Raw genomic sequence first — 57671 nt, forward strand, 5'->3', positions numbered from 1 at the left:
CGACGATAGCCGTAACGACCTTCATGCTCATCATAAATGGATTGAATAAGGAGCTTCAGTTCTGCGTCTGTATCGGGCTTGTCAAACTGTTTCACCAAGTAATAAAAAGTGCTGCGAGGGATATCTGCGAGCTTTAATAATGCAATCACCGGAAATTCAAGCCTTAATTCATAGACTACTTGCGCTTTGTCTTGTTTGGTGATTTTTCCTTGTTTTGAACTAAGGCATTCAACTTTTTTAAGTAGGCGTTTTCCATGCGCAAACGTTCTAATTCAGCCTGTAAGGCTTCAACTGATCCCTCGGCAGGTTCTTGCTTTTTGAAGCCTTTTTTATCTTTATCCGTCATACAGCGACGCCCCTTTATGTTTGGTTTTAGGGCGTCGATTCCGTGTTCATTGAATTGACTGCGCCATTTTCGAATAATCCCTGGAGAAGAGATATTGAAAATGACAGCTGCTTCGTTTGGAGACGTCCCATTCTCGTTCATATGGTTGAGTACGTCTAGTTTAAATGGGATGGCGTACGCTGTATAGCTTTTTTCAAAAGCTTTTACGCCGTGATATTCGTATTGCTTAATCCACATACGCAAAACTTCATGATTGATTCCTAAGGATCTCGCAATGCTTTTAACCCCTTTATTTCCTGACAGATATTGATGAATAGCTTCTTTCTTCAATGCTAAATTGAATTTTGACAAAAAAACTGCACCTCCAGATTGTTAGATGGTGTCTAACAATTGGGGTGCAGTTCACGATCGGCTGCTTTTTTAAGTTTTGACACCCTGACACACATGTGACCCGCCCCGCACGCCAACGGTCATTTTGCCAAAATGTGAATATAGTGTGTTAACCAGTTAAAGGGGGTTTTGCCATGGGTGCGAGGGTTAAGTATAGGTCGTCTGACGTTGATTTGTTGGCGCGGCTTATGAGGGGCGAGGCACAGGCGGAAGGCGAAAAGGGTATGTTAACGGTTGGCGCTGTCGTGATTAATCGGGCCGTAGTCAGGTGTTCGGACTTCAAGAACGTCAACAATATTAATGATGTTATTTATCATTATATGAATGGCGATGCCATGTTCGACGCCATATTAGAACCCGATTTTTATCTGAAGACACGGGAACGAGAGCGGCGGCTAGCTGAACAGACCATAAAAGGCTGGCGAGAATGGCCTTCAAAATACTCTCTGTGGTATTTCAATCCGTGGGGGCCAACATCTCAAGCTTGCCCCGCAATGTGGTACGGTCAACCGCTCGCGGGTACTTGGAAAAATCATTGTTTTTACCAACCAACAAGCACGGAATGCGCGGAAATTTACCGATAAAAAACTTTATAGGGGCGAATGCCATAAGGCATTCAATGGCAGATAAAAACACTTTGGTATGTCATCGACTACGAAAAGTTGCCTTAAAAGAAGCACAGCCTCTTCTTGATAAGAGTCCTCACCTGACTGTGAAAAAATAGGTGATCAATTAAAAGTAGTTGCAAATCCAAACTTTAAATAATCAAGGGTGAGCTATTATCAAATTTCAAGTAGTATCGGAAGAAGATTAAGCTAACGGGGAACGATAGTTGAAGACTAAAAGGGCTGCGTCGTGGCTGCCCTTCGTCGTTACGCTAACGGGTAACGATAGTTCAACTCTACTAGAGCGTAATAAGTGCGATAATTGATTGTATAAAGAGAGAGCATGTAAGACAAGTTGTAGTATCAGTGGAAGGGAGACCCAAATGTTCAAATTAAAAGATATAATCATTGGTGTAATAATTTCAGCTTTAGCACCATTATTGCTCATAGCATTTTTTAAGTACAATTCATCCACTGAAGTTGTCAATTCTGATGGGTCAGTTACCATGACTGCACAGTGGATTAGCTTCACGTTTACATCCTACTTGTTTACAGTGGTATGTATTTTTATCATATACATGACTATAAGATCGATAACTATAGTGTTGAGAAAGAAAAGATAATTTATCAACGCTACGCTAATTAGGTAGTGAATAACAGGCAATAGGGGAGTGTGTTTTTATTATGAAAGAGTTAGTTTGGGAAGTAATAATCCATTGTAAGAAATGCAATACTGACACAAAGTTAATTGACCCACCGGAGTTATCCTCAGAGAACGGTTGGATAAAAAAGAAAGCAAAAACTATATCTGATTTACCACCAATTGAATTACTCGTGAAACCAAACTTCTCCTGTTCTAAATGCGACTCAATAGAAATCAAAAGTCATATTGAATTGATTGAACAAAATTAACGGAAAGCACGCAGCAAGGAACATCCTCTTTTCCTTGTGGCTAATAGTCAAAAATTACTGTACAAGCCATTCAGCTAACGGGACACGATAGTTCAACATCGAGAGGGCTGCCACGTGGCAGCCCTTCGCTCAACTAACGGGCAGTATAGTTCCAATATGTGGTATTATCATTCTAGGTGCTGAAAACAAAAAAAATGGGGTGATTAGCTGAATAGGTATGGTATTTACTTGTTCTTTTCTGCAGGCTGTATCGTTCTTCCCATAGTATTTTTAATTTATGGTTATTGGGATGCATCTCAACCAAAGGTGGGTCCTGTTGGGGATGGTAATCTGAATCCGACCTTCATACAAATCTTTCCCCTGATTTGTATACTGGTTACTGGCGTCATTAATACACCACTGGCTATCTATCAGTATAGAAAACATAAAAAATCCAAGTTAACTTAAAATATAGCCAGTCATTACGCTAACGCAGAACAACAGTACAATTATTAGGAGGGTGATGGTAAATAGATAAGGATTTAAAAAAGAAATTATCCGAAGAGTATGTGAGGGATTTCCTGGAGCTAAGAGTAATTATTAATAAACTAGACCCTCTTGGCTTAATCCGAGGGGGAGCTCCAGAAAATGAACATGATAATGTAACACAGAAGCTTATTCGGTGCTTGTACGACCATAAATTAGAGATGTAAGAGATTTATTGATTGATTGTTATGATGAATACGGATTCAACTGAAGGAACATTCAGGAAGAATTTAAAGATAGTTTTAACAAGAAAATTGAGGGCATATACAATTTAATTGAAGATTGGTATCTCAATAAATATAAAAAAGAACGCTGAGCTAACACAGTACTTAAGTTCAAAAAAAGGAGCAGGAGCCCGGCTCCTGCTCCTTTTTATAAAATAAGACAATAAATTATTCTATAAACTCATTGCATCGAACTCTAGAATGCGATATATTGCATATACACGCAATATTAAAGAGGAGATTGCTTATGCCAGTACCCCACAATTTTTCTTCACCAACTCGAATATCAGCTAAAGAACGAGCATTAACTCAAATCCAAAGATGGATCATTGAGGGTACACTCGTACCGGGCGAGAAATTAATTGATGCTGAACTAGCGGAGTCTTTGGCTGTTAGTAGAACTCCAATCAGGGAGGCTTTTCAGCTTTTGGAAATGCAAGGACTTGTCTCGATGTTTCCTGGTAAAGAAACGAGAGTAACGAGCATAGAAAAAGAAGATATTCTTAAGATGTACCCAACGCTCGCTGCGCTCTATTCTTTGGCTGCTGAATATGCAGCAAAACTCATTTCACTGGAACAGATCGAGGTCTTGAAAGAAATAAATAAGCAATTCGCCCAAGCCATCCAGAGTGGACAGACTTACCAAGCTATGGAACTTGATGAGCAGTTTCATAATTTAATTGTAGATGTATCGGATAACGCGTACATCGCATCATTTAGTACATCACTGCAAATTCATATAAGAAGGTTTAAATATGTCTTTCTTAAGCAACCAGTCACAGGAACACTTACCTCTGTGGAAGAGCACGGATCTATCATATTAGCTTTGGAGCAGAAAGACACTGAAAAAGCCTCAGCACATATGAAACAAAACTTAATAAGACCTATGCATGAACTGTATGCCCTAATCTAATAGTGAAAGGATGAATGAGTATGTCTGGTCATAAAGATTTAAGAATTCGGAGCAAAGTTATAAGTGAGGGAGTTAATCGCGTCCCTAATCGCGCTATGCTGAGGGCTGTCGGTTTTAAAGACGAGGATTTCAAGAAGCCGATGATTGGCGTGGCGAGTACGTGGAGTGAAGTAACCCCATGCAACATGCATATTGATTCCTTAGCGCTTGCAGCGAAAAAGGGAATTCAGCTTCATGGCGGTGCTCCTCTGATTTTTAACACCATTACGGTTTCAGATGGAATTTCGATGGGGCATGACGGGATGTTGTACTCACTACCAAGCCGTGAAGCTATAGCAGACTCCATTGAGATTGTTACGAACGCAGAGCGTTTCGATGCGCTTGTTGCTGTAGGCGGATGCGATAAAAATACACCAGCGTGTTTAATGGCTATCGGCCGACTGAATTTGCCAGCGGTATATGTATATGGCGGAACAATTCAACCTGGGAAGTTAGACGGTAAAGACGTAGATATTGTCAGTGCTTTTGAAGCAGTAGGGCTGTATCATGATGGTAAAATAAGTGATGAGGAGCTTCACAAGGTTGAGTGCAACGCTTGCCCTGGGGCCGGAGCTTGCGGAGGAATGTATACAGCTAACACAATGGCATCTGCTGCAGAAGCATTAGGCATGAGTCTTCCTGGTTCATCCTCTACCTCAGCGATATCACCTCAAAAAGCATTGGAATGCGAAGAAGCAGGTGAGCGAGTACTTGAACTACTTGAGAAGGGAATTTATCCGCGCGATATTATGACAAAGAAAGCATTTGAGAATGCGATTACACTTGTAATGGCATTGGGGGGCTCTACCAATGCCTTCCTGCACCTAATTGCGATTGCACACTCTGTCCAAGTAGAGTTAACCTATGATGATTTCGAACGCATTCGTGTAAAAGTGCCACACATTGCAGATCTTAAGCCAAGCGGAAAGTATGTCATGCAGGATCTAAGTGATATTGGTGGGGTTCCCGGCGTGATGAAGCTTCTTCTTGAGCAAGGTCTTCTCCATGGTGATTGTATGACGATTACCGGTAAAACTTTAGCAGAAAATTTGGCAGCATCAGAACCGTTGCTTGAAAATCAAGACATTATTCGCCCGTTTAATAATCCCTTAAAGACGAGTGGGCCGTTAGTCGTTCTAAAGGGCAATCTGGCTCCAGAAGGCGCAATTGCCAAAATGTCAGGGATGAAAAAGTCTCGTTTCACTGGTCCTGCACGTGTATATGATAGCGAGGTAGCGGCTACTGAGGCAATATTACAAAACCAGATCCGCAAAGGAGATGTGTTAGTTATTCGGTATTGCGGACCGAAGGGCGGACCAGGCATGCCAGAAATGCTTTCAGTTACCGCTTTAATCGTCGGGAAAGGGTTTGGTGGAGAAGTTGCTCTCATAACTGATGGTAGATTTTCAGGTGGCTCACATGGTTTTGTAGTTGGTCATGTTGCACCAGAAGCACAAGTAGGTGGACCAATAGCTCTTCTGCAAGAGGGTGACATCATTACCATTGATAGTGAAACGCAAGAAATTTGCTTTGAAATTTCGGAAGTAGAGTTAGCGAAACGAAAGAATGAATGGGTTCAACCACAATTGAAATTTACTACAGGTGTTCTTAGTAAATACGCGAGATTAGTTTCATCTGCTTCCAAAGGGGCCGTTACAGATTTATTTTAGTAGGTTGTAAACTCAGTTATGACGAATCAATGATTGAGAAGCGTCATTAAGCTAACGGAGAACTATAGCTTAATAAACACCAGAACGAGGCTGCCGGCATAAAACGGCAGCCTCGTTGAGCTAACGGGCAGATTTCGCTAACTGGAGTGGAATGTTGTTATTCCACTCTCAATATTATATAATGAGTAAAAATTCATTCATTGAAAAGGGGCGAATTGTTTGCCGCGTAGCAAGGAACAGTTTGAAGAAATGCGCATTGCCACTAGGGAAAAAATCCATTCAGCTGCGATGCAATTATTTGTTCATCAAGGTTTCGGCTCGACGAATGTTCAAGATATCGCGGATACCGCTGGCATTAGTATTGGGCTGCTGTATCGTCATTACAAAACAAAGGATCAGTTATTTAATGAATTGGTTGCCTACGCGGTTGAAGGATTGAAACGTAATATTACTTTCTTTGAATCCGATCAATCCCCTAATAAGTTAATGGCACAGTTTATCTACGAAGTCTACACTGACATGATCAATGGGGAGGAACTAGCCCATCTACTGATCCTTATTAATCAATCGCTATTAGCTGGAGCTGCCACAGCCTCAAAACATTATGAAGAGATCCTCCACGTAAATGCCAGGCTGCTTGATTCTACGGCACAGCTCATTCGCAAGGGTCAGCAGCTAGGGGAATTTTACTCGGGTGATGCGCAGGAAATGGCTGTCCTTTTTTATGCATCGATTCAGGGTTTGGCTCAGATGAAAGTATTACTAAAGAGCAACTTTACCATGCCCTCACCATCTATCCTCACCGCATTTCTATTGAAGGAAAGGAAGTGACCATGTCATGATTAACGTGGTTAGAGCCGATCAAGCTGAATTTGATGTGAGGCGAGGAATATCTGAAATATTCGCAGAGGGATTCACACAGTGGCTTGGGTTTTTCTCTAAAGATCCGAAAAGGATTGCTGCAGCGTTCGCCCATATATTCATTTTGGACCAATTTTATGTGGCTTTATACAAGGGGCAAGTGGTCGGAATGGCTGCTTGTACGGATGGAACTTCACTTTCGGTTAAACTGGATAAAAAGGAACTTCGCAAACATTTAGGCTTTTATAGAGGCACTATGGCCGGTATTTTCTTGAAAAAAGAATTTGAAACTCCCTTCGTTCATCCTTCACCTGGTGTTGGCTCCATTGAATTTGTAGGGACGGCCGCCGAATGCAGGGGGCAAGGCGTTGCTTCGCAAATGATTCGTCATATCCTTGAGCATACACCATATGAGGTTTATTTGATTGAAGAAGTCGCCGATACCAATATTCCAGCCATGAAACTCTATTATAAATTAGGTTTTGAAGAATACAAACGCAGGCAAATACCAATTAAACGGGCAAAGAAAATCGGGATCAATTATCTTGTATCGTTGAGATATTCGAAATAATGCGGTTTAGAAAAGTTATTACGCTGAACAATGAATTCTAGGCTTCTAAAATGAAGGATACTCATTAAGCTATCGGGACACGATAGTTGAACAATCAAGGAGCAGTTTGCAACGGCAGCTGCTCCATTTCTTTGTTAAGCTAACGGGCATTATTCTAGAGAACAGGCCGGGAAGAAAGGTTATTTGGATAACAATGTCGAAATGTAATTTGGGAGTTCCTAGAAGTGGAGGAGTTATTATGAATAAAAGTAATTCGGTTATCATAGGTTTTTCGATTCTATTAGGTTTTATAATTTTAGGTTGTTTTGTAATGTTGACCTTTGGAGGGAAAAGTTCCACAGTGACAACTGAAACAAATGCAGGAAGGTATGAAATGATTACAGCGAATAAAAATAATATCATTATATTTGATAAACAAAGCGGTGAATATTGGAGAAAGTTTATTCCTGACAATGAAGGTCCCCAACAATGGATGAAAGAGCCATCGCCAGTTTCGAATACTAAGTAAGAACCACCAAAACTTATTGAACTAACGGGAAACGATAGTTCAATGAAACAGCGACAGTCTAGAACTGTAAGATATCGTCCACGGCTGTCGCTGATTCTTTTAGGGATAAGTCTAATACTTTATTTCTCTTGCTAAATGGTAAGATGGCTACGTAACACAGGCTTCAAACTCTAAAACTGTCAATGTTATCGGGGAGACCAACGGATATCAAGGGATCTCTAGTGATTGTTAAATTACTTTAAAGCAGAAGGCAATTTAACTCCTATCAGTTTGTCAGGCGTCTGTACGATGAGGAATCCATCTTCTTTAAGTATACTATCATATTGACGCGCGCCTGTTTTCACCCGGAACAGCGGTTTGCCTGAATCAAAATCGATCGCGTGCAGGATTCCATCGGTTTGAGCGATATAGACACCTTTTCCATAGATCACAGTCTTTGCGGACGGGTTATCCCCAGTCCAGCTCATGTATTGTCCGTTTACCGATTTCATACTGAAAAGCATACCATTCTGCGAATTACCGAACAAAATACGACCGCGGTGAACTTTATAAAAAGGGTATGAGCCATGATCATAACTTGGCTCACTATAAGTCTGTAGAGGTTTGCCTTCCGGTTTATAATTTTTAAAATCGTATCTCGCTATAATGCCATTCTGATGGATATAAAAATCATTTCCATCCAAGTAGGTTGGTACATTGGCATTATATTCAACGCCCGAATCTGCGTTTACATTCCAGCGGTAAACACGACTGCCTTTTACTTCACCCGTTTTCACATTAATGACGGTAACTGTAATGCTGCGTTCGGCATCTTCAACTATCGGTTGATTATTATGTTTAATGGAGTACGCCAGTCCGCCTTCGATCTTGAACGGGACGTCCTGGTTGGTCTTACCCCAAAGCTTCTTTCCCGTTTTCTTATCAATGGCATTAAGTTGTTGAGTGGTATGTGTTGCTTCATGCATTGTGATGGTGCGTAATACGATATCTCCTGCGTCCTTGATTCCTGAACTGGTGTAATATGCTTCTTGTGGCTCGGTGGTTTCTTGGGACCCGGTGTTTACCCAAAGCTGCTTTCCAGTCTTCACATGGACTGCAAAGGTATAATTGTCTATCAGGACATACAACGTATCGCCGAAAACTTCAATGGCGTTTGGTTTTTCAATCTTGACGCTTGACTGCCACAGCTTCTTCCCGCTTGAAGCAGAAAGGGCAAAGAGGCTCCCGTCACTTAAAGTCCCGTAAATATTTCCTCCCTGATAGACAAACATGGAATTCACAGCATCATTAGAAGTCCAAATCGTTTTTCCTGTCTGAGCATTCAAAGCGATCAACTTCCTATCTCTTAACGTGAAAATTCTACCCTCACCTGTCATTGTATAGTTAGAAGTAATATATTCCTCCCAATTATCGACTTTTGTGGACCAAGTTGGCTGGACAACCGGTGTCTGAATCCCTGGGTTTCCTAAACCGAAGGATATAACAGGTTTCTCGGCATACACTTGGCTAATTCCAATATTGTCCGCTGTCTGTCCTATTTGAATGGCAACGAGCAAGGCAGAAGCTGTAAGTATGGTTCGAAGCATCAATTTTCTTCGCATGGATGATCCCCTTTAGTTTCCATATATTAACTTTACCTTATAATAAACGTATTGTCTCAGAAAATGTTGCGACGATTCATACGGAATTCTCGATAACTTGAAATCTTCAGTATTCTGAACCTAAAAACCATGAATCCCCTTATATAGAGGCATAAAAAGTCATAGTGCAAAGAAAACAAGCTGCCAATATTATCGGCAACCTGTTCAACTAACGGGCAGGTTAGTGGAGTAAATCGTGATACAATATTGTTGTGGTAATTGCTCAAAGTGAGGTGTCTAAACAATGGGACTGCTAAATAAAATTGAAGTCGTACCGATGAAGAGTGAGTACTGTAAAGTTGAACATCACACTATCGTCATTGATGGTACGCCTCTGGATTTATTGCTTCACAATTATTATCCTTCAAGTAACCTTCTGGGCATGATCCCAACAATTATTGATTGGGTCTACGACTCGAAAGAGAAAGAATGTATTCAAGGAAGGTTCAATTCAGCAAGCAAAGAGGTTGTTTTGCCAGTACTAATGTGCCCAGATGATTGCGATTTGTCATGTACAGTAATTGTTGCAAATGTAATTAAAGCAGATGGGTATATTATCTGGAACCAAGTCGGTATTGATATGATTACAAGGGAAGATATGCTTCTGGGATGCGAAGGGATTGGTTCGAAAGTTGATTGGCTTGATAAGATCCCTCCAATGACTTTTGAGGAAGAACAATATAGCTCTCAACTCAGCAAAATTTACGATTAAGCTAACTGGGAACGTTAGTTCAATGAATGACTCTATACAAACGATGAGGGAGCTGCCGCGGCAGCTCTTTTTTACATCTTCACGAAATAAGGGTTTTTGTACAGATGTAGCTGATGGGCGTGAAGCTAATGGGCAGTATGACGCAATATTGTTCTACATAGGACAAGTTTAAAATAAAATATTAAAAACAAAACAAGGGCGTGTCATTAGTGCAAAGAGTCATTACTGTACTCATTGTATTGTCATTACTGGTGATGGTTGGTTTTAGTGAGACTTCGGAAATTCCTGTATTGGATGAAGTGCAAATAGAAATTGGGAAGGATGCTGCTTTCCAAAGTGAAGTCTTACCCATCGTCGAAGGTGCTATATCAAAAGAATATCCAAGAATAGAAAAGTTCAACGAAGATGCGACATTGTATTTCGATCGAAACCAAGTTGTATTCTTAATTGATAAGGAGAATAGCAAGACTAATAATATTAAGAAGGAACTACAGGAAAAGCTTGGTGAAAAGGTGAAATTTAAGAAAGCCAAGCACAATCCTAAAGAGTTTACAGCGAAACAAGAGGAAATTGTTAATTTTATAGGTGAAATGAATATTGCGTCTAGTGCAGGTTACAATCATCAAACTGAAGTAATTGATGTAAAGGCACCTCTTAATGATGAGCAAGTTCAAGCTTTAAAAGATAAATTTGGTGCAGATAACTTAAATATTGAAATTACAGAAGGAGCGCCTGCCATTCCCTGGTAGCGGAAAATAAAAACGAAGAGGGAGCTGCTACGGCAGCTCCTTTTTGACATCTTCACAAAATGAGATGTTTTGTACATATGTATCTGATAGGAGTTAAGCTAAAGGGCAGGTTAGTTACAATGATTATGTCATAGAGTGTAATTTAATTGTTGAGAAGATAGAAACCTCTAGTTATTATTAAATCAAGGAATTATCTACATATTCCCTAATACCTATCATATTCTGAGGAGCAACCCGAATGAGCGAATTTAGTCAAAGCTATCATTTGTTGGGTAGCAAAGAAAAAGCAATTGAACTCATCAACCATGCAGGTGAACAGGGTTTTGTATTTGAAGATGACAATCGGTGGACTACGTTCGTGATCTTGGGAGATGAATTTAAACCATCAGACTCTATTGTTGAATCCAATAAAGATTTGCTTGTCCATTATGTGTACGCCGAGGACCACGGTTGGAGTCTGTCCATTTTCAAGCAGTCTGCTCTTATTTTTAAATTTGACTGTTCCTGGGAACAAACGAATATCGAGGATTTTGGTTTCGATGAAGAGGAGTTAGCTGAGATGTTTGGTGATGGGGAAGTAAGTGCTCCTTCCGAAGAAATTTTCGACCTGGATGTTGTCAAAAAACTAGTCGAAGAGGCTGGTAATGTTTCATCTGACTTGGAAGCACTATTTACGAAAGATCACGAAGTTATCTTTGCTATGGAGAGCCCATGTGCTTATCAGATTGCTGAGAAGCTTGGTATTTTCAATTATGCTTGGATTTCTGCTGATTCTCTCGATAGGGACGATGGTTTCTACAAAAATGTAATTAAAGTTTAAAGTCCGGCAGGAAGCTTTCGCGTTCAACTAACGGGAACGATAGCGCAATTAAGTCAGAGGGGGATTGCCGCATGCTGCCTTTATCATTTACAACCGAAGAGGCGATCGATTTTGCCAAGCACGGCTGCATCGAAGAGTGGGTACATCTTTTTCTGAAGACGGCGGGGGGCAACGAGCCGTTTTCTGAAGGGCTTAAGCTACAGCCGAGATTTTGGGCGGGGCCTGTGCGTTTACCGCTTCATGAGCTTATCCGCTGTTGCGGACCGGAAGTGGAGATGGAATATTGTGTTTCGCAGGACAGCTGGGACCTGCACGTAGCAAAGCTGATGGAGATTTATCGCAAAGACTGGTCATACCCGCCGTTGATCGTGCAACTCGTGGGCGGACAGCTGTCGATTCGTGATGGCAATCATCGTCACGAAGCTATGCGGCGTCTGAATTTCACGGAATGCTGGGTCGTTCTGTGGGCCAGCGACAGTCAGGAGAACTTGGCTCATTATGCTGAGATCTAGCCTGTACAAAAAAGGCCGCCGAGATATTGAACTGCAATTTTCCTTCCCCGATGATAAAGAGTTTTTATTAGATTACATAAATTATAAATCATTCAACTAACGGGACACGATAGTTCAATAGAAACACGGAAGCAGCCGACCACAATGGTCGGCTGCTTCATTACGCTAACGGGCAGATTACGTTAATGCTGTCGGCAAAATTATTATTTCGTTTGTTTTACAGGAATTCTAACGGGACACGATAGTTCTAACAACGCAGCGCGCCGGCGAAAGTCCGCAAACATAAACAAGCCCCCGATGGTCGCAACCAGCTAAAGGCATGAAACAAACCGTCCGATACCAAGCCAATTTCCGTCGTCGATTATCGTAAAAGTGATGCCCGTGCAGCAGCTGGTGAAACAAAGCTTCATCGATGAATCCGACGAAACCGAGCCCGAATAGAAAACCTTACCCTACGTTACGGCCAAGGCTAAGGCCAGGAAAAATAGCGCGTCTTTGCGCTTGAACTACCATACACTCTCCTTCTTAAACATTGTCCTGTCACTTCACCCAAAATAAAGCGATTATAGTCAGGAGCACCTCGCAAAGCTCCTTCGTTTCGCCAATTCAAAAGACTTAGAGGAAACGCGATGACAGTTCCCTTTTGGTGCCTATCGCACCGAAAAGGAACAATAATACGGAAAAGTGCGTACTTCCCAAAAACCGGCAGCGTTGTTAATCTAGTAAAAACGAAAGAGAGGTGTATAAGGATGTCAACCTATCAATTAAAGACGGGGGAGTACAGCCTAAGCTGGGGAACTCCGCTTGCGCTGAACATTGCGAATCCGCAACAAGATGCTTTGACCCGTCAACCTGAGGGAGAATGGGACTGGGAGCTGCCCGAGGGAGTATACCGAGCGCGCGAAATTGTATGGGAGCTGGGGATGCTGCTGGATTCGGTGATCGAGCACCTACGAGGAACGTCGGGCTATGAGCCTTTGCTGGAGAATGTCAGGAACAGTCTGGCGCTCTCCGGGAGGGAAGCGGTATTGCAGTTGGATGCGCTTGCGCTCGAAGATACGGCGAGACTCGAGCTGGCAGAGCAAGCCCGCAAAATCGGGGAAGCCATTGCCCGGTGGGCAAGCGAACGCGGGGAGGAGGAGACGCCGATCAGCAGGGAGGTGCTGGGGGCCATTCGGTTCCGGAGCCGCTGCGACCATCATTTGTGGACGCTTCTCGTCACGGATATACTGACCGGTCCGCATGGGGGACCTACGGTGATGCAGCTGTTCAATGAATATCTTCATCAGCTGGTGCTCTTACGTGATTTCCTCATTCCTTTCGAGAATTGGGAGGAGGTACCGATCGAGATCAAGCATGGGGAAACGGGAAAAGGCCTTCGTTTCACCGAACAGGCCCGCACCGCTTTCCTATCGGAATTTCTCATCGGTAAGCCATCACACCAATCGGTGCTCCACTATGCGCAAAGCGGCTTAGCCCCTGCGTTATCGGCCGCAGGTTACGGCTTTCAGTACCATTATGGCACAATACTGCCGGCAAGCTTGAACGGGCATCCGGCTACAGCGCGAAGGTATCTGCTCCGTTGGTATCCGGTCAGAACGGTTCCGTTCGTTGAAGGAGAGACCGCGGCGGCAGTTTTCGACTACGCCTACGCGGATTACTATTCTGCTTCAAGGAGCCAGGTGGATGACAGTACTGTGAAAGACAATAACGTAGTCGGCATTGCTTCAGTTGAATGGGCGTTAGAGCAAGCGCGCGAAGCCGAACTGCTGGTCAGCCCTATAGAAGATGCGAAAGATCGGATACGAATCCGGTACCGGTTCCGTATTGCCGCTGCCGATTATGATGTGGACCTCGGGCAAATTTTCAGAGGGCATCGATATCTGTACCTCCCTGAATCTAAGCCTGATCATGACCCATCAAGCCAGCTGGATCTGGAGAACGTCACGCGCCATTCGGCTGCGAAGATTTTGGAGCTACCCGGTCTGGCAACGGCCGACTCCGGGTATCATCTGATCGACACGGCAAGAAACCCGCTTGTGTTATGGGCGCTGCTTGGAAAATTGTATCCGGAGAATGTCATCGTTCTGGAAGAGGATGGGGAAGAGGCGCTTCATAGGGCAGCGGGTTCGGGCAAAGGCTTCGGCGCAAAAATTCTGATCACATAGCCGAGACTCAAGCTCGCTGATCATCGGTCTTGGCAGCGGACTGGAAGCTCTCCATGTAATCCGCACCGAAATCGCACAGCGTCTTCAGCATCGGAACAAGGCGGCTTCCGAATTCCGATAAGTAATATTCGACCTTTGGAGGCGCGACCGCGTAGACTTTGCGGACGATCAGGCCGTCTTGCTCTAAATCTCTCAATTGCGCTGTCAGCATCTTTTGGGTGGCGCCGGGCATTAGCTTCTGTAGTTCGTTGAAGCGAAAGGTGTTTTCGGACAAATAGCTGAGGATGAGAATCTTCCATTTCCCGCTGATCAGGTCCAACGTAATTTCGGATGCGCACCGGTACCGGGAATTCCTAAAGTTAATCATCGCTAACCTCCGTCTGCTCATAAATACAGGTAATAGTATTGGAATAATATGAATTATATCAAATGCCTATTGCGGCATCAAGGATGGATTGTCATGACGGAAGACCGGCTTCAGCGGGTGATGGAGATTATTTCAGACTCGCTCGTCCCGTTGCTAAGAGGGACGCTCAATTATACGATCCCTCTGTCTTTAATTTCCTTTTTCCTTGGGCTGATCCTAGCTCTATTAGTCGCGCTGGCTAGCCTATCGCCTAATCGTTTTTTAAGCAAGCTTGCAAGATCCTATGTATGGATCATCAGGTGTACGCCGATTCTCGTTCAGCTTTTCATTATTTTCTACGGGCTTCCCCACTATGGCATCCTGCTATCGCCTTTCGTGAGCGTATTGATCAGCTTAACGCTATCCGAAGGGGCCTATACGTCGGAAATCATCCGTGCCTCCATCCTGTCCCTCCCTGAGGGACAATGGAGAGCCGGCTATGCACTCGGAATGTCGAGGAGACAGGTGCTAGTGAAAGTGATCCTGCCGCAAGCGCTCCGGGTCTGCATCCCGCCGTTCGGCAACCAGTTTATTACGCTGGTGAAGACGACCTCGCTCGCCGCGCTCGTCACGCTTCCGGACTTGTTCGGCGCGGCGAAACTGATCGCGGCGTCGACCTTCGAGCCGATGCTTCTCTATCTACTGGCCGGTGTCTATTATCTCGTCATCTGCTCGTTATTAACGGTCGGGCAGAGCCGGTTAGAGAGGAGGTGGGAGTATGCGAAATGATCCGACGGGGAGAGGCGAGCCGAATGTGCTTTCGATTAGTGGGCTGTATAAACGTTTCGGTCCAGTGGAGGTGCTTCGGAATGTCGGGCTCGACATCCGCAAAGGAACGACTACGATCATCATCGGTCCATCTGGCTCCGGGAAATCGACGCTATTGAATTGTATCAATCTGCTGGAACTTCCAAACGAAGGCACGATCACGCTTAATGGGATGTCTATGACCTTCAGCGCCGATAAGAAGCCCGGCCCGCGCGCGGTGCAAAGCTTCCGCCAGCAAACCGGCATGGTTTTCCAGGGCAATCACTTGTTCCCGCATCTGACGGCACTAGAGAATGTGATGCTCGGACCTGTCGTGGTAAAAAGGCAGAATAAGCCTGATGCGAAGTGGCACGCAGCGGCTCTCTTGGACAAGGTTGGGCTAGGCGAACTTGCGGAACGTTATCCGCATCAGCTGTCCGGCGGCCAGCAGCAGCGGGTCGGCATTGCCAGAGCGATGTCGATGGAGCCGACGATACTGTTGTTCGATGAACCGACCTCGGCGCTTGACCCTGAGCTTGTGCTGGAAGTGCTGGAGGTGATGAAGGCATTGACCCGGGAGGGGATGACGCTCGTCATCGTCACGCATGAACTGGATTTCGCGAGCCGCGTGGCCGATCAGGTGATCTTCATGGACCAAGGCCGGATCGTGGAGTACGGGACGCCGGGCGAGGTGATTGTGCAGCCGCGTCACGAGCGGATTCAAGCTTTCGTCAGACGGCTGTCTCCTCACGCTCGAATGGATCATACAGAATCATCATTATAATAATGGAGGTTTCAGTTTAATATGAGAAGGCTTGGATTAGGTATCATAAGTTTAATCGCTTTGAGCTTGACCGCATGCGGGAATGGCGGTGCGGCCAACGAAGGGACGGATTCGCTCGCAAAGCTGAAGAGCGAAGGCGAGATCATCGTCGCGACGACGGGAACGTATCCGCCATATTCCTTCCACGACAGCAGCGGGCTAACCGGCTTCGATATCGACATATCCGATGAGATCGCCAAGCGGCTGGGCATTAAGGCAAAATACGCCGAGGTCGAATTCGCCGGCATGTTTTCGGGTATCGATGGTGGGCGCTTCGACACGATTCCGCAGCTATCTATTACGGAGGAGCGCAAGCAAAAATATGACTTCAGCGATCCGTATCAATTCTCCAATCTGACTCTCATCGTCCTGGAAGAGAACGAGGACATCCGCAGCTTCGAGGACCTGGCTGGCAAAAAAACGAACGGAATTGCGGAGTCCGTCCAAGGAGCATTGGCGCTCAAATACGGGGCCACGCTGGTGCCGGAGAACGGCGATTCCGTGGAGCTCTTAACTTCCAAGCGGGTAGATGCGCTGATCTATAATAATTTGTATTTTCTGGATCTGCGCAAGAATAGGCACGATCTTAAAATCAAAGTAGTCGATCAATCCGAAGAGATTGAAACGGCGGCGTTCCTGTTCACCAAAGGGCAGGAGGCAACTGTGCAGGCCTATAACGAAGCGCTCAGGGCAATGCATGAAGACGGGACTTATGCGCAGATCTCCAAGAAATGGTTCGGCAAGGATATTTCGGAAGGAATTGAGATTTCCGTTCTCAAATAATGTTGCTACTGTAAAGTAGTGCAGAGCACTAAAAATCGAATAGTATTCAATAACAAGCTGTTTTCATAGACGGCTTGTTTTGCTTTGCTTCGTGAATATTCGCCGGGACCAATAATCGACAACAATCAGGGTGATTGTTAAAAACCATATAATATAAACGGAATAGTAAGTATTTGGGTGGCGATAACCTGAAAAGGTCAGCGGATCGCGAGCGATCCTGATAATCAAGAGGGGCTGGACCGGATCTAGAACGATAACGGCAAAGGCACTTCGGTCAGCCGGCTGAAGCAGAAGCTGCTTACTTACCCACGTTGCATCGATCGCGATCGTGTATGCATACGGGTAACGATAGCTGAATCATGATGTTTTGGATAATGTTAAAAAAAGTGATTTTGGTAAAGGTTGGAACGTTTTTTTTGAAGATTATACAGGTAACGATATTTGGTTAAAAACATCCTCTTCGAAATATAAAATTGGACAAAAAGTACGTTATTGGGTCGAAGGCGGGGTTGATGAATCTTTTCCTGCACAGGCAAGCGCTAAAGAAATAGAGATAATTAAAGAACAAGGGCAGTATTGACTTTAGATTTTTTTGTATAATGGTACTGAACTAACGAGGAACGATAGTTGAAATACAAGCTAATTAGAGGAGTCGGGCATGAACTATTTGAAGCGGAATGTATGGATAGAAGCTGAAGTATGGGCCGAAGGCTCATGGAATTGTAACGATTGTAATTCCGATGTTATTATTGTCTTTCCGGATCGCTCCAAATGGATTGCAAGCTTTTTTACTTACCAAAATATCGAGACATTAAGGCAAAAGAATATACAAACCGGTGAATGCATGAACGGTTTGTATTTTTGGTCCAGTGACATGGTGTTAATAGACGTTATTAGCAGGGAAAGAATTGAACAAATTATCGACCATTTAATTAAACACGATAACTTTCAATCGGTCTTTAATCGGTACCCTGATGTAGATGAGGAAGAAGATGAGTACTATGCTGTTGGATTTTTTACTACTGAAGACTTGTCGCGCTAACGGGACACTATAGCTTAATAATCAGAGCGAGGCTGCCGGAATAAAACGGCAGCCTCGTTGAACTAACGGTTAACTATAGTGGAGGAGCTTGCCTGGGTGCAGCTCCTCTTTTTATTGAAGTAACGGGCAGGATAATGTAATTAATTGTAGAATAATATGGTAAAACCTCAGAATGGAAAGAGGATCTCGCTATGCAAAGTATGAACAATCAACATCTGCAGGCCGCTAATAACGTATACATTGAAGGAATTCAGTACACAGAGATCCCTGTTTTCGATTTGGAAAAGGCAGTTGATTGGTATTGTGGAAAACTGGGTGCAAAACTAGGACTACTTAACGATGAGCTTGCTTTTGTAGATTTCTCTTTGGGTCCTAGTTTATTTTTAGTCAAGACAAATGATGATACTACAGCCACATTCAAGGTAAATGGTCAAGACCATTACACAATCGGATTTCGTGTTAAGGACATTAAAGGATTTCATAATTTTCTATTACAACTCGATACGAAAGTAAGTCCTATCGTTATTGAAGGACATGGAAGTTTCTTTACGTTTTACGATCCTTTTGGAAATATGTTTGACGTTTTTCAACCGCCACAATAAATCCGTAAGCATCCCTAAGGTTCTTTCTTACCTTAAACTAACAGGATCCATTTGCTTTATTGAAGTAACGGGCAACGATAGTTCAACAAGAGCAGTTTGCTACGGCAGCTGCTCTTTTCTTCATTAAGCTAACGGGCAGGATAGCTCCAGTATTCAGGTCCTGGCGTGAGGTATTGCGAATTATTTCTAAAGTATAGATAAGGGTTAATTTATTGGTTATTGAATTATTAGTACGATCGTGCTGAATTTTTATCCATGAGTACTAAATCCTGCCTATTTATTCGGATTGAGGCTGTCCGCTTCATTGCATATAATGAAGGTACAACCCTTCGGGGAGATAGTTAAGGGAGGCCGCGATGAACGAGACCGCATTTGACGAACCATTATTTGCAAGCTTGAAGCCGGGCTTAACCTCGTTCTGTTACCGAATGCTAGGCTCCATGGACGATGCGGACGATGCCGTTCAGGAGACGAGTATTCGGGTCTGGCAGAGCTGGGGCATGTTCAGACAGGATTCCTCGTTCAAAACTTGGGTCTATCGGATTGCCTCCAACCTGTGCTTGGACAAGCTGAGACAATCCAAACGCCGCGCGCTTCCCGTTGACCTGTTCGACCCGGCCGTCGCCATCGTCGAGCCGCGCGACACGCTGCCGGACTCTGCCTGGATCTGGCCGTCTCCCGACTTTGGGGGCAATCCGGAGGATCTGCTCGTACGCAGAGATACCCTTCAACTGTGCTTCATCGCTCTCCTGCAGACCTTGCCTCCGCGGCAGCGCGCGGTACTCATTTTGAAGGATGTATTTGAATGGTCCTCCAAGCAGATCGCGGAAACGTTGGCGATGTCGCCGGCAGCGGTGAACAGCGCCTTGCAAAGAGCCCGAGAGACGATGGACCGGGCGCAGCTTCGCTCGGATGAACTCAGCAGCATGGACGTTCAACCGGAGCAGCAGCTGCTGTCCCGGTATGTGGAGGCCTTCGAGCAATTCGATATTGTTGCGCTCGTCGCGTTGTTCCACGAGGAAGGCTGCATGTCGATGCCGCCCTTCGAGATGTGGATCCGCGGCAAGGAAGATTTGTCCGCCTTCTATTCGCTTACTCGCTGGCATTGCGAAGGTTCGCGATTTGTGCCCATTACGGTGAATGGCGGTTATCCGGCGTTGGCCCAGTATATGCCGGGCAAAGAGGGCTCTGGCCTGGTACCCTGGGGCATCCACGTCATCGAAACCAAAGAAAATCAAATCCTGCACGTTCAAAACTTCATTCATACGCCATTATTTTCGCGATTTGGGCTGCCTGAGCGAATTGACCAATGAATTTCGTCATTGGCTTACGTCTATATCATTGAGAATAACCAAACGACGAATATCATGAGAGAGGTGTCTATTTAAAATGGAAACGAGTAAACCGACGAAAGTAACCGTGCAAGCCGTCATTCAAGCCCCTGTCGAGAAGGTATGGCGCTATTGGACCGAGCCGGATCACATCACGAAGTGGAATCAAGCGTCCGAGGACTGGCATGCGCCGAGAGCCGAAAACGATCTGCGGGTCGGCGGCAAGTTTCTGACACGGATGGAAGCGAAGGATGGCAGCATGGGCTTTGATTTTGGCGGCGTCTACGATGTCGTGAATCGGCATGAGGCGATCGGCTACACCATGGAAGACGGAAGAAGAGTGGATATTGCTTTTGTCTATCAAGGGAAAGAGACGAAGGTCATTGAAACGTTCGACGCGGAAAGCTCCAATCCCGTCGAGTTCCAGCAAGCAGGCTGGCAAGCGATCGTGGACAATTTCAAAGCCTTTACCGAACAAAACTAATCATCGCGAAGAAGACGCCGGGGAAGATGCCCGGCGTCTTTCTTTTTGAACCCTAGTAGGAGCGTGCTCTCCGTTTGCCTTAACCTTGTGCCGCATCCATGTTTATGTAGTTAATGGCCCACAGATGACCGTCCAAGTCCACGAAGCCCCAATGATACATGGACCCATGATCTTCAGGTTCAGCGTGCAATTTCCCGCCTAAGGAGACCGCGGTATTCACGATTTCATCGACCTTTTCCCGGCTCTCGAAGGCCAATGCGATCGTCATCTGCGCATACTTGCTCGTATCGACGGATTCCTTCTCCGTGAGCGTATTAAAGAATGCTTGATTGATCAGCATGACCTGCAGGTTGTCGCCGATCACGATGGCTACCGAATTCTCGTTCTCGGGGAATTGCTGGTTGAGCTCGAATCCGAGTCCGGTGAAGAACGCTTTCGATTGTTCCACATTTTTTACAGGCAGGTTGAAGCTCGTGAATGCGGACGTTAATGCCATTTTCAAAACACCTCTTCGTCAAATTAGTTTGTGTTCATTTATGCCTTCGTTTATATAGACGACAGTCGATCCGGGAATTCATCGGTCTCATGGATTCCGAAGCGTAAATTTTGAAAAATAACTAAAAAGGAATTCGTCTGAATATATGACAATTAAAGGGTGGGTATCGAGTGACGATTACGTTATCGGGAAACGATAGTTGAATAACAAAAGGGCTGCCTGGTGGCAGCCCTTCGTCGTTAAGTTCAGATTTTATCAAACTTTATTTTAAAAATACTTGGTCTCCTTAACGAAAAATCAAGGGTATGTAGCTTTAAAATTATCAAACTTTATTATAAAGCTACAACAGGCGGGGATTTAGATGAGACTTATGTTGGGTTATCAAGTAAACAACTCAAATCAGCAACTGAATATGCAGAGGTTTCAATATTAAGATAAATGTTAAACTTGTTCGTGATGCATTGTTAATGGGGGTAATAAGATGGTTTATATGGTTGGTGTCTACAAAAACATTAAAAACGGTTCAATCATGTTGAATGCTATGGCAAATAGTGAGATAGGGGCTGCTACCGCTACAGATACATTTAAAATGTTCCAACGTCCGATGGAGTCAGTTGAATTGGGAAGTGCTCTATTTAAATTGCTGAATGTATGTATTGAGCGACCTAATTGGACACCAGATATGGGGGGAAAGATACACTCTCTACTCGGTTACAGTTCATATTCAAAATTTATCAAAGAGCATTTACTTGTATCAGCAGAATTGGCAGACAATAAAAAATCATTAATTCTGAATTCAACAAATCATCAAGGTCAAGGCTATGTTGGGAACGATTTTCAAATAATTTTGTCATTATTAGATGAATCTAAAAAAATTGGAGATAGTCTAATGAAAGCTCTTGAAAAATCAAAATAAAATAACCAATGCGAGTGAGCATCTGGTTACTTCTTTGTCTCAGCTTGATTACGCTAACGGGAAACGATAGCTGAATAAATAAAGACACCGCGGCAGCCGGCCAAACGATCGATCGGATGCCTTTTCCACGCTAACGGGCAGGATAATACAGCAATGTCTAGTAGGAATAGAGAGAAATAACATCGAATCTATACATCCATTAGCCATATTTTGAGGGCGATTGTTCAAAAATTACACGAAGGGGTGCATGTCTTGATTGACAGTTTAGTTGAACTCACGCTTGATGCATTTAAAAAGAGATTAAATGAGGATAATTCGTTACTGGTTCAGCGGGAATGGGGTTACACTGAAAATCTAGTCTGTTATTTCTTCCCCGCTGCGACTATTGAAGAAATCGAGGAATTTCAAAATGAACACAACATCAAGTTTCCTATAGACTTTAAGTTGTTTCTCATGCTCCATAACGGAGTACAGCTCTTTTGCCATCCTAAATATGGTGATGGATTTGAAATATTCGGATTAAATGAGATTTATCAGCACTATATCGAGTACAACTATAAAGATTTGATACCCGATGGATGGTTTCCAATAGGAAGCGATAATGGTGATATGCTCTTCATCAATTCAAAAGATTATAAGGATAACCAAAGAGAAAACAGCTATCTATATTGGAGTAATAAGTTGTTTGTTGATAATGCGAAGGAAATTGGATTAAATTTCGAAAGATGGTTCGAAAGATTCTTAATGTACAATGGAGACTTATTCTGGGTTTGGGGAAAGGAAAAAACCTATCATTACTACGGAAGGCTAAAACAGCACCTTATAAATATTGAAAAATATCATAAATAAATTATCCGTCATTAAGCTAACGGGACACGATAGTTAAATACCAGAAGGGCTGCTTCATAGCAGCCCTTCGCTCAGTTAACGGGCAGGTTTGCTGAACAATACATCCTTCCAAAAAGAGGGGATAGTTTGTTTTTGTAGAAAGAACAGGGGAATAAACTTCTCTAGGAGGTCGTTGGATGACTATAAGAATCGTTGAAAGAGAAAACTTCCGGATCATAGGAATGAAGGTTGAAACCCTGTTGAAAGACACTAGGGAGCAGCAGATAATCCCGAAGCTACAGCAATCGTTTAATGAAAAAATAGAAGAAGTGAGCGGTGCTGTCGATCTCCCAATTACCTATGGCCTTTTCATCGACCCGCCAAATTATAACCCGGATATTGATCTGTTTACATGGATAGCAGGTGTAAAAGTTAGTCCTGACGCAGAGCTCCCAGTAGATATGATTTTATACGAACTTCCTAAAGCGACCTACGCTGTTTTGGAATATAAAGGGGACATCGACAGAGCTGGTGACGCTTATGGAGAGTTATTTGAATGGATAAATAATTCAGAGTATGAACAAGCAGGAACTTATGGGTTCGAGTTGTATTCCAAGGTTCATTCACCGTTAGAACGAGGAAATGCCGATTTTTTGTTGCATTTCCCGATAAAACACAAAATATGTAGTTGAATAGGATTGTTCAACTAACGGGTAACGATAGCTGAATCAAGACACGCAGCAGCCGGCCATCACGATCGGCTGCTTTTTCCGTTAAAGTAACGGGAGTTAACGCTATCTTGTGAAGGATATTTATGGGGAATACCGAATGGTTTAACGAAACCAATAACAATTAAAAAAGTGAGGAAGAAAATGAATATAGTTCTTGTAGGTATGTCTGGTGCTGGTAAAAGCACTATAGGCGTGTTGCTTGCAAAAGCCTTAGGAATGGATTACGTGGATACGGATATTGTCATTCAGCAACATGAGGGTAGGTTGTTACAAGAGATAATTGATAATGATGGTATCGAAAAATTTATGCAGATCGAAGAAAAAACTGTGTCTGAATTGCAACTAAAACATTGCATTATATCTACAGGTGGAAGCGTTATATATTCAGAAAAGGCCATGAAAGTCCTTAAACGGGATGGTCAGGTCATTTATTTACATGTCCCATATGAAGAGATTAAGAGGAGACTAATAAACGTAACAACAAGAGGCATTGTTATGAAGAAAGGCAATAGTCTTAAGGACGTTTACGAGGAAAGATATCCTCTATACAGTAAGTACAGTGATAAAACCCTTAATTGCTTAAATAAGGATATAGAACAATGTGTAGGTGAAATTATAGAACTAATACAAGAAAGTCATGGCGATCATTGAGCTAACGGGAAACGATAGTTCAATAAAAACACGGAAGCAGCCGACTACAATGATCGGCTGCTTCATTACGCTAACGGGCAGGATAGTTTAATCGTTTCTCGAATATTTTATCAGTTGGATAATTTAATGAACGTTGTGAATATAACGTTGTCTGAATGATACGCAAGTCTTATATGTGAGGGTGAATTCGTATGAAGCAAGGACTTATTGTGTTTTTGAACGGAACTTCAAGTTCAGGAAAGACTAGTATTTCTATGGAACTAAAAAATCAGAAAGAGATTCCTTTTCATCATTTATCCATAGATGATTTTTTTCGTAATTACTTTGATTGTATTAATAATAAATTTCCAGATACTGAACCTACAAAAGAAGTAGATAATATCGGACAAATAATTTTTGATCCCATAGTCTCAGTGTACTATGCAACAATTAAATTGTTTTCAGAAATGGGTTTGAATGTAATCGTCGATACCGTAATCGACAATGACAAGCGGTTTAATGATTATCTTGATGTACTTTTTGATTATCCTACATTATTTGTAGGTATAATAGGCTCGAAAGAAGAACTCACAAGAAGAGAGCAAATCAGAGAAGATCGAGAGATTGGACTAGCAAATTCCCAGTACGACAAAATATATTCTTTTAATGAATATGACCTTGAAGTAAATACTGAAGAGTTGAGACCAACAGAGTGTGCCGAAAAAATATTAAGTTTTATTAAGTCCGATCAGGATTACTCTGCATTTAAAAAATTAAGTAAAAGAGAGATTAGTGTTTCATAGTAAAGCGAATCCATCAGATAACAACATATTCAAGCATTGGGGCTATTCACCCTCGGTCCTTAAGCTAACGGGTAACTATAGCTCAATAACCCATGAATAGACTGCCGCGAAAAAACGCGACTCAAAACTGTTATTTAAGCAGTTTGGTCGCGTTTTTTATTTAAGTAAAGTTGTGTCGTGAACTAAAGCAGTTTTGTGTCAGTGTACACAAGGAGTCGCTTTAAAAAGGGTGGCTTTTCTTGTTTCATTTGATACGTAACAGAATATACATTCTGTTACGTATCAGTTAAACCCTTATTTTCACAAATAGGATAGTGGTCTTAAGTTACCAAAACGAGGCTGCAAGAATAAAACGGCAGCCTCGTTGAACTCCCTCAGTACGATATGATTTTCTCACGAATGCTCGCTTATTCGCAGGATTTCGCCCCGTTGGTAAAGGGTGAAAGATAAGAAGGGGGACTCCGTCTAGACTTCGGCAACATGAAGGCAAACGGGAATAGAGGGGGAACACAGCCACCCTAAATAATTCCATTTTCTGCACGCTTTCTCCACGCCGCCCCTGGTGGTTATCACTCCCATGTCTCAACGGGTCTATGCCCTCTCATTCCTTCGTTACGCCTGTCCAAGGGGTGGAGGCCGGTCTTGCTAACGGTACGGGTCTGCGCCCTTTGGTTCAATGTATCCGGTACTCCGTGCTTTCTTTGAAATCCTGCGAATAAGCCAAAACTCGTACAACGAAACGGTAAAATAAGTTAAGCTGCTAACTGAATAGGCAACGTTTTAGGAGGGTTATAGGCTTCGCCGCTGCGAGCCATTCCAACTAAGATTCTGGCTAATTTTCCACACAGCTTCATAATGGACCTCATTTTCTTCATCTTCTTTACCTGTACATTGTAGGCATGCATGGCCTTGAACTCTGGATTGTTCGCGACTAAACTCATGGTCATCATGAAGATGAAACGTCGGAGACGAGAACGTCCACGTTTGCTAATCTTCATCTGTCCGGTCCATTTCCCTGAGCTTGCTTCTGCAAGGTTGAGACCAGCATGACGCAGTAAGGCATTACCATGAACAAAACCACTTAAATCCTCCGTCTCACCTAGAATACCGGCTAACGAAATCTCACTAATCCCTTTGACAGCAAGCATGGACCCCGCAAATGGAATGCGTTCCAAAACGGCGATAATCTCCGTTTCTACCGTTTGCAATTGCAGGCAAGCAAGGTCGTACTCATCGAGCAACTGCTTCAAGTGGAGCTTGTAGGCATGTGTGGCTTGCTTAGAACCCACAGATCTGCAAGCCAATGAGATAAGAGCTCGAGCTTTTCGATCACCAGAATGCCGTTTCATAAGCGATTTCCAGCCCCGTAAGATATCTTGAGGCTGTAATTTACACAATTCTTTGGGCGTTGGGAAAAGACGAAGTGGCCAATGAACCGATACACATGATGTTTTTAAAAACTTGTCGCAACTCAGGAAAAACAACGTCGACCCAGCGGTGAATTTGGTTCTTCGCACTAACGAGTCTCGTTACGACAGAGTCGCGGTTTGAGAGAAAGACACGTAGTTCTTCAAATGCTTCTGGTGTGTTGCGAGCGAAGGAGTAGTAGCCGTTTTTGACCATGTCTGCGATGACGAGAGCATCCTTTTTGTCACTCTTGGATGGCGTATTGTCGCGGTTTTCCTTATTCTTTTTCACGAGATGTGGATTGACTAGAACAACTTCAAACTGTCGATATGAGAGCCATTTGGATAGATTAAGCCAGTAATGTCCGGTAGGCTCCATTCCAACAATGGCTGCCGTTAAAGCGTGAGTGGTTTGCAGCGACTGGATCCATCGAAGAAGGCTGTTAAAACCCTCTTCATCATTTGAGAAGGATAGGGGATTACCGACCATGATTCCTCGAAAATTAACAGCACGAGCGACATGGGTTTGCTGCGCGATGTCGATGCCGACGACCAGATGTTGAGGGGTAATTTTTTCTATGAGTTGATTTTGTCTCGCTTGCGATTTAAACTTCATAGTAGAGCGTCCTCCTGGATGATGGAATTTTTAGGGCTATGACCCGTTGCGTACTTCCATCGTACCGAGGCGCTCGTTTTTTTGCAAAGCGGAAATTTAACGCTCTACAGGAATGCTAACGGGGAACGATAGTACAATAAACCGCCTTCTTTTATTAGTCATAAATCAACATTGGGATTTAACATATCCTTATTTTATAGAGACATAAACCAATCACGTAACCGGGAGCGGTAAAATCCATAGATTAAGCAGCTGTCGCAGTTCTTTTGCGCCAGCTGCTTTTTAATTGTCAATTCTTTGTCTCCTTTCGAATAGGAATAAACATGTACCTATTGTGAGGGGTGAGCGCATGTATTCAGCAGAAATTAGCCGTTCGAATCCGTCGTGTATCTTGTTTATTATCGACCAATCCGGATCGATGTCTGATCCGTTCGGGGCAAGCACTAAGTCCGAGAGCGTTTCGGACGCCATCAATCGGTTATTGCAAAATCTCGTTATCAAGTGCGCGAAGTCAGAAGGGATACGTGATTACTATCATGTTGGCGTAATTGGCTATGGCGCCGGTGTCGGTCCGGCGTTCGGAGGTGTTTTAGCGGGGAAAGAAGTGGTTCCGATTAGCGAAATTGCCGATAACCCATCAAAGCTGGATAAGCGGTTGAAAAAAGTGCCGGATGGGGCAGGAGGGCTGGTTGATCAACTCGTCAAGTTTCCGGTCTGGTTTGAGCCCGTAGCAAACGGAGGCACGCCGATGTGCGAAGCAATGAGAACGGCTCATACCGTTTTGACTCATTGGATCAGTGAGTACACGCATTGTTTTCCGCCGGTTGTCATTCATATCACGGACGGGGAGTCGACCGACGGCGATCCGACACTTGAAATGGAACAGCTAAGAGCGCTATCGACGGATGACGGAAATGTATTGCTATTCAACCTGCACATTTCCGATAGTCCGAGCGCGGTGGAGCTCCGCTTTCCGGAAACCGCGGATGCACTGCCCGACGCGTATTCCAGGGTGCTTTACGAAGGCTCAAGTCCGCTGACGTCTTTTATGATCCGAGTCGCCAATCAGGAATACGACTTGAATCTTTCTGATGGAGCGAGAGGTTTTGTGCTCAATGCGGATTTAACTCTCGTAATCCAGGCGCTTGATATCGGAACGCGTCCGGCCAATCTGCGGTAGGGCTTTAGTTATGCGAATCGAAAGCGAATGTTATTTATTGCCGAAGGCAGGAAATCGCAGCGATGAATACGAAGATGCCTCCCATAACAGCACACATGTTCACAAGGAGACGACAATTTGTAGATTCGCCATAGCCGATGGGGCTAGTGAGTCCTCATATGCTGAACTGTGGGCGAATTTGCTCGCAAGCGGTTATTGCTTTGGAAGATTCGGCGGTATGCAGATCGATAGATCAGTCTCCCCATTGTCGAAAGCCTGGCAGAAAAAAACCAACGGCAAAAGTCTCCCATGGTATGCGCAAGAGAAGCTCAGCAGCGGGGCGTTTTCCACATTAGCGGGGATCACGTTTCGATTTGCGATGGATGCCGAATCCGCGGCATTTGACGCGATCGCGGTCGGCGACAGCTGTATTTTTCATGTTCGAGGGGATACGATGATCGCCTCATTTCCTTTAAGCACAGCCGATGATTTTCAACGTCGACCGGTTCTCATCTCGAGTAACGCGGCCAATAACGTCCAGATTAAAGCGTTTGTTCACAAATGGAGCGGTACCGCCGAAGCGGGAGATGCGTTCTGGTTGATGACCGATGCCCTAGCCTGTTGGCTATTGACTCGTTACAAGGAAGATCGCAGCGTGATAAGGCTAATACATAAGCTAGCCGGCGAGCGTGACTTTAACCATCTCGTGCATGAAGAAAGACGGCGGCCTCACCGTGAAGGCTATTTCTATCTAAGGAACGATGACGTTACGTTCATTCGTCTAAAACTGGTTAAAGGGACGTGAGGCGATGTTCTGGCCCACTCCGCAGGATTATAGGGAAGCAATCCAAAATCCGCGTATCTGTTTCAAGGACCAGGATCTGCAGGCCGGCCACCCTGAATTGGATAAGCTCGGCCTGCCCCGTCCGATATCGGGAAGCTTCGCCAGCGTATACAAACTGAAGTGCGGTGAGCAAGAATGGGCGGTCAGGTGCTTCACTAACAATGTAAAGGATCAGAAGATCCGTTACGATGCCATCAGCTTGCATTTACGCTCCAATCCTCTTCCTTATCTCGTCCCATTCGAATATCTTTCCGAAGGCATCAACATTAACGGTCAGTGGTTTCCGATCGTGAAAATGCAGTGGGTGGAAGGAGAGTCGCTGCTCGATTACATGGGGCGGAATATGCATCGTGCCGACCTGCTGCAAGAACTCTCCGATAAATGGATAATAATGACCCGCGAGCTGTGCGCGGCCAATATTGGGCATGGCGACTTGCAGCATGGAAATATATTGATCAACAAGAATGAAATCATTCTGATCGACTACGACGGGATGTATGTCCCCGCTTTAAACGGCATGCCAAGCAACGAGCTCGGTCATCGAAACTATCAACACCCGGGAAGGAATGAAGGGCATTTCGGCCCCTATATCGATCACTTTTCGGCATGGGTAGTTTGGATATCGATCGCAGCTGTTTGTGCCGATCCCTCATTATGGCATTCGCTTGAAGCGGGAGAGCCGGAGGAAAGCCTTCTTTTTCGACGGAATGACTTTGTTAGTCCAGATGCATCACGGGCGTTCGAATTGCTGGCGCTTGTTGAAGAAGAAGCGGTACGAAAGGCAGCAAACTCCCTTCGCGCATTCGCGACAGTGGAAGTGCCGGAGGTGCCTAGACTCCCCGATCCCGATTCGGAGGAGAAGGCTATGCAGCCTTCAAGCGTCCATTTCTCGGCCTTCTCTAAAAATACGGCATTTAGAACTTCACTAACCGTCTTGTATGATCGGCTCTTAAAGCGGAAGCCGCGGAAGGCTGTCGCCATATCACCGCCAGAAACTTTGTATTCTGGTGGAGCGTCGTGGATCTTGGACCATATTACGTTGGAAGCGACGCCGCACAAGAAGCGATCAACGTATTTGTTCTTGCAGGAAAGCTTCGTTTCCTACCTGATTTTACTCGCAGCAGCGTCAGCCGCGGCTACTTTGTACAGCAGTGCCCCGGTCGCAGCGCTACTCTTCTGTTCGATTATAGGTTTTGGAACGGAAATGGCCTTTTTAAGCTGGCGTTATGGGAAGGTTCCCGCCGTCCAGGAAAAGAGAGCCACGTACGAAAACATAAAGAGGCTGGAGCTTGCCCTATCCGAATTGAGAAGTGAACTGAACGAATTGAACGATATCAAACAAAATTTTAGTCAAATTGAAGAGGAATTGATATACGATTGCGTACAAAGGCTCGAAGAAGCGGTTTCTCGGAAAGGGCATGCAACGGAAGCGGTGGAGAAGGAGCTTCATATTCATTTAAGCGGGTTAGTTGGCGAAAGACGGACCATTGACCAAGAGGAAAAAACGGAGCTGTCCTGCAAACTGGCCTCGTTCCAAAAAACATGGGTGGAAGAGCAAATAATCAAACATAAGATTAGCCAGGATAAAATTCCAGATATCGACGATGAGATGAAACGCCGTTTAAGAACGAACGGCATTCGTACGCCGGCCGATTTTATGGACATTACGATCAATCAGTCCTATGGCCGCAAACAAATCGATAGGGCGTATTTGATTTTAAAAAACGGCGGTTCGGTTCATGTAGGCATGAGCCGATCTCAAGCGAAGGCGCTGGTCGACTGGAAAAGAAAAATCGAACGCAGGTATCGAACTAAAATTCCTGCAGTCCTTCCTCGCAGTGAAATCTCCGCCATAGCGTTAAAGTATAAGGATCGGAAGTCAAAATTAACCGATGCGGAACAAACGTATAAAACCGTAGCACAGGAAAGGTTAAATGTGATCAAGCAGGCCCACCATCCTGAGCTGGATTCCTTAACGAAGGAAGTGGAGGCTGCCAGAATCCGGCTTGAGAACGAGCTTCATCACTTTGATATGCAGATCGATGAACGAAGTAAACGCCATTCAGACAAACTCGAGGAATATCGCGATCTAAACAAACGAATGGAATCGTACATGGATGTTCATTTTGTAAGGTACGTAAAGCAAGTATTCCTGTTTCGAGGGTAAACTACCATCATCCTAAGAAAGCATCCCCTTCCGGTAGCCGGGAGGGGATTGTTCGGTCGCTGCCAAAATAAACGACGAATAAGATAAGCAAACGAAAGAGGCTGGTAGATGGATGGATTAGATCAGTACCTAATGATGTGCAAAAAAAATGACTGAAAAACAAATCGCTACACATAATGACCGACTTGCATTTATACCAGAAGGTACAATTAGCCAACAAAAAAGACCGATTCTTATTATTAAAAGTTATGAGAAGTTTAATTGAGAATAATTTCAAGAATCTAAAGTCGTTGAACTAACGAGAAACGATAGTTCAATAAAACACATGGATGAGCAGGCGCTGCAGTGGCCTGCTCATTTTATTAAGCTAACGGGCAGTTTAGTTTAATAAGGGGTAGTACCAGCGTAGCTGTCACCAGGGGCAAAGTAGATGGAATTATTTTTCCATATCTAATACTGTCCTTCTCTCAATTCAATGATTCGGTACCCTCCCCGTATCGAAAGTGGTATCGTTTGGGTCTTGTCTGAAAATCTTTAAAGTCCTTCATTAAAGTTAAGAGATTCTTTCCCGTTCGCGGGTCTGGTTTTCCGACTAAAAAACCGAGAGCCGCACCAATCGGTATGGCCAGAAAAGCGGTGAGGTGATGACTCGCTATAAAGACGATCCCGGATATCAGAAGGCCCGTTACGGTACCAAGCAGCAGGAAGATAAGTTCTCTCCAGCCGAAACTAGGGAAAAATTCAAACCGGCTTTTTACATTTTTCGGTACGATAAAATTGGCCACGGCTCACTCACCTCCCCCGAATAAAAGCTCTACTCATTACCATGCGCGTGATCGATCGCGTAGCCCCTGTTGCAGCCCGCCCGACTCCTGAAGAATACATATACTGTTTCAAGATGGTTGGTGACGTATAAGTGACCCATATGGCCGCACAAAACATCAGCAAGTTACCAATGACATACCCATCTGTTTTAAACATCAGCGCGTAGAAGCTTACTTTGAGCATAAATAACTGGATACCGTGCGATAAGGATATGCTCAGCAGTTCTCTCCACCACGACTGAAACATTTGACTATCCGGATCTGTGAGGCCAAGGGCCATGAAGGAACCACTCACCGCAGTCATCACCAGTTGCGCCGCACGAACAACGGTCTGGAGAACGACCATGATTAAAAAAACAAGCGCAACTATAATTAATAGACAGTAGAACAATTCATATTTGCCGATTTCTACAAGTGACTTAAAGATCGATTGAATTTCTTGTGAACCGTCATTCACATCCAACCCGGGCAAATACGCCACGTCATGGGATAAGGCGGTTCCAAACTTAGTGGTTTCCATTCATTTCGAAACCTTTCGAACGTCGATTAAGATGGACTTTTCCAGTCCGGTCCCGGATTGTCCTACATGCGGTCAAGGCGAGGGGGTGGATCCCATTTTTCAGTTTTTTCGTGCCTTGGAAAAGGGGGATAACATTTCAATCTGCAGAGGAGGTGATTTCCATGAAAAAAGTTAAAATTAAACCGGTCAAACCGGTAAAAACAACAGGGTTGGCTTTTAACTGACTTGCCTCTTGTGAATGCAAATAGAAGGCGTGCAGAATACGGATAGGGATGAAAGCTTGAGAAATCAAGCTTTTCAGAATGTCGAGAAACCCACGCTTTTTCCGAAGCGATGGGTTTCTCTACATTCTGAGCACCACCATTTTAGGTGGTGCTATTATTTTTTTCCTTTAGAACGATTCGGAAAGATCTGCAAGATTACGCTAACGGTAATTATAGCTTATGAACAGACCCGAAAATCGTCTTAACATCAGAAGATGGCATATTGGTTTAATTTCACCACGACTTAGCCTCGTTTCCGTCATTTGTGCAATGCCGTAGAAGCAAGAATAGGAAAAGGCGCCCGCACCGGGCGCCTTTTGTCATGAGAAGAACGATTGTTGAAAATAAGTTTTGGTTGAGATCTCATAAAATTTATACTATTATTAATTTGTTGATAAATACATTAATTTTTTAAAAAAATGTAAGCGTTTTATCAACTCTAATTCGATTTAAATAGTGGGAGGTGGGGAGAATCATTGTAAACCAGCAATAAGAATACGCTTGCATATCAAAGGTGATTGTGAGAGGAGAAGCATTGAATGAGTAAACGTTCATCCATTAGATTCGTTCTTTTATTGTTAACATTTATATTAATATTACCGAATGTCGTGCTCGCTGAGGGCACAGCCGTAACGGACAGCCAGCCAAGCGATAATAGCAACAAACCTCACCTTGACGAGCAGGGTGAAGCTCCGGCATTTACAAACGTTTCTGTTCACGACCCTTCGATCGTGAAAGACGGCGATACGTATTACGTGTTCGGTTCTCATATCGAAGCTGCAAAGTCGACGGATTTGCAAAATTGGACTCGTTTCACGAATGGATACACGACACCAGGCAATGTCTTGTATGGTGATTTATCCGCAAATCTGGCAGGTTCCTTTGCATGGGCCGGAGAGAACGATTCCGATAGCAAGGGCGGGTATTCCGTTTGGGCTCCCGATGTTTTCTGGAACAAAGACTATATCAATAAGGACGGAACAACCGGTGCCTATATGATGTATTACAGCGCATCATCCACGTATATTCGTTCGGCAATCGGTTTTGCGGTAGCAAAGAACATAGAAGGGCCGTATACGTATGGGGATACCGTCATTTATTCCGGGTTTACCCGGGATGAAGCGTACGATAACAACAGCGTAATCAATAAGAAATGGACGAATACGAATATTCAGGCGCTTATCGATAACGGCACGTTAACGGGAACAAGGCCGGAGTGGTTCAATGCAAACGGATCATATAACAACTATATTTATCCGAATGCTATCGATTCGACTCTGTTTTATGACGAGAACGGGAAACTGTGGATGACATACGGTTCATGGTCCGGCGGCATTTTTCTGCTTGAAATCGATAAATCGACGGGTAAAGCAATCTATCCGGACGAGGACGGCACGACGTCCGACGGCAGACTGATCGACCGATATTTTGGAACGAAAATTGCAGGCGGCTATTATAGATCGGGCGAAGGTCCGTATATTGTGTATGACAAGAACACGGACTATTACTACTTGTATGTAACCTATGGGTGGTTAGGGGCAGACGGCGGTTACAATATGCGACAGTTCCGTTCAAGAAATCCGGAGGGCCCTTATGTAGACGCCCAAGGCAAAAATGCCGTTTTACCGGGCGCTACGGATAATGCTCCCTATGGCAACAAGCTGATCGGCAACTATTTATTTGATCGAAAAATCGGGGATGCCGGAACGGGTATCGGCGTTGGATACGTTTCTCCGGGTCATAATTCCGTATACTATGACGCGGATACCGGCAAGCAATTCCTGGTTTTCCATACAAGGTTTCCGCAAACAGGCGAATTCCACGAGGTTCGGGTTCACCAGATGTTTATGAATAAAGACGGCTGGCCAGTGGTTGCTCCTTATCGTTACACAGGTGAAACCCTTGATACATCCAGGATTTGATCGGGGAATACAAATTCATTAACCATGGGAAAAGCTATTCCGGAGCGATCGAGAGCTCGGTTCTTATTCGGTTAAACGAAGACTATACCATTTCCGGCGATGTGAAGGGCAGTTGGGCGAGGACAAGCTACAATCAGGCGAAAATCATCGTGGATGGAGTCGCATATAACGGCGTATTCGTTCGTCTTTGGGATCCGGCTTCGGAACTTTATGTGATGACGTTCACTGCGATGTCGAATGAAGGAATCTCCGTCTGGGGAAGCAAACTTCCCGATAAAACCGATCAGGAAATCGTCACGGATGTTGTGAACGATCTGGACCTCGGCGAAACGGCGAACGTCATTTCCAATTTAACGCTTCCGGCTGAAGGGACCAGGCACGCACAAATTACTTGGCAGACTTCGGATTCCGGCGTTGTAACGGAAACAGGCGTCATCAGCCGGCCGGATTCCGGTTCGGACAGCGCGACGACTACGTTAACCGCAACCATCGCAAAAGGTGACGTAACGGCAACAAAAAGCTTTACAATCACGGTATTGCCTTACCAAGCAGCCGGTTTGGCCGCTCATTACGCGTTCGAAGATAACTTGAGCGATGCGACTGCTAATTTCGGCGCAGGTACGTTAACCGGCAATCGCATCAATATTACCGGCGGCAGCATGACGTATGGCGAGGGCAAGAGCGGCAAAGCCACGGCATTCGATGGAGCATCCGGCGTACGCTTGCCCGATGGGCTCATCGCTAGCAATACGTACTCTGTCTCGCTTTGGTTAAAGCCGGAGCAGTTAACGATGTTTACGACGGCTTTCTTTGGCGCGAGAGACAGCAGCAACTGGGTAAGCCTCGTTCCAAACGGTCCGGCCGGCGGGAATACGATGGTTTGGTCAGGCAGCTCATGGTACGATGCGGTTACAGGCATGACCATCCCTATCGGGGCATGGAGCCACTTGGCGTTTACCGTCGATAACGGCACGATCCATGTTTATGTGAACGGCGAAGAGAAGTTTACAGGCACGAACTTCCCGAACATCTTCATGACTGCCGATGCAAGCTTCAGCCTAGGCGTGAACTGGTGGGATACGCCGTTCAAGGGACTGATGGATGAATTACGCATTTATGAAGGCGCGCTTTCACCGGCGGAAGTTGCAAGCTTGGCAGGAATAAAAGAATAACGGCCTCTTGGAGTGAAAAATTAGGAACAATCATACGATTTCCGTGTGATTGTTCCTTTTTTTTGTGAAATCAACGGGATTGGTTCAACGCCATTTCTTGATCTTTATTGCCTTTTGTAACCGGCTTCCGGTCAGAAGCGGATTTCGGGTGATGATCAACAAGTAGCTGAATGACTATTACAGATTAACTCAGACGAGTATACCTTAAGTATGGTAGCATTAAGCGCAGCAACTTGTACTAAAGATGATTTAGTGTATTCAACGAATTGGAGGTAATATTAAGTGTTGAATGAGGACAGAGAACATAATCTTAGAGTGTGGCTTGGTGAACTGAAGGATGAGCTTATTACGTTGGAACAAAACCGTAAGACTTATAAAGAGGCAATTAATCTCTTTGATTTACGTATTGATTTTTTATACGCCAGTGCTGAGCACATGGATTACTTGGCTAAGAAAAGCATTTATGAGCAGTTCGTTGAGCCTATAAAAGGGAAACGGGATGATTCAAGGAAAATGTTGGATGATTTTGAAGAAGAGAATTTCGAGCGTATTAAAGCCCTAAAAGAGTTGATTGCGAGGCTTGAAAAAGAGACCGTAGACAGCAAAAGGGACTCGATAGTTGAATAACACACATGGATGAGCAGGCGCTACGGTGGCCTGCTCATTTTATTAAGCTAACGGGCAGCTTAGCGCAACTTTCCATTATTTGGTTTCGTATAAGAAGTGATACGGACGAGACGAACGACTATAGAGTGAAGAGCGAGAAAACTTTAAGGAGTGAACAAATGTGAGGATGAATTCTAAAGGACTCAGAATATTGATTGGTGTTGTTTTTATCATTTGTGTAGGAGTGGGAGGTACAATGGTATTCCAAAGCACAGATGCTAAAAGTGCGACTAATCAAAGCCATATAAATCCTCAAAACGATTCTAAAAATGAACATGGACAGACATACGGTTCTGCGGAAGAAGCCATTCTCGATGAAATGCTACCTGACTTGATTCATGTAGGAAGTGTGGATGGCATTGCAGGATATGTGTTGAAAAAAGATTATCTAGCAGAACTTGGCCATGATGTCCCGCTATATGATGTTGGTGGGAAAACCATAATTGGTTCTTTTCATATTAGCGGCGCTAAGAATATAGACTTCTATCCTAAAAATAAAAACGGACAGACATACGGTTCTGACGTAGATGCTACTTCTCCAGAAACGAGACCTGAATTAATCAGTGCTATAGGTGTGGATGGCATAGATGGATATGTTCTGAAAAAAGACTTAGACGGTGAGCTACCAAAATCACCCGAGGAAGCCATTGCGATACAGAACAGTAGATCACCAGGTGGTCGTGATATTCCGCTGTATGACGTTGATGGTGAAACCGTAATTGGCGTGTTTCACATTGGAGGAAAGTAACAAAAAAGTATGTTCAAGTGTTACGCTAACTGGAAAACGTTAGTTCAATGAAGGACTCTATACAAACGATGAAGGAGCTGCCGCGGCAGCTCCTTTTACATCTTCACAAAATAATGATTTTTGTACAGATGTAGCTGATAGGCGTTAAGCTAACGGGCAGGTTAGTTCTAGTAATTAACTCGCTCGTCGGTACAACTTTTCCTCTCAAAACGCGTCTATAGTGCAGTACGAAAACAGCAGGAGGAAGATGGTTTTGAAGAAAGCATTTCTTGTACTTATATTCTGTATTGTTTTTGCTACGGGATGTTCTAACGAAACAGAAAAATCAGGTCCAGTTCTACATCAGGAAACAATTGGGGACCTAGCGTATGAAATCAAGCTAAATAATAACCACTTTGGAATGAATGAAGAAATTGAAGTCTTCACAACCGTGACGAATCTGGGAAAAGAAGCTTTAGCCTATGTTTCTGGGAGCTCTAGTTGTCCTAACAATGCTTTTATTAATATCACTCACCAAGAATCAAATACTATTTTGTCAACAAAACAAGGCGAAGGTGGTTGCACTTCAGATTTAGGCATGTCTATACTGGAGCCTGGTCAAATGGTCGAAGATAAGGGAATTTTCATTTCCAAGTATCACAGCAAATCAGGACTTGAACCAGCACTCTCGGGTACTTACGATGTGAAGGTTTCGTTGCCTCCGGAAGGCATTGAAACTACAGAGGATTATCAATCAAAACTGATAAACCCACGACCAAGTACCAAAACACAGATAATTCTTTCAGACAATAATTGAGCTAACGGGAAACGATAGTTGAACAATCAAGGAGCAGATTGCTGCGGCAGCTGCTCCTTTCTTCGTTAAGCTAACGGGCAGGATAGTTTAACAAATTGCGGAATTAATTCAAATAGCGATTTGTATGGGGGGGTAAAGTTTGATGAAGCTTTCGGATATAGATGCGTTAATTCGAATACATACACGGTCAGATACAGATAGGATTGTAACAATGATTAACCGCGACCCATTTCACTTTTTAAACGGAGTTTCTGTCATAGAGTTCGAACAAAGTTTGGACGAACCAGGTAGAAGAATCCGTGACAATACTTTCGTTGTCGTGATTGGGCAGACGACAGTTGGTTATTTTTCATTGTGCTTCGTTGAACTAAATACGCACATCGCCGTTGATTGTTTCGGAACAGTAGACGTAGATTGGCGTAGGCGTGGGATTGGTACTGTGATATTCAACTTTATATTTAAACGACTTGAAGATATTGCACGACAAGATGCAAAGCCCATTCACTTTAAGCACCGTGCGCTCACACGTATTCCTGGAGAAGCCACTATTGGGGTCAACTTTGGAATGAAAGAGCAAAACACATTGGAGATACTCTGTTTGAATGATATGGATGACCAGGAAGTCTTCCATAAACCATTAGGATATCAATTCCGCACCCCAACACTTGAGGACGCAAACGTTTGGGCTGAAATATATAACGAAGTCTTCCATGATAACAAAAGCTCAGAGAGCGTAATTCATGAATTTCAGGGAGCTAGTTTTTCGAAAAATCTGTACTTCTTATGCACAAATGAATTCGGGAATCCTATAGGTCTTCTCTCTTCGATTCTTAGGGGGACTCATGCTCGAATACCAACCATTGCTGTAAGGCGCGAATGGCAAAAACAAGGTGTTGGGAAATTGTTGTTATCCGAAGTCTTACAACGATTAAAACAATCAGGTGCTAACGATGTTAGGCTAACTGTAGATAGTAAAAACGACGTAGCGAAGTCGTTATATGAAAAATTTGGTTTTCAACAAGAATATAAGAGAATTCACTACATTGCTACGTTTTTGCCTTAGTTGTGTAGCAGATTTTTGGATTCCTCCTGCATTAAGCTAAACGGGTAACGATAGTTCAATAAAAACACAGAAGCAGCCGACCACAATGATAGGCTGCTTCATTACGCTAACGGGCAGTATAGCGCAACTTCGTATAGAAAAATAAGTATTATAGTAATTAATCAATTAAATAAGATTAGGACGTGCTCTAATATGCTCATAATATTTCTAATTGGTTTTATCATGGTCACAATGATGTTCTTTATGATCTTTTATAAATTGATTGAAAAAATAATGAAATTCCACAAGCTATATAATGGGATCCTTTCAGGTACGATTGTATCTGTTATTATGTATCTATGGATGATGAGCACGATGAAGAACTTACTAACTCCTATGCCATGAGACTCCAAATGATTGAACTAACGGGACACGATAGTTTAATAAAAACACGGAAGCAGCCGACCACAATGATAGGCTGCTTCATTACGCTAACGGGCAGTAGAGTTCAATTAGTGAACAGTGCAAACGCAGAAGTAATGTTAAAATGAGGGAAAAACATAGAGGTGCTATTCATGCTTCCTATTAAAATTCATGAAATCCCCCACGAAATAATTGACTATCTGGATGTTGTGACAGACATTAAATTCCCAAGGCAAGGTCATACATCTGATGTTGGAATAGTTCAAAGCGCAAAGGGGCGCTTTGTTTTAAAACGAACAAAGGGCAAACAGTATTGTTCTTGGTTATCAAAAGAAGTATGCGTCCTTAAATATTTAAATAATACACTGTTACCAACCCCAAAAGTTTACCGATTTGTGGAGCAGACAGACGATAATCAATCATGGGCATTGTTGCAGTTTTTCGAGGGAGAAACCTTAAGGCAAGCATTACTTAAAGAGAAGAATATGAATAAGAAGCATGAAATGATATTCAACTTTGGTGTAGTCTTAGCTGAAATTCATTCAACCCCATGCCCAAAAGAAATAACATGGAATTCTGATTGGTTGGAAGAAATGTTACGGCGGGCAGAGTTTAATCTTAAACATTATTCAGTCGATGGAACGCCTGAATTAATGGAGGAATTAAAAACAAACAAACCTGCGCCAGTAAAAAACACATTAATTCATGGTGATTTTACTATTGATAATGTAATTTTTCATGATGGAAAAGTAACAAGCGTTATTGATTGGAGCGGTGGAGCGTTCGGAGACCCAAGATATGATTTATCTTTAGCAATACGTCCGAAGCCCAATGCTATTGTAACTAATTCGGAGATTAATACTTTCTTTGAAGGATACGGAGAAAAGATATTAGATGAACGAGAATACAAATATTTTGAAGACGGGCTATATGCATTTTTCTAATAACGGGATTCAACTAACGGGCAGTTTAGCGCAACAAAAGATATTTACAAGCCGTATACTTAGTGAGTCAACGAAATGAGATTAGGAGGAAAGAATGAAATATTTCACTAAAGAGTTGTATGAAGAAATGCAGATAAGAGGATATTTGGTTTTCCCTGAAACAAAGAAAGATTGGGAAGACGACATTGCTTGGCATCTATCGGAGGGTTTGAACTTAGAAGAAATGCGTAGGAACAATTTGAAGGATAAAAAAGAAGACTTGCTAAAATATCTCCCGGCGTTCTTTCATCCCTATATTCAAGACGGAACGATTAACTCGCAATTTCCTTCAGATGAACTTAGAAAAATGGCTGACCAATGGCAAATGGAGTATGATGAGCGAACGAAAGCGATCGGGGTTACGTACCGTAACTACTACGACTCCATAAAAGGCTCACTCCCAGGTTATGTTATACAATTGATTGAAAAGTCATTACATGATGCCCAAGTAACTTCGATTGAGATCCCTTCAAAGGACACGTTCATCATGACGTTGGATTGCAGAAGCGGCTATCATTATTTAACGGATGTCAGGCTAACCTTTACGGGAGTTGAGGATGTTCAACCTACAAACTTAAGCGTAGGTAGCGGCTGGCTATATGATGAAGTATACCTCACAGAAACCGGTTTTGAACTTCATGTGTTATTAGATGGTCCATTAATGGAATTCACCATCTCAGCGGAAAACGTTAGTATCGAGATTATATCGTAATTCATGGTTCAGCTAACCGCGAACATTAGTTCAATCAGATTAGGGAGCAGGCGCCGCGACATCTGCTCCTTTTCTTTGTTAAGCTAACGGGGAACGATAGTTCAATAAAAACACGGAAGCAGCCGACCACAATGATCGGCTGCTTCATTACGCTAACGGGCAGAATTGTGCAATAACGGGATAATTAATGGTGTTCACTTTAAAGTAAGTCTATTACAATTGGGCAGTTTAATTTTAGAAAAGAGATTAAAATCCCTCTCTTTTATGTCACATTTGACACATAATTGCGATGGAAACAAAAAGAGGCTCCAACGATTGCGGTAGCCTCATGTGAAATGTTGTCAACCAAACAATAGAAGATAACCTATATAATAGTCATAGAATAAACTACGTATTTGTGGATTTTCATTACCATGAAAGAGGGAGCGTCATAACCAAGGCTCCAATTATAATGGAGATGGGAATCTAGCAGCTTCAAAGTGGGTAGCACTTCCCTCATCAGTAATAGTACCTCCTACTACTCTAGCCTCAAGACGTACGGTAACCTTATCTCCTGCAGTTAAAAACAAGATACCAGAGACACTTAAAACAGGAGTAAGATCAAGGATAAAAAATGAAAAAGTTTCACTATCAACAAGTACATCATTACCGTTTACTTCAATTATTAATGCCGCAGATCGTTCTGAACCATCAGGAATAAATCCAACGCTCGCTAAAATTAAATACACCCCGTCCTGTTTAGGGATGAATGTAGAAGTAAGGGGATCATATTCATCGTTTAAATCAAATATTTCAGATTCATAAGTAACTGGGGTCGGAGCATCAGGTGAAAAAACCTGTTCGTCTTCTTTTTCGGCTCTAAATGCAGATTGTGGGACTGGTCCAGGAGGTCCAGGAGGTCCTGGTGGACCTGGCGGTCCAGGAATTCCGATATGTTTGCCCATCGAGTTCACCCCTAATAATTAATTTGCTCATTCATTTTATTCTTTTACGGATGAAATGAACCAACGGTTGTCTATATTGCGTAAAATGTTTGTCCGTCCATCTCAACCAGTCCTTTTCTTTACATATACTGAAATAGGAAGAATAAGCGGGGGGATTCAGTTGGAACGAACAATGATCGGCATTATGGTAGATGGTAAAAGTTCGAGAAGTACAACATTAAAACTATATGAAAGACATAATCAATTACCGATTCGGTTGATTGCTTTTTCGGCAGATGATATTATGCTGAATAAAATGGCTGTTCGGGGACTTTATCAAGAGGGAAAGCTTCTTAAGGAAAAAGTATTCCCCTTTCCCTGCGTTGTTTACAACCGCAGTTTTCATAAGCATGATAAAATAGCGCAAGTAATGCAGGTGTTATTAGGCGAAAATAAGTTTTTTAATGTGATGACCCGATTGAATAAATGGGAAGTATATAACCTTTTATATCAAACGAATTTAAAGCAATATATTCCGAACACACTTCTTTTTCATAGGGAACAAATTTTAAAACAATTGGATTTGTATCATCAAATTTACGTGAAGCCGATATATGGATCCCAGGGAAATAAAGTATACCGTTTAGCACGAAATGAAGCAGGGGATGTTGTCATATCGCTCCATACTCACTATCCCTCTTACACGCTGAAAAAAAATGACGCAGTCAAAAAAATGGAGCAGCTGATCGGACGTAAAACCTATATAATTCAACAAGGCATCAAGTTTCAACAGCTGCAGGATTCGAATTTTGATATCCGAGCTCTCGTGCAAAAAAATATCGAAGGGAAATGGACTGTGACTGTCATTACGTCTAGGATCGCTTATTCTCATTGCTTTAATACAAGCTTGTGTACTGCTGTTTATAACAGTTCAGAGCTTTTAACTAAATTATATTCAGAGAAACAGAGAGACGAGATTTTACAAACGATTCATTATGTGAGTATTCAAGCAGCTCAGGAAATAGAATATAAATACGGATTAATGGGAGAATTAAGTGTGGATTTTGCTTTGGATCAAGAAAGCAAGCTGTGGATCATTGAGGTGAATGGAAAACCGCAAAAAAGCATTTATACAGGGGTAAAAGGCTTGAAGCATAAGCATTATCTTTACCAGAACCCGCTTGGGTTTGCATACTATCTTTCACAATGAACTTTTCTCATATGGAAGGCATTCGATTGCTGCACTAACGGGAAACAATAGTTGAACAACACACATTGATGAGCAGGCGCTGCGGTGGCCTGCTCATTTTAAGACGGGTAACAATAAATATGGCAGTTGACTCGAGTATCGTTGGTTGAAATCAAGAGGAAAATTACTATAAGGAATGATAATTATGAATCTAATGGAATTAAGAATCCCTGCAGGTTTCGCAATGTATTTTAATAAGTTCTTTGATGTTGAACCTGAACCTGATATAGATACAGAAGACTTTCTAAAGAATTGGGATTACTTCACCGAGGATATTCTTCATATCATCAAATTGGAATATACAAACGGGAAAATGTGTATACCCACAGAGGGAGAAGAATCAATAATAATTGATTTAGGCTGGTACCCAGATTCAAGTCCCGAAGGAGAATACGCTTTACAAATTGTAAAAAATAATGGGTACTGGGATGTGTTAAAAGAAAAACGCACAAAAAATCGGTTTGATATCAAAGAAACACTTGAGGAATGGTTAGAGCTATTGAGTTCCAATCCTGAGTGGCTGAAGAAGTGAAAAATTAGCTTAATTAATGGCTCATTCAACTAACGGGAAACGTTAGTTCAATGAAAGACTCTATACAAACGAAGAAGGAGCTGCCGTGGCAGCTCCTTTTTATATCTTCACATCTTCACAAAATAAAGGGTTTTGTACAGATGTAGCTGATGGGCGTTAAGCTAAAGGCAGGTTAGTTTGGTTATATACATACTAGACCACCAATTTTATGGTAAAATACCCCAAGTAGTTAAGGGGGGATATGAGATGAATATTGAAATAACACTGGTCCCGTATGAAGAGAAGACAGTACTTTACAATCTCCTTCAGCTATATCGTTACGACAGTAGCGAATTTGACGGGCACGTATTAAACAATCATGGGCTGTACTTATACAAATACTTCGATCATCAATGGACAGATGAATATCGACGTCCCTATTTAGTCAAAGTGGATGGGGAAATTGCAGGCTTTGTTTTGATTAGCCTCGATGTTCCAAAAGAATATATGAAACTGAGTACTGCTGAAAAAACAAACACAATAAGTGATTTCTTTATTATGAGGAAATACAGGCGAAAAGGAGTAGGTAGGAAAGTTGCTTACTCACTGTTTGAACAGTACTGTGGTGTATGGGAGGTACGACAAACATTTGCTAATAAGAGCGCTTATGAATTTTGGAGGCAGATAATTTCTAACTATAAACAAGACAACTTTTATCAAGAGAAGATTCTACAAAATGAAAAATGGAACGGACCTGTCTTTGTTTTTGATTCAAGCAGAGTTTGAACTAACTGGGAATGATAGCGCAAACGAACAAAATATTTTGAAGGAGCTTATAGAATGAGTAAAGAAGCGATCATTCAATTGCTTGAGCAAGCGGGGCTTGAACAATATAAGCAGGCAATTGCCTCCTGGATTTATCCGACAGCTCAACTGAATCTCTATTGGAAGCAGCAAGGTTGGCGGTAATCCGGATCTTCCCAAGGACATGGAATGGCCCAGATGGAAAGACTACGAGATGACTTTTATCTCTTAAATTAACTTGGCAGAAATTCCGGCGGAGCTGTCTCTTCCAACAGCCGGTCTACTCTCTTTTTTCTATGCCGTGGAACCGATGTTCAAGGACAAAGACTTTTTCTTCGGAGACCCTCAAACATGCCGTGTCATCTTCACGGAAGCTGGTCGGTTTAATCAAATTTCACGCAGAAATATGCCTGATAATTTAAAAGAATCAGCGAGAATGAGATCTAATCGGATTTCGTTTGAAACAGGGCTGTCTGTTCCGGCACCGGAGTCTTCATTTCTAGAAAGCTTGGGACTTGGTTGGAATGGCAACCAGGAGGACTTTGAAAAATACTGGGGGGGGTTTTTGCCTGGATTTAAGAATCGATGGGAAAAAGAGTGGCATATTAACCGGTTCATGGGTCATCCTGATCAAATTCAAGACGACATGCAGCTTAGTTGCGAGATTGCATATAGGCTACATACTTGGAACGATTTAGAGAACTCAGAGAAACGGAAGCAAATCGTTAACTCGGCTTTGAAGTGGCGCATGCTGCTACAAATCGATTCCGAGGAAGATAAGACAGGTATCATGTGGGGAGACGTAGGGCGAATTTATTATTGGATCCTTGATGATGATCTTGCGGAGTTGCGCTTTGATCGGGTGATTTGCGAGATGCAGTGTACTTAATTATTAGTTTAAAGAGAAAAATTTGTTAAACTATCGGGAAACGATAGCTATCGTTTCTTGTTAGCGGAACAAACAGCAAACCTACATTTTGTCGCTATTATAAGTACTACTTCTTATGATTTGGCTTTTATTTCATAGCATTTACATAAAATTTTGTACATCAGATAAAATATTTTTCAGTCTAGAACTTTATTTTCTTCTGACAGCTGCCTTTTCTCATATTACAGTCTTTAGTCCAGATAAAAATTAAATAAACGATCAAATAAAAACAAAAGAATCTTAACATATTTGAGTGTATTTTAGAAAGATATGGAATTTGGTTTACAAGATTTGGGGGGCGTAATTATGAAACAAAAGAACAACGAAACCATAGGAAGTTGGACGATTTATCGATGGATCCTGCAGCACATTCGTCCATATCGAGTTAAAATGACTTTTATAATCGGTTGTGGATTCATCGCTTCGTTTGGCGAACTGGTTACTCCACTTCTCATTCAACGGCTCATCGATAGTATTGCTCCCAATCAGAACAAACTGGCATATTTTCAAATGCTCGGCCTTATGGCGGCTATTTTTAGCGTTATACTTCTTTGCAACGTTTTAAGAAATTCTCTGCAGAGTAAAGTCAGTGCAAACGCTGCGCGGGATCTTCAATTCGGCGCCTTGCAGCATTTGCGTAAGCTTGGATTTGTCTATTATGAGCAAAATCCAGTGGGAGAAACGCTGTCGCTGATGAATCAGCAAGTACACTCGGCGGAAAGTATAATCCGAAGATTTTTCCCGGAAATTGTACAGCAATTATTATTTCTAACCACCGCAGCAGGACTTTTGCTATATCAATCCGTATTTCTCTCCTTAATCATTGTTCCGTGCTTTCTGGCCTATTACTTATTTGGACCGAAAATTGATCGTAAAGTTTCCGAGGCATCACGCAGGATGGAAGAAGTTAGGATAGACTATGATAAGAAAATTTATGAATCGGTTACCGGAGCGAGAGAATACCGCGCTTTTGGTGCTGAAGAATGGGATATCGACAGAAGCCGCAATAAATTTAAAAAGTTAGAACGAACCGTACTTTCATGGGTTTATTATATCCATCTGAGATGGAGCGTTAGAAGCTTATTGTTTCAGATCGGGTCAATTGCAATTTTTATTACGGGCTATTATTTTATAAAGAAAACATGGATGACCGCAGGACAATTTATTGCATTTCTCCTCATCTACGGCATTTTTATGCAACGCTTGTCGTGGCTTGTGTCTCAATTTATCGAGCAAAACATGCTGCTGCAACAAGTAACCAGACTATATAAACTAGTTAGTACTGTACCATCAATGGAGGAACATCCCTCACCTGTTAAGCAAGGACTTGTCAAGGGCGAATTGTCGTTCGAAAATGTTCATTTTTCCTATCCCGGGCGTTCTTCTTTGCTAAAAGGGATAACGTTGCATATCCGTCCGGGAGAACGTATCGCAATCGTTGGTACAAGCGGGAACGGGAAGTCTACTCTTTTGAAGCTGATGGCCCGTTTCTACGATCCTACGCAAGGCTCAATCCTTCTTGACGGCATTCCACTGACTCAGTTTTCATTTCGTGAACTGCGCGGCAACATAGGCTATGTATTTCAGGATACTTTTTTATTCGGCAGCACGATTCGGGAAAACATCCGCTTCGGAAACCCTGATGCAGCAGATAAACAAATCGAAGAAGCGGCGATTGCGGCTAATGCGCATGGATTTATAACGGAATTGCAGGATGGATACGAGAGTTTAGTCGGAGAAAGAGGCGTAAAGCTGTCCGGAGGACAGAAGCAGCGAATTGCCATCGCTCGTATGTTGATTAAAGACCCACAAATATTGTTGTTGGACGAGGCGACCTCGGCACTTGATAACGTAAGCGAGAATGCTGTTGTTGAAGCGCTCCAGTACCTTCTTGCCGGTCGGACGACTATCGCGGTTGCACATAGATTGAGTACCGTGGTGGATTACGATCGAATTGTCGTACTGGATGAAGGTGTCATTGTCGAGCAGGGCACTTATCACGAGTTGATGGCAAAGCGAAGCTATTTATATCGACTTGCCGAAGGAGAAACGCTTTCGGCAACGAACGCTTTACACGCTTCAAAGTCTGGAGGAGACCCTGTTGTATTATCTTAAATGGATTTGGAAGAATATCGCGAGCATCCGCGGCGGATTTGTACTAGCAATCATTTTTATGGTGCTGGAAACAAGCTCGGGGATTGCGATGACTTACGTACAAAAGTATATCATTGATTATGTAATAATCCAGGGCCAATATCGGCTTTTTCCTATGTATCTATCGCTATTTGCGCTTGCTGTTGTTTCTAGTTCAATTTTTATTACGGCTGCCCCTTATCGATACGTTTACAATGAATTTAAATTGAATAGTATCCTGCTCATGAGGATGTTCAGGAGATTTTTTCGAGTCCCTATGGCGCGTATCCAAAACGAACGTTCCGCACGATATGTTCAATATTTGACAACAGACCTCCTTCATGGCGGCAGTATGATTGGTTATCATACGCCGATCGGCATACAGAGATTACTTCAAGTTTTAGCCTTGATGGTCATCATAGGCTTTCTCAATTGGCATATTATGTTGTCGGTTACGATTTTCAGCACAGCTTATTTTTTAGGCGGACGATATTTTGCGAAACAAATCAAAGCTGTCAATCGGGAGGTTCAAGACAGTCGGACGAAACTTGCTGTCCATTTAGATGAAAGTATTTCCGCATCAAGGGAAATTATTGCTTATCATCGAACCGGTTGGGAAGCCAACGTCTATCATGCCTTGTATAAAGAATATTTTTCATCCGTTTTAAGGGAAACCAAGTCGCGAAACAAACAAATGATGTTCAGCGATCCACTACGTTGGGCAATTACCTTATCTGTACTAGGTTTTGGCGGTTACCAATTGTTTAATGGCCAAGTATCGTTGGGTACCTTTGTGATTGTTTTTCAGTTTACTAATCAGTTAATGGATTCGTACCATAGGCTGTTCCAGTATGTAATGGATTTCTCTGGCATGTTGGCTAATATTGACCGGATGGAGCTTCTGATGAATGAAGAACAAATAAATGCCGGAAGCTTGCCGCTTATGGAGCCTATCCGCAGCATCAAGTTCCAGCAGGTCGACTTCGCCTATAAGGAAGGCGATCGCTCTGTTCTTAAGGGGCTTACCTTCGACATACCTATCGGACGGAAAGTTGCATTCGTTGGCGCGAGTGGCGGTGGAAAATCAACGATCGCTCAGCTTATGGTTCGCTTTTATGAACCGACCGCCGGACAAATCATTGTAAACGGAGAAAGCTTGCGTGAGATTTCTCACAAAGATTGGACTAGCCGCGTTCGAGTTGTGTTTCAAAATCCCTACATGATGGCTGATACGCTGCGGACCAACCTATGCTTCGGCCGGGAACATTTGAGTGAAGACGAAATCGAGAGTGCCTGCCGCTCTGCTCAATTATATGCCGATATTATCAAAATGCCTGGTCAATTAGAAGAAGAGATAGGGGAGAGAGGTGTGCAGCTTTCTGGAGGGCAACTTCAGCGCTTAGCTCTCGCTCGTGCAATATTGGGCGATCCGGAGATCCTTATTCTTGATGAAGCGACTTCTTCACTTGATTTGGAGACCGAACGCTGTCTTCAATCACAGTTGGATCAATTACGCAAGGGTAAAACAACCATCATTATCGCACATCGTCTCTCGACTGTTAAAAACGCTGATCTCATACTTGTCATGGACAAAGGACGGATCGTGGAACACGGCACTCATGATGAGCTGTTATCAGGTGGTACACACTATCCGGCTCTTATAGCTGCGCAGTATTAGGCAGAAATTCCTTGGTGAGCGATGGCAACTTATTAAGCATGAAGAATGGTACAAAGTGAATAGTTCCACAGGGCAGATACCAAGCCAGATACCAGTGCTTCTCCAAGTCTAAAACTGGCATCGATTGATAGCACCTTTCGGTTAGAATTAATTGTTGAAGAGAAAACATCCGTCACAGGTGATTGGAAAGAGGCTAAAGTTAAAATAGTTAAATGGGATGAGATTCCTCTAAAAAAACATCACTTAAACCTGAATCAATTTATAAGGTAACATTAAATACAATAAAGACGAGTTTTTAGGTCCGATTGGTATTTATTTTGATGCTACAACTAAGGAAATCGTTGGTTACGACATAAGAATGTAATTACGAATAGGATTGTACTGCTACGGGTAACGATAGTTGAATAACACTCTGGGATGAGCAGGCGCTGTGGTGGCCTGCTCATTTTATTAAGCTAACGGGCAGGATTGTGCAGCAATGTGCATGAGTTAAAGCGTCACTTATAGGGAATCCTTTCCAAGTATAGGGGGGGTAAACTACGGTTGGGCAGAAAGCACCCCAGGATAGCTTGCTGTATCTAGTAAGAGCGATATTTTGAGGAGAGATAATTTGTATGAAAAAGCTCACAATTTTCTTAATGATACTTTTTGTGATGTCTGGATGCTCAAGTAAAGCAAATAATGTTGCCTCTAATTTAGAAATAAATAATTCAATGTCTAATTTAACTCCATCGTCTATTCCCATACACTATACTTCTGCTTATGATGAGAAGACCTTAAAAGAATTGGGTATTAAATTAAGTTCAACAAATATAGTCCCTAAAATAGGGAAATTGGAAGTTCGTAAAATCACTGAAGATTTATTGCGTCAAACCGCCGTACAACCCAAAGGTGTATATCTTGAGTACGGTCTAATAACGGCTAATGTTGGTATAGGCGCAATATCAGCAGAGGCAAAAGATGCCAACCCAATATTTAAGAATAAAAAATCAATTGTAGATGTACCTGTCTGGGTAATCACATTCAAAGGGCTTCTTCCAGATGATTTTGTGCCAGACAAAAGAGGGAAACAACCTTTGGACATTAGTAGTACCGTAATTGATGCAATTACAGGAAGAGCTTTATTTGGATTTGGAACTGGAAAATGATCAGATTATGGATTCAACTAACGGAGAACGATAGCTCAAAAATGATGTTGCAAACCAGTCCTTTGAGGGGGCTGGTTTTTTAGTTTTAATACCTTAATATTGCGAACCGAGTCGATCCAGCGCATGGATGTATACTAATTTGCCTTTACGAATCATCATTCACATGGCCTGATAGCACGGCCGGTTAAAATCTTTAACACATAATTTATCGACCAATAAATAGCGCTCATTGATTAGCAAATTCTAAACTTCACAAGCTATCTCTCGGGTTTTGTCTATTGCGGAGACCCCTCTGAATCCTCTGTTTTGCATTTCAGTCAGTGTATCCTCATATTATCTTGCCAAAACAACAACTTGTATCGTGGCACGTGCCTGAATTTATTACCAGGAAACAAAACTTACGGACTATTTTTTCTTCCTAGAGATCAATTCAAGACCCTTTTAGGCTTTTTAAATAATCACTTGACCATTTCCTGTTTTTGTTAAATAGTATCTATTCTATTAGTTCTTCAACATTTATAATACATATATCTAGTGGTGGACATATTTTCCTTATGTGGTCTGAATATTACCCATTATTTGCGTTTCTGGAAGTATCAGAGAACAGTCAGGAGATTTTAATGTGGACATAATCAAGGAAATCATGGTGCAGTTTCTCTTCGCGCTTTTGCCATATGTCAGTTTTAATGTTTACTATCGAGATAAAGCACAAAATTATAATAAAAATTTTATCATCGTTACGTGTATGTTATCGCTGTTCTTGGCGATGACATTTTCCCTGAATTTGAAAACAGGATACATTTTTGATGCTCGCCATATCATCATGTTTTTTGGAATTATCTTTGGTGGTTTTCAGACGGGGATTATTCTTTTAGTTGAGTTCATCATGTACCGCTTGTATTTAGGTGGGGAAGGTAAATGGATCGGGATAATGGTATTGACAAGTACATTTATCATGTCTGTCATTTTTAGCCGATTTTATAAACGAGCAAATCGCAGATGGTCGGTATCGATAATGGCAGGAATTATGTTCTCAATTCATTCGGGGCTTTTTCTTTATGGCTACGACCCGGACTACGTTCAAAGCAATTTGTATACCCATTTAATATTTGTTCCGCTCTTTTACTTGATAGGAATATGGATGTTAACTTTCTTATTTGACAAAGCAGTATCCGACAAGAATTTGTTTATTAAGTATACAGAAAATGAAAAAAATGAAGCGATTGGCCATGTTGCAGCTTCGCTTGCTCATGAAGTGCGAAATCCAATTACCGCGGTAAGCGGTTTTTTAAAATTAATTCGTAACGATACTTTGCCTAAGAATAAATTGGACGAGTATATCGATATCAGTCTTAATGAGCTTAAACGTATGGAGGATATTATTTCTAACTACCTTGCCATTGGCAAACCACATGATAAACAGAAGGTACGAACAGATCTTTTATATCAGCTACAAAACACAGTCGATGTGATGATACCGTATGGAAATATGAACAATGTTCAGATTGAGTTAATAAGACCGCAAGCCTCTGTTTGGATTATGGCTGATCCGGATGAGATTAAGCAAGTGATAGTTAATTTCATTAAAAATGCGATAGAAGCATGTTTGGAGGTTTTGGAAGGAAAAGTATCGTTAAGTTTGTCACTTGATGGTAAGAGTGCCATTCTTATCATTAGTGATAACGGAATTGGCATGAATAAAGATCAGGAAAATCGTCTGGGTACCATTTATTTTTCAACTAAATCAAATGGTACAGGCCTAGGGCTTACCTTTTCATTTCAGGTCATACGTGCGTTGGGGGGGACAATATCCATCAATAGTCGACCTCAAAAAGGCACAGAATTTAAAATTACTATCCCCCTTGCATGACGCCTTCTCTTTAGGGTTCTACACGTATGATAGACTGTAAATAGGGTAGCGAAAGACCGTTCAACTAACGGGAAACGATAGCGCAATAACCATCAGGAGAAGGCAGCTAGCTTTGGGATTGAAAAAGATGTTCGCTGTTGCACACATTTCGTTCGGCTTCAGCTACGTCGGCAAGCTCGTAAAATGCCGTGGTGTCTAATTTGGCGAAAATAACCCAAGCCGGAGCTAGGCTTAGGTTTTCGCATTACACATATTGATGATCATCTGTTTTCCGCGATCATCCCCTTTTAGCTCCGAGTCCCTCGACTTTCAGTAACCTTTGATCCAGCACCTCTCTAGTCTTAAACTTAACCATTGGGATAACGGTGGTTTTTACAGGTTTGATACCGATGTAATGCAGAATGTTGCTCTTCATAATAAGGAAGTTGGCCCTCTTTAAAAATAGATAGTAGTACCAGAGTGGAGTATCCATCGTCACGATGAGGCGTGCGGTTTTCCCCTTAAGCAGCGGCTTGGTCAATAAAGAATTAGGTTTGGAGTTGAAGGCGAAGCCTGGTAGAAGCACCCGGTCGAAGAAGCCCTTCATGATCGCCGGCATCGAGCCCCACCAATTAGGATAGACGAATACAAGATGATCTGCCCAGCGGATCGTCTCCTGCGCAGCTACTAAATCAGGCTCTAAATCCGTCCGCTTATGGTAGCCGTACTTCAGATTGGGAGTGAACTCGATCTGTCCGAGATCAATGACACGAACATCCGCTCCACTGCTTTTTGCACCTTTCGTATAGGCTTGTGCTAGCGCGTTGCAATAGCTTTCAGGATTTGGGTGTCCGATGATTACAGCAATTTTATTTTTCATTCTAATCCTCCATGGTATGATATTTATATCGAAATTATACATCCGCAGGCAGGTTGCAAAAAATGACGAAAAACGCGAAAAAGTTGATCATTCGCGCAATGGAAGGAAGAGGTTGAATGAACAGGGACGACGTATCCGTGTCTCTTGTGTTTCCAATAATGAAGTCGATGGCTCTTGGCGGGTACGAGTGGGATTCCTTTTGCGCTTACGCGGGGATGGATGCCGGTTTGCTCCGTAGCTCGGAAACTCGCATCGTTCAGGGTGACTTTGATAGTATTATCATGGCAGCTGCCCAATATACCGGTGATGACATGTTCGGGCTTCATCAGGGCCAGCGGATGAGCCTTTCTGATTTAGGGGTTCTTGGCTATGTCATGCTTCACTCCAAGACTTTGGGAAAAGCGCTAACGGCTTATCAGAAATATAACTTCATCGATTGCAGCGGCTTAAACGTTGACATAGAGGTTCAGGGTGCGGATGTCGTCATTTCCATGTTTCTCAGCAACTCACTGGAAGCTCCCAGCCGGCACTTCATAGAGGGGATGCTGGCCTGTACCTATCAGGCGCTGCTTGCGTTAAGCTGTCGAGCTCTCCCCATTAAAGAGGTTCGATTCATGCATGCCCCGCCTTCGCAGCTCGAAGAGTATGAGGTTGTATTTGGGATTATGCCGCTATTCCATCAGAAAGCCAATTCGTTTCGGTTCAGCAAAGAGATTCTGGATTATTCGATTGTTGGTTCGGATACGCGGCTATTAGAAGTCTTTCAAGCGATGGCCGAGGAGGTTAGAGCAAAGCTTTCCTCAAATTACTCCGGACTGGCGAGCAATCTGAACAAGTGGATCATCGAATGCATGCCGTCCCATTTTCCGAACCTGCAGGAAGCGGCCAAGGAGTTCTTGATGAGCCCTAGAACTTTGCAATCACGGCTAAAGGCGGACAATACTTCGTATAACCGATTGGCCAATGAGGTTCGCAAGGAGCTCGCTATCCGTTATTTGGCACAGCCGGAGTATACGGTCGGAGAGATTGCCTATTTGCTGCATTTCTCCGAGCCTAGTGCGTTCCAGACGGCTTTCCGGAAATGGACGAATTTGACGCCCGGAGAATACCGTCAGCGCGAGCGCGAGGAAGAAAGCTCGGGGCGGTTCTAAGGCATGCGCCGCCGCGACGCACAGCGCCTCGGCCTTTTTTAATATTGAAATATTTCATGATCCGAAAAGATTCTCGCTAAAAGCTGCGTATATCGCGGCTTTTACTATTATTGGACAATACATTCTTGGCGTGTACTTGGGCAATAATTATCACCTTTTTGCGAAACTATGAGGGAGATATCCCAGTTTGCTGTCGAAACATTTTGCTGAGGAAACGGGATTTTCGAAACCAAGCTCGAGTGCAATCGCTGTCATGGTCCACTCGGAATGACCCAGAAGCTGCAAAGCTTTCCAAATTCGAAGTTCTCAAATAGGTTTCTAGAAAAATTCGACAGGATTGCGTTCTCGATACGGGTCGGTTAGTAGCCCGTTTGTCAATGTATCAAGCGTCCGAAGCACTTCACCGGCCAAATCATTCCGGAAGAAAACGCAAAAGGACTCCACATCCTCCTCTTGATCAATGACCAAGTCGTAGAAACCAGGATTCAGTAACAAATATCGATTTTCATCCACGGTATAATAACCCCTATTGGTCCGGTAATGGATACTCCTCCCAAGTACACTCGTGCCTGTACTCAATAACTATCCATGTTATCCTGCACGTTAGCTTAATGAAGCACTGTCAGTTTCATTCTTTATTTTCCTAGTTTATAACTTTATTTTCTCAGTCTAACACTTAATTTTCTTCTGATACCGTGCTTTAATTCTGTATAATTATCCGTTTGAAGTGAGACAATGAAATCGAGAAATTGAAAATAGGAAAAGAGTGGTTAGATATGAATTCAGTCCCTCAGTTATGGAAGGAGCTTAGTGAATCATCGGATTTCGTTTACTACGAACATCAAACGGACACTGCACCTTTTTTCATCGGTTATTTTAAATCTCTCACGGAGCCAAAAGTCTTGCACCAGCATATCATAGGCTGCATGAGCAACAATTCGGACATATCCTTCGAGGATTTGTACCACTTGATCCCCGTAGCTGAAAAAGAAATATCCTTCGATTGGGACTTTATTCATAACAAAATTTTGCGGGGAAATGTCGCCATTCAATATGGTCATCAAAGCCATCATTGTATTTTGGTCAATGCAGCCGCATCCAAGGGTCGCAGCGTAACGATACCCGAAATCGAGTTCACTGTGGAAGGACCGAAAGAAGCCTTTGTTGAATCATTGGACATCAATCTCAACTTGATTCGCAAGCGAGTTCCCTTTCCCGAGTTCCGAATAAAAGAGCTTACTATAGGGAGTATATCCAAGTCGAGAGTTGCGATTTGTTACATAAAGGGAGTAACGAACGAACAATATTTAAATACATGCATTCAGCGCATAGAGGATGTGCAATTCGATCAAGTTACGGATAACACTTTGCTTCAACAGATGATCGAAGATAATTCCAACTCCATCTTTCCACAGACGATCGGGACCGAAAGGCCTGATTACGTTGCCTGGGCCGTATCAGCGGGGCAAATATGCGTTTTGAAGGACGGGTCCCCGACTGCGTTTTTTGCGCCTGTCAGCTTGGGGTCGTTTTTCATTACTTATGAAGATTATTATTTGCCATGGATTATTGCCTCAATATTACGGCTGATTCGCGTGTTCTCCGTACTGTTTTCCGTCTTTGCCTCACCAATATATGTTGCAGTTATGACCTATCACGGTCATGCCATTTCAAATGTTTTTTTGCCCACGATCGTTTCTTCGAGGATCAATGTACCTTTTCCTCCTGTCGTGGAAGTGCTCCTTATGGAGCTTGTCATTGAATTGTTACGGGAAGCGGGCGCCAGATTGCCTACGAAAATCGGACAAACCATTGGTATAGTTGGGGGTATTGTACTCGGTACGGCCGCCGTTGAAGCCGCGCTTACAAGCAACTTTTTATTGATTATTGTGGCGTTATCGGCATTAGCTTCTTTCGCTACACCTATTTTTCGAATGAGCGCTACCATCCGAATTCTTCGTTTTCCATTTATCTTCGCAGCGCAATTATGGGGGTTACTGGGTGTTTTTATCGGCATCCTTGCCTTGGTTGCGCATCTGCTGCGATTAACGTCTCTCGGAATGCCTTACCTGGTTCCTTTTTATCCTTTTCGCACTTCCGACTTATATGATACTGTAATTCGTCCTCCATATTCCAAATTTCATCATAGATTTAGCTATTTCAGATCGCCAAAACCCGTAAGATTCGATAAGGAAAACGCAAACGCTAAAAGAGACATAGACGAATGAATCAGCTTTGGGAGTGATATAAGATGAAGTCAATGGAACATCCACGTTTTACCATATCGCCTTTTCTAGTTTTCGTATTGATTCTAACGATGCAGTTCGGACCCGAGTATATCGCCATGTCGAACAAGCCGATTCAATTGGCTGGCACAGATACTTGGATCTCTGTTATCCTTTGCGGTATCAGTTTCCACATCGTCATTTGGATGATGTATCGAATTCTCAACCGGAATGAGACAGATCTTATTCATATTCATCAACAATTTTTCGGAAAATGGGCGGGCGGTGGTCTAAACTTTATCTTTATTGTTTACTTCCTGCTCACTGCAAGTTATCAAATACGGCTATTCATCGAAATTATACAAGTATGGCTATTTCCTGATCTTGAAACATGGCCGTTGGCTTTGACTTTACTCCTGCTTGTATATTACATCGTTGCAGGAGGTTTTCGAGTTATCGTGGGCATTTGTATGTTAAGTTTACTAAGGAATCTTACATTAATTACTTTGGTTTTTACAGCAGATTATTTTCATTTTAACAATTTATCGCCTATTATGGATCATTCACTGAACGATATCATCAGAGCAAGTAAGGAGTTTACATTTCCCTATTTAGGCGTGGAGACGCTCTTTTTCTGTTACACTTTCATTAAAACACCGAAAAAGTCTCAAAAATGGGCCCATTTGGCTAATTTTGTTATGATACTATATTGTCTTATGGGTATTTTCATTTCTTTGTTATTGTTCAAATCAGAACAATTATCAAATGAAATTTGGGCGCAATTAACCAAATATAAATTTGTTCATTTTCCTTTTATTGAACGATTTGAATTTATCGGCGCTGTTTCACAGATATTATGGGTAATTCCTATCATATGCTTCTGTCTTTGGGCTTCAAGCCGAACGTTTAAATTACTGTTCAATGTAAAACAATTGATAGTCCTGCCGATATTATTAATTCTGGTCTTTACCGCCGTATGTCTGATTCCAGGTCGTAATCTTGTCGAGACTGTTCAAATCATGTTATCTAAGATCGGATTTTACATTATTTATGCGTACATCCCATTTTTATTTATCATCGACATTGTCAGAATGAAAGTGAGAAGAACAGCATGAATCGTTTTTTTTTCTTACTATTGTTCA

The 57671-nt window shown here is 42.9% G+C and carries 55 protein-coding genes and 4 pseudogenes (1 of these 59 running past the window's edge); 48 read left to right on the forward strand and 11 right to left on the reverse strand.

From position 1 onward, the window contains the following. Positions 1–175 precede the first annotated feature (175 nt). On the reverse strand, positions 176–697 hold the full coding sequence (locus tag MRBLPE1_RS16825; protein ID WP_414698892.1) for a helix-turn-helix domain-containing protein: 522 nt from the start codon (positions 695–697) through the stop codon (positions 176–178). Positions 698–870: 173 nt separating this feature from the next. On the opposite strand from MRBLPE1_RS16825, the gene MRBLPE1_RS16835 reads away from it, so the two are divergent. The 7 genes from MRBLPE1_RS16835 (at position 871) to MRBLPE1_RS16865 (ending at position 7564) form a co-directional block, all read left to right on the forward strand. After that, positions 871–1320, forward strand: coding sequence for a cell wall hydrolase (locus MRBLPE1_RS16835; RefSeq protein WP_364147396.1), 450 nt, complete (start codon positions 871–873; stop codon positions 1318–1320). 705 nt (positions 1321–2025) lie between these two features. Continuing rightward, positions 2026–2253 (forward strand): hypothetical protein, encoded by a 228-nt coding sequence (locus MRBLPE1_RS16840; protein WP_364147398.1) that lies wholly within the window; start codon positions 2026–2028, stop codon positions 2251–2253. Positions 2254–3249: 996 nt separating this feature from the next. Then, positions 3250–3915, forward strand: a complete 666-nt coding sequence (locus tag MRBLPE1_RS16845; protein WP_047684302.1) for a GntR family transcriptional regulator — start codon at positions 3250–3252, stop codon at positions 3913–3915. Between the two features lie 20 nt (positions 3916–3935). Next, positions 3936–5624: a dihydroxy-acid dehydratase gene (gene ilvD / locus MRBLPE1_RS16850; RefSeq protein ID WP_364147400.1), complete on the forward strand. Its 1689-nt coding sequence runs from the start codon at positions 3936–3938 to the stop codon at positions 5622–5624. A 219-nt stretch (positions 5625–5843) separates the two neighbouring features. After that, a complete protein-coding gene (locus MRBLPE1_RS16855) occupies positions 5844–6455 on the forward strand; it encodes a TetR/AcrR family transcriptional regulator (RefSeq protein WP_364147403.1) in 612 nt (203 codons plus the stop codon). Positions 6456–6462: 7 nt separating this feature from the next. Beyond that, complete coding sequence (locus MRBLPE1_RS16860) at positions 6463–7056, forward strand: N-acetyltransferase (RefSeq protein ID WP_364147406.1); 594 nt, start codon at positions 6463–6465, stop codon at positions 7054–7056. A 238-nt stretch (positions 7057–7294) separates the two neighbouring features. After that, positions 7295–7564, forward strand: coding sequence for a hypothetical protein (locus MRBLPE1_RS16865; protein WP_364147408.1), 270 nt, complete (start codon positions 7295–7297; stop codon positions 7562–7564). 233 nt (positions 7565–7797) lie between these two features. Here MRBLPE1_RS16865 and MRBLPE1_RS16870 read toward each other — a convergent pair whose 3' ends face one another. Further along, entirely contained in the window at positions 7798–9165 is a 1368-nt protein-coding gene (locus tag MRBLPE1_RS16870; RefSeq protein ID WP_364147411.1) for a PQQ-binding-like beta-propeller repeat protein, read from the reverse strand. Between the two features lie 283 nt (positions 9166–9448). Between MRBLPE1_RS16870 and MRBLPE1_RS16875 the strand changes: the two genes are divergently transcribed. The 4 genes from MRBLPE1_RS16875 (at position 9449) to MRBLPE1_RS16890 (ending at position 11997) form a co-directional block, all read left to right on the forward strand. After that, the gene (locus tag MRBLPE1_RS16875) at positions 9449–9916 is read left to right on the forward strand and encodes a hypothetical protein (RefSeq protein WP_364147413.1); all 468 of its coding nucleotides are present in this window, start codon (positions 9449–9451) and stop codon (positions 9914–9916) included. 209 nt (positions 9917–10125) lie between these two features. Continuing rightward, positions 10126–10665: a hypothetical protein gene (locus tag MRBLPE1_RS16880; RefSeq protein ID WP_364147415.1), complete on the forward strand. Its 540-nt coding sequence runs from the start codon at positions 10126–10128 to the stop codon at positions 10663–10665. A 238-nt stretch (positions 10666–10903) separates the two neighbouring features. After that, positions 10904–11485, forward strand: coding sequence for a hypothetical protein (locus MRBLPE1_RS16885; protein ID WP_364147417.1), 582 nt, complete (start codon positions 10904–10906; stop codon positions 11483–11485). Positions 11486–11556: 71 nt separating this feature from the next. Beyond that, positions 11557–11997, forward strand: coding sequence for a hypothetical protein (locus tag MRBLPE1_RS16890; protein ID WP_364147420.1), 441 nt, complete (start codon positions 11557–11559; stop codon positions 11995–11997). Positions 11998–12257: 260 nt separating this feature from the next. On the opposite strand, the pseudogene MRBLPE1_RS16895 reads toward MRBLPE1_RS16890, so the two are convergent. After that, positions 12258–12444 (reverse strand): annotated as a pseudogene (locus tag MRBLPE1_RS16895) (DUF2243 domain-containing protein); the annotation flags it as partial. A 302-nt stretch (positions 12445–12746) separates the two neighbouring features. On the opposite strand from MRBLPE1_RS16895, the gene MRBLPE1_RS16900 reads away from it, so the two are divergent. Then, complete coding sequence (locus tag MRBLPE1_RS16900) at positions 12747–14165, forward strand: hypothetical protein (protein WP_364147422.1); 1419 nt, start codon at positions 12747–12749, stop codon at positions 14163–14165. A 7-nt stretch (positions 14166–14172) separates the two neighbouring features. Here the strand turns inward: MRBLPE1_RS16900 and MRBLPE1_RS16905 are convergent, their stop codons facing one another. Next, on the reverse strand, positions 14173–14532 hold the full coding sequence (locus MRBLPE1_RS16905; RefSeq protein ID WP_169089669.1) for a winged helix-turn-helix transcriptional regulator: 360 nt from the start codon (positions 14530–14532) through the stop codon (positions 14173–14175). Between the two features lie 93 nt (positions 14533–14625). Here MRBLPE1_RS16905 and MRBLPE1_RS16910 point away from each other — a divergent pair, with 93 nt between their 5' ends. From MRBLPE1_RS16910 to MRBLPE1_RS16945, 8 genes are all read left to right on the forward strand, one after another. After that, complete coding sequence (locus MRBLPE1_RS16910; protein ID WP_223285605.1) at positions 14626–15300, forward strand: amino acid ABC transporter permease; 675 nt, start codon at positions 14626–14628, stop codon at positions 15298–15300. Positions 15301–15325: 25 nt separating this feature from the next. Then, entirely contained in the window at positions 15326–16102 is a 777-nt protein-coding gene (locus MRBLPE1_RS16915; RefSeq protein WP_364149709.1) for an amino acid ABC transporter ATP-binding protein, read from the forward strand. Positions 16103–16123: 21 nt separating this feature from the next. Next, positions 16124–16924: a transporter substrate-binding domain-containing protein gene (locus tag MRBLPE1_RS16920; protein ID WP_364147426.1), complete on the forward strand. Its 801-nt coding sequence runs from the start codon at positions 16124–16126 to the stop codon at positions 16922–16924. A 367-nt stretch (positions 16925–17291) separates the two neighbouring features. After that, the gene (locus tag MRBLPE1_RS16925) at positions 17292–17504 is read left to right on the forward strand and encodes a DUF3221 domain-containing protein (RefSeq protein WP_364147428.1); all 213 of its coding nucleotides are present in this window, start codon (positions 17292–17294) and stop codon (positions 17502–17504) included. A 78-nt stretch (positions 17505–17582) separates the two neighbouring features. Beyond that, entirely contained in the window at positions 17583–17966 is a 384-nt protein-coding gene (locus MRBLPE1_RS16930; RefSeq protein WP_364147431.1) for a hypothetical protein, read from the forward strand. A gap of 191 nt (positions 17967–18157) precedes the next feature. Then, positions 18158–18568, forward strand: a complete 411-nt coding sequence (locus MRBLPE1_RS16935) for a VOC family protein (RefSeq protein ID WP_364147434.1) — start codon at positions 18158–18160, stop codon at positions 18566–18568. Between the two features lie 356 nt (positions 18569–18924). Next, positions 18925–19881, forward strand: coding sequence for a sigma-70 family RNA polymerase sigma factor (locus MRBLPE1_RS16940; protein ID WP_364147437.1), 957 nt, complete (start codon positions 18925–18927; stop codon positions 19879–19881). Positions 19882–19957: 76 nt separating this feature from the next. Next, a complete protein-coding gene (locus tag MRBLPE1_RS16945) occupies positions 19958–20383 on the forward strand; it encodes an SRPBCC family protein (protein ID WP_364147439.1) in 426 nt (141 codons plus the stop codon). Between the two features lie 79 nt (positions 20384–20462). Here MRBLPE1_RS16945 and MRBLPE1_RS16950 read toward each other — a convergent pair whose 3' ends face one another. Further along, complete coding sequence (locus tag MRBLPE1_RS16950; RefSeq protein WP_364147441.1) at positions 20463–20879, reverse strand: VOC family protein; 417 nt, start codon at positions 20877–20879, stop codon at positions 20463–20465. Between the two features lie 481 nt (positions 20880–21360). Between MRBLPE1_RS16950 and MRBLPE1_RS16955 the strand changes: the two genes are divergently transcribed. From MRBLPE1_RS16955 to MRBLPE1_RS16975, 5 genes are all read left to right on the forward strand, one after another. Further along, positions 21361–21795, forward strand: coding sequence for a hypothetical protein (locus tag MRBLPE1_RS16955; protein ID WP_364147444.1), 435 nt, complete (start codon positions 21361–21363; stop codon positions 21793–21795). A gap of 252 nt (positions 21796–22047) precedes the next feature. Continuing rightward, positions 22048–22644 carry an SMI1/KNR4 family protein gene (locus MRBLPE1_RS16960; RefSeq protein WP_364147447.1) on the forward strand — a complete coding sequence of 199 codons (597 nt, stop codon included), beginning with the start codon at positions 22048–22050 and terminating at the stop codon, positions 22642–22644. Between the two features lie 176 nt (positions 22645–22820). Then, positions 22821–23315: a GyrI-like domain-containing protein gene (locus MRBLPE1_RS16965; protein WP_364147450.1), complete on the forward strand. Its 495-nt coding sequence runs from the start codon at positions 22821–22823 to the stop codon at positions 23313–23315. A gap of 180 nt (positions 23316–23495) precedes the next feature. Continuing rightward, entirely contained in the window at positions 23496–24005 is a 510-nt protein-coding gene (locus MRBLPE1_RS16970) for a shikimate kinase (RefSeq protein WP_364147453.1), read from the forward strand. Between the two features lie 191 nt (positions 24006–24196). After that, the gene (locus tag MRBLPE1_RS16975) at positions 24197–24787 is read left to right on the forward strand and encodes a chloramphenicol phosphotransferase CPT family protein (protein WP_364147455.1); all 591 of its coding nucleotides are present in this window, start codon (positions 24197–24199) and stop codon (positions 24785–24787) included. A gap of 752 nt (positions 24788–25539) precedes the next feature. On the opposite strand, the pseudogene MRBLPE1_RS16980 reads toward MRBLPE1_RS16975, so the two are convergent. Beyond that, positions 25540–26809: pseudogene (locus MRBLPE1_RS16980) on the reverse strand (IS110 family transposase). Between the two features lie 349 nt (positions 26810–27158). Here MRBLPE1_RS16980 and MRBLPE1_RS16985 point away from each other — a divergent pair. The 3 genes from MRBLPE1_RS16985 to MRBLPE1_RS16995 are packed head-to-tail and all read left to right on the forward strand — an operon-like array spanning position 27159 to position 30979. Continuing rightward, complete coding sequence (locus MRBLPE1_RS16985) at positions 27159–27989, forward strand: vWA domain-containing protein (RefSeq protein WP_364147457.1); 831 nt, start codon at positions 27159–27161, stop codon at positions 27987–27989. A 10-nt stretch (positions 27990–27999) separates the two neighbouring features. Beyond that, positions 28000–28773 (forward strand): hypothetical protein, encoded by a 774-nt coding sequence (locus tag MRBLPE1_RS16990; protein ID WP_364147460.1) that lies wholly within the window; start codon positions 28000–28002, stop codon positions 28771–28773. Between the two features lie 4 nt (positions 28774–28777). Beyond that, the gene (locus MRBLPE1_RS16995; protein WP_364147462.1) at positions 28778–30979 is read left to right on the forward strand and encodes a hypothetical protein; all 2202 of its coding nucleotides are present in this window, start codon (positions 28778–28780) and stop codon (positions 30977–30979) included. A 467-nt stretch (positions 30980–31446) separates the two neighbouring features. Here the strand turns inward: MRBLPE1_RS16995 and MRBLPE1_RS17000 are convergent, their stop codons facing one another. Both MRBLPE1_RS17000 and MRBLPE1_RS17005 read right to left on the reverse strand, forming a co-directional pair. Next, on the reverse strand, positions 31447–31764 hold the full coding sequence (locus MRBLPE1_RS17000; protein ID WP_364147463.1) for a PrgI family protein: 318 nt from the start codon (positions 31762–31764) through the stop codon (positions 31447–31449). A gap of 7 nt (positions 31765–31771) precedes the next feature. After that, a complete protein-coding gene (locus MRBLPE1_RS17005) occupies positions 31772–32323 on the reverse strand; it encodes a conjugal transfer protein TrbL family protein (protein ID WP_364147466.1) in 552 nt (183 codons plus the stop codon). A gap of 802 nt (positions 32324–33125) precedes the next feature. On the opposite strand from MRBLPE1_RS17005, the pseudogene MRBLPE1_RS17010 reads away from it, so the two are divergent. The 7 genes and pseudogenes from MRBLPE1_RS17010 (at position 33126) to MRBLPE1_RS17040 (ending at position 41050) form a co-directional block, all read left to right on the forward strand. Further along, a pseudogene (locus MRBLPE1_RS17010) lies at positions 33126–35680 on the forward strand (LamG-like jellyroll fold domain-containing protein). A 282-nt stretch (positions 35681–35962) separates the two neighbouring features. After that, entirely contained in the window at positions 35963–36307 is a 345-nt protein-coding gene (locus MRBLPE1_RS17015) for a hypothetical protein (protein ID WP_364147468.1), read from the forward strand. A gap of 166 nt (positions 36308–36473) precedes the next feature. Next, on the forward strand, positions 36474–37094 hold the full coding sequence (locus MRBLPE1_RS17020; protein WP_364147470.1) for a hypothetical protein: 621 nt from the start codon (positions 36474–36476) through the stop codon (positions 37092–37094). Between the two features lie 253 nt (positions 37095–37347). Then, positions 37348–37890 (forward strand): hypothetical protein, encoded by a 543-nt coding sequence (locus MRBLPE1_RS17025; protein WP_364147472.1) that lies wholly within the window; start codon positions 37348–37350, stop codon positions 37888–37890. A gap of 142 nt (positions 37891–38032) precedes the next feature. Further along, the gene (locus MRBLPE1_RS17030; protein WP_364147474.1) at positions 38033–38953 is read left to right on the forward strand and encodes a GNAT family N-acetyltransferase; all 921 of its coding nucleotides are present in this window, start codon (positions 38033–38035) and stop codon (positions 38951–38953) included. Positions 38954–39507: 554 nt separating this feature from the next. After that, positions 39508–40299 carry a phosphotransferase family protein gene (locus MRBLPE1_RS17035; protein ID WP_364147476.1) on the forward strand — a complete coding sequence of 264 codons (792 nt, stop codon included), beginning with the start codon at positions 39508–39510 and terminating at the stop codon, positions 40297–40299. Positions 40300–40393: 94 nt separating this feature from the next. Beyond that, a complete protein-coding gene (locus MRBLPE1_RS17040; protein WP_364147479.1) occupies positions 40394–41050 on the forward strand; it encodes a DUF4085 domain-containing protein in 657 nt (218 codons plus the stop codon). Between the two features lie 446 nt (positions 41051–41496). On the opposite strand, the gene MRBLPE1_RS17045 is transcribed toward MRBLPE1_RS17040, so the two are convergent. Further along, on the reverse strand, positions 41497–41994 hold the full coding sequence (locus MRBLPE1_RS17045; protein ID WP_364147482.1) for a C1q-like domain-containing protein: 498 nt from the start codon (positions 41992–41994) through the stop codon (positions 41497–41499). A 160-nt stretch (positions 41995–42154) separates the two neighbouring features. Here MRBLPE1_RS17045 and MRBLPE1_RS17050 point away from each other — a divergent pair, with 160 nt between their 5' ends. The 9 genes and pseudogenes from MRBLPE1_RS17050 to MRBLPE1_RS17090 all read left to right on the forward strand — a co-directional run bounded on the left by MRBLPE1_RS17050 (position 42155) and on the right by MRBLPE1_RS17090 (position 52294). Then, positions 42155–43183: a YheC/YheD family protein gene (locus tag MRBLPE1_RS17050; protein WP_364147485.1), complete on the forward strand. Its 1029-nt coding sequence runs from the start codon at positions 42155–42157 to the stop codon at positions 43181–43183. A 184-nt stretch (positions 43184–43367) separates the two neighbouring features. Beyond that, positions 43368–43754 (forward strand): hypothetical protein, encoded by a 387-nt coding sequence (locus MRBLPE1_RS17055; RefSeq protein WP_364147486.1) that lies wholly within the window; start codon positions 43368–43370, stop codon positions 43752–43754. A 246-nt stretch (positions 43755–44000) separates the two neighbouring features. Then, positions 44001–44519 (forward strand): GNAT family N-acetyltransferase, encoded by a 519-nt coding sequence (locus MRBLPE1_RS17060; protein ID WP_364147489.1) that lies wholly within the window; start codon positions 44001–44003, stop codon positions 44517–44519. Between the two features lie 54 nt (positions 44520–44573). Then, on the forward strand, positions 44574–44702 hold the full coding sequence (locus MRBLPE1_RS17065; RefSeq protein WP_364147492.1) for a hypothetical protein: 129 nt from the start codon (positions 44574–44576) through the stop codon (positions 44700–44702). 19 nt (positions 44703–44721) lie between these two features. Then, positions 44722–45426, forward strand: a pseudogene (locus MRBLPE1_RS17070) (DUF1963 domain-containing protein). 345 nt (positions 45427–45771) lie between these two features. Beyond that, positions 45772–47580 carry an ABC transporter ATP-binding protein gene (locus MRBLPE1_RS17075; protein ID WP_364147495.1) on the forward strand — a complete coding sequence of 603 codons (1809 nt, stop codon included), beginning with the start codon at positions 45772–45774 and terminating at the stop codon, positions 47578–47580. Next, positions 47567–49276 carry an ABC transporter ATP-binding protein gene (locus MRBLPE1_RS17080; RefSeq protein ID WP_364147498.1) on the forward strand — a complete coding sequence of 570 codons (1710 nt, stop codon included), beginning with the start codon at positions 47567–47569 and terminating at the stop codon, positions 49274–49276. The genes MRBLPE1_RS17075 and MRBLPE1_RS17080 overlap by 14 nt, the downstream gene beginning before the upstream one ends. Before the next feature lie 614 nt (positions 49277–49890). After that, the gene (locus tag MRBLPE1_RS17085; RefSeq protein ID WP_364147499.1) at positions 49891–50424 is read left to right on the forward strand and encodes a hypothetical protein; all 534 of its coding nucleotides are present in this window, start codon (positions 49891–49893) and stop codon (positions 50422–50424) included. Positions 50425–51046: 622 nt separating this feature from the next. Continuing rightward, the gene (locus MRBLPE1_RS17090) at positions 51047–52294 is read left to right on the forward strand and encodes a HAMP domain-containing sensor histidine kinase (RefSeq protein WP_364147502.1); all 1248 of its coding nucleotides are present in this window, start codon (positions 51047–51049) and stop codon (positions 52292–52294) included. A 277-nt stretch (positions 52295–52571) separates the two neighbouring features. Here MRBLPE1_RS17090 and MRBLPE1_RS17095 read toward each other — a convergent pair whose 3' ends face one another. Further along, complete coding sequence (locus MRBLPE1_RS17095; RefSeq protein WP_364147504.1) at positions 52572–53153, reverse strand: NAD(P)H-dependent oxidoreductase; 582 nt, start codon at positions 53151–53153, stop codon at positions 52572–52574. A gap of 116 nt (positions 53154–53269) precedes the next feature. Between MRBLPE1_RS17095 and MRBLPE1_RS17100 the strand changes: the two genes are divergently transcribed. Next, on the forward strand, positions 53270–54304 hold the full coding sequence (locus MRBLPE1_RS17100) for an AraC family transcriptional regulator (RefSeq protein ID WP_364147507.1): 1035 nt from the start codon (positions 53270–53272) through the stop codon (positions 54302–54304). A gap of 318 nt (positions 54305–54622) precedes the next feature. Here MRBLPE1_RS17100 and MRBLPE1_RS17105 read toward each other — a convergent pair whose 3' ends face one another. Then, a complete protein-coding gene (locus MRBLPE1_RS17105) occupies positions 54623–54817 on the reverse strand; it encodes a hypothetical protein (RefSeq protein WP_364147509.1) in 195 nt (64 codons plus the stop codon). Positions 54818–55080: 263 nt separating this feature from the next. On the opposite strand from MRBLPE1_RS17105, the gene MRBLPE1_RS17110 reads away from it, so the two are divergent. The 3 genes in view from MRBLPE1_RS17110 to MRBLPE1_RS17120 are tightly spaced (at most 23 nt apart) and all read left to right on the forward strand, a layout consistent with a single transcriptional unit that may run on beyond the window. Continuing rightward, positions 55081–56532: a spore germination protein gene (locus MRBLPE1_RS17110; protein WP_364147512.1), complete on the forward strand. Its 1452-nt coding sequence runs from the start codon at positions 55081–55083 to the stop codon at positions 56530–56532. 23 nt (positions 56533–56555) lie between these two features. Continuing rightward, a complete protein-coding gene (locus MRBLPE1_RS17115; RefSeq protein WP_364147515.1) occupies positions 56556–57644 on the forward strand; it encodes a GerAB/ArcD/ProY family transporter in 1089 nt (362 codons plus the stop codon). Further along, positions 57641–57671, forward strand: partial view of a Ger(x)C family spore germination protein gene (locus MRBLPE1_RS17120; protein WP_364147517.1) — the beginning only. It continues 1046 nt past the right edge of the window; only the first 31 of its 1077 coding nucleotides appear in the window; it begins with the start codon at positions 57641–57643; its stop codon lies off the right edge, out of view. Before MRBLPE1_RS17115 ends, MRBLPE1_RS17120 begins: the two co-directional genes overlap by 4 nt.

This window comes from Paenibacillus sp. LPE1-1-1.1 (genome assembly GCF_040676435.1).
Classification (GTDB): Bacteria; Bacillota; Bacilli; order Paenibacillales; family Paenibacillaceae; genus Pristimantibacillus.

What these genes read in the sequence shown, in the direction of transcription:
- MRBLPE1_RS16930 (WP_364147431.1), top strand. Translation starts at nt 17,583, where the DNA reads ATGAACTATTTGAAGCGGAATGTATGGATAGAAGCTGAAGTATGGGCC.
- MRBLPE1_RS16890 (WP_364147420.1), top strand. Translation starts at nt 11,557, where the DNA reads ATGCTGCCTTTATCATTTACAACCGAAGAGGCGATCGATTTTGCCAAG.
- MRBLPE1_RS17055 (WP_364147486.1), top strand. Translation starts at nt 43,368, where the DNA reads ATGAATCTAATGGAATTAAGAATCCCTGCAGGTTTCGCAATGTATTTT.
- MRBLPE1_RS17110 (WP_364147512.1), top strand. Translation starts at nt 55,081, where the DNA reads ATGAATTCAGTCCCTCAGTTATGGAAGGAGCTTAGTGAATCATCGGAT.
- MRBLPE1_RS17095 (WP_364147504.1), bottom strand. Translation starts at nt 53,153, where the DNA reads ATGAAAAATAAAATTGCTGTAATCATCGGACACCCAAATCCTGAAAGC.
- MRBLPE1_RS16875 (WP_364147413.1), top strand. Translation starts at nt 9,449, where the DNA reads ATGGGACTGCTAAATAAAATTGAAGTCGTACCGATGAAGAGTGAGTAC.
- MRBLPE1_RS17065 (WP_364147492.1), top strand. Translation starts at nt 44,574, where the DNA reads ATGAGTAAAGAAGCGATCATTCAATTGCTTGAGCAAGCGGGGCTTGAA.
- MRBLPE1_RS16845 (WP_047684302.1), top strand. Translation starts at nt 3,250, where the DNA reads ATGCCAGTACCCCACAATTTTTCTTCACCAACTCGAATATCAGCTAAA.
- ilvD (WP_364147400.1), top strand. Translation starts at nt 3,936, where the DNA reads ATGTCTGGTCATAAAGATTTAAGAATTCGGAGCAAAGTTATAAGTGAG.
- MRBLPE1_RS17020 (WP_364147470.1), top strand. Translation starts at nt 36,474, where the DNA reads ATGAATTCTAAAGGACTCAGAATATTGATTGGTGTTGTTTTTATCATT.
- MRBLPE1_RS16940 (WP_364147437.1), top strand. Translation starts at nt 18,925, where the DNA reads ATGAACGAGACCGCATTTGACGAACCATTATTTGCAAGCTTGAAGCCG.
- MRBLPE1_RS16920 (WP_364147426.1), top strand. Translation starts at nt 16,124, where the DNA reads ATGAGAAGGCTTGGATTAGGTATCATAAGTTTAATCGCTTTGAGCTTG.
- MRBLPE1_RS17045 (WP_364147482.1), bottom strand. Translation starts at nt 41,994, where the DNA reads ATGGGCAAACATATCGGAATTCCTGGACCGCCAGGTCCACCAGGACCT.
- MRBLPE1_RS17115 (WP_364147515.1), top strand. Translation starts at nt 56,556, where the DNA reads ATGAAGTCAATGGAACATCCACGTTTTACCATATCGCCTTTTCTAGTT.
- MRBLPE1_RS16885 (WP_364147417.1), top strand. Translation starts at nt 10,904, where the DNA reads ATGAGCGAATTTAGTCAAAGCTATCATTTGTTGGGTAGCAAAGAAAAA.
- MRBLPE1_RS17005 (WP_364147466.1), bottom strand. Translation starts at nt 32,323, where the DNA reads ATGGAAACCACTAAGTTTGGAACCGCCTTATCCCATGACGTGGCGTAT.
- MRBLPE1_RS16870 (WP_364147411.1), bottom strand. Translation starts at nt 9,165, where the DNA reads ATGCGAAGAAAATTGATGCTTCGAACCATACTTACAGCTTCTGCCTTG.
- MRBLPE1_RS16860 (WP_364147406.1), top strand. Translation starts at nt 6,463, where the DNA reads ATGATTAACGTGGTTAGAGCCGATCAAGCTGAATTTGATGTGAGGCGA.
- MRBLPE1_RS16945 (WP_364147439.1), top strand. Translation starts at nt 19,958, where the DNA reads ATGGAAACGAGTAAACCGACGAAAGTAACCGTGCAAGCCGTCATTCAA.
- MRBLPE1_RS16990 (WP_364147460.1), top strand. Translation starts at nt 28,000, where the DNA reads ATGCGAATCGAAAGCGAATGTTATTTATTGCCGAAGGCAGGAAATCGC.
- MRBLPE1_RS16935 (WP_364147434.1), top strand. Translation starts at nt 18,158, where the DNA reads ATGCAAAGTATGAACAATCAACATCTGCAGGCCGCTAATAACGTATAC.
- MRBLPE1_RS17030 (WP_364147474.1), top strand. Translation starts at nt 38,033, where the DNA reads ATGAAGCTTTCGGATATAGATGCGTTAATTCGAATACATACACGGTCA.
- MRBLPE1_RS17100 (WP_364147507.1), top strand. Translation starts at nt 53,270, where the DNA reads ATGAACAGGGACGACGTATCCGTGTCTCTTGTGTTTCCAATAATGAAG.
- MRBLPE1_RS17040 (WP_364147479.1), top strand. Translation starts at nt 40,394, where the DNA reads ATGAAATATTTCACTAAAGAGTTGTATGAAGAAATGCAGATAAGAGGA.
- MRBLPE1_RS17060 (WP_364147489.1), top strand. Translation starts at nt 44,001, where the DNA reads ATGAATATTGAAATAACACTGGTCCCGTATGAAGAGAAGACAGTACTT.
- MRBLPE1_RS16970 (WP_364147453.1), top strand. Translation starts at nt 23,496, where the DNA reads ATGAATATAGTTCTTGTAGGTATGTCTGGTGCTGGTAAAAGCACTATA.
- MRBLPE1_RS16975 (WP_364147455.1), top strand. Translation starts at nt 24,197, where the DNA reads ATGAAGCAAGGACTTATTGTGTTTTTGAACGGAACTTCAAGTTCAGGA.
- MRBLPE1_RS16965 (WP_364147450.1), top strand. Translation starts at nt 22,821, where the DNA reads ATGACTATAAGAATCGTTGAAAGAGAAAACTTCCGGATCATAGGAATG.
- MRBLPE1_RS17085 (WP_364147499.1), top strand. Translation starts at nt 49,891, where the DNA reads ATGAAAAAGCTCACAATTTTCTTAATGATACTTTTTGTGATGTCTGGA.
- MRBLPE1_RS16865 (WP_364147408.1), top strand. Translation starts at nt 7,295, where the DNA reads ATGAATAAAAGTAATTCGGTTATCATAGGTTTTTCGATTCTATTAGGT.
- MRBLPE1_RS16955 (WP_364147444.1), top strand. Translation starts at nt 21,361, where the DNA reads ATGGTTTATATGGTTGGTGTCTACAAAAACATTAAAAACGGTTCAATC.
- MRBLPE1_RS16985 (WP_364147457.1), top strand. Translation starts at nt 27,159, where the DNA reads ATGTATTCAGCAGAAATTAGCCGTTCGAATCCGTCGTGTATCTTGTTT.
- MRBLPE1_RS16835 (WP_364147396.1), top strand. Translation starts at nt 871, where the DNA reads ATGGGTGCGAGGGTTAAGTATAGGTCGTCTGACGTTGATTTGTTGGCG.
- MRBLPE1_RS16910 (WP_223285605.1), top strand. Translation starts at nt 14,626, where the DNA reads ATGACGGAAGACCGGCTTCAGCGGGTGATGGAGATTATTTCAGACTCG.
- MRBLPE1_RS16950 (WP_364147441.1), bottom strand. Translation starts at nt 20,879, where the DNA reads ATGGCATTAACGTCCGCATTCACGAGCTTCAACCTGCCTGTAAAAAAT.
- MRBLPE1_RS16840 (WP_364147398.1), top strand. Translation starts at nt 2,026, where the DNA reads ATGAAAGAGTTAGTTTGGGAAGTAATAATCCATTGTAAGAAATGCAAT.
- MRBLPE1_RS17035 (WP_364147476.1), top strand. Translation starts at nt 39,508, where the DNA reads ATGCTTCCTATTAAAATTCATGAAATCCCCCACGAAATAATTGACTAT.
- MRBLPE1_RS16995 (WP_364147462.1), top strand. Translation starts at nt 28,778, where the DNA reads ATGTTCTGGCCCACTCCGCAGGATTATAGGGAAGCAATCCAAAATCCG.
- MRBLPE1_RS17075 (WP_364147495.1), top strand. Translation starts at nt 45,772, where the DNA reads ATGAAACAAAAGAACAACGAAACCATAGGAAGTTGGACGATTTATCGA.
- MRBLPE1_RS16905 (WP_169089669.1), bottom strand. Translation starts at nt 14,532, where the DNA reads ATGATTAACTTTAGGAATTCCCGGTACCGGTGCGCATCCGAAATTACG.
- MRBLPE1_RS16900 (WP_364147422.1), top strand. Translation starts at nt 12,747, where the DNA reads ATGTCAACCTATCAATTAAAGACGGGGGAGTACAGCCTAAGCTGGGGA.